At 34.3% G+C, this 57,671-nt stretch carries 60 protein-coding genes (1 of these 60 running past the window's edge); 52 read left to right on the forward strand and 8 right to left on the reverse strand.

The annotated features are described in order from the left end of the window. Positions 1 to 51: 51 nt before the first annotated feature. From SPD45_RS11430 to SPD45_RS11440, 3 genes are all read right to left on the reverse strand, one after another. Positions 52 to 465, reverse strand: a complete 414-nt coding sequence (locus SPD45_RS11430; protein WP_336267898.1) for an NEAT domain-containing protein — start codon at positions 463 to 465, stop codon at positions 52 to 54. 17 nt (positions 466 to 482) lie between these two features. Continuing rightward, positions 483 to 947, reverse strand: coding sequence for a hemerythrin domain-containing protein (locus SPD45_RS11435; protein ID WP_336267899.1), 465 nt, complete (start codon positions 945 to 947; stop codon positions 483 to 485). Positions 948 to 1,132: 185 nt separating this feature from the next. Then, positions 1,133 to 2,008, reverse strand: a complete 876-nt coding sequence (locus SPD45_RS11440) for a LysR family transcriptional regulator (protein ID WP_336267900.1) — start codon at positions 2,006 to 2,008, stop codon at positions 1,133 to 1,135. A 132-nt stretch (positions 2,009 to 2,140) separates the two neighbouring features. Between SPD45_RS11440 and SPD45_RS11445 the strand changes: the two genes are divergently transcribed. From SPD45_RS11445 to SPD45_RS11465, 5 genes are all read left to right on the forward strand, one after another. Then, a complete protein-coding gene (locus tag SPD45_RS11445) occupies positions 2,141 to 3,034 on the forward strand; it encodes an NAD(P)-dependent oxidoreductase (RefSeq protein WP_336267901.1) in 894 nt (297 codons plus the stop codon). Between the two features lie 2 nt (positions 3,035 to 3,036). Beyond that, positions 3,037 to 4,509 (forward strand): aldehyde dehydrogenase, encoded by a 1,473-nt coding sequence (locus tag SPD45_RS11450; protein WP_336267902.1) that lies wholly within the window; start codon positions 3,037 to 3,039, stop codon positions 4,507 to 4,509. A gap of 15 nt (positions 4,510 to 4,524) precedes the next feature. Next, positions 4,525 to 5,514, forward strand: a complete 990-nt coding sequence (locus tag SPD45_RS11455) for a tripartite tricarboxylate transporter substrate binding protein (RefSeq protein WP_336267903.1) — start codon at positions 4,525 to 4,527, stop codon at positions 5,512 to 5,514. A gap of 60 nt (positions 5,515 to 5,574) precedes the next feature. Beyond that, positions 5,575 to 6,045, forward strand: a complete 471-nt coding sequence (locus tag SPD45_RS11460) for a tripartite tricarboxylate transporter TctB family protein (RefSeq protein WP_336267904.1) — start codon at positions 5,575 to 5,577, stop codon at positions 6,043 to 6,045. 62 nt (positions 6,046 to 6,107) lie between these two features. Then, positions 6,108 to 7,613, forward strand: coding sequence for a tripartite tricarboxylate transporter permease (locus tag SPD45_RS11465; RefSeq protein ID WP_336267905.1), 1,506 nt, complete (start codon positions 6,108 to 6,110; stop codon positions 7,611 to 7,613). Positions 7,614 to 8,725: 1,112 nt separating this feature from the next. Here SPD45_RS11465 and SPD45_RS11470 read toward each other — a convergent pair. From SPD45_RS11470 to SPD45_RS11480, 3 genes are read right to left on the reverse strand one after another with little or no spacing between them, the layout of a single operon-like run. Next, positions 8,726 to 9,778 carry a TIR domain-containing protein gene (locus SPD45_RS11470; RefSeq protein ID WP_336267906.1) on the reverse strand — a complete coding sequence of 351 codons (1,053 nt, stop codon included), beginning with the start codon at positions 9,776 to 9,778 and terminating at the stop codon, positions 8,726 to 8,728. After that, positions 9,768 to 10,235 (reverse strand): hypothetical protein, encoded by a 468-nt coding sequence (locus tag SPD45_RS11475; RefSeq protein ID WP_336267907.1) that lies wholly within the window; start codon positions 10,233 to 10,235, stop codon positions 9,768 to 9,770. The genes SPD45_RS11470 and SPD45_RS11475 overlap by 11 nt, the downstream gene beginning before the upstream one ends. A gap of 40 nt (positions 10,236 to 10,275) precedes the next feature. Continuing rightward, entirely contained in the window at positions 10,276 to 14,994 is a 4,719-nt protein-coding gene (locus tag SPD45_RS11480) for a DEAD/DEAH box helicase (protein WP_336267908.1), read from the reverse strand. Positions 14,995 to 15,213: 219 nt separating this feature from the next. Here SPD45_RS11480 and SPD45_RS11485 point away from each other — a divergent pair, with 219 nt between their 5' ends. From SPD45_RS11485 to SPD45_RS11560, 16 genes are all read left to right on the forward strand, one after another. Further along, the gene (locus tag SPD45_RS11485) at positions 15,214 to 15,651 is read left to right on the forward strand and encodes a JAB domain-containing protein (RefSeq protein ID WP_336267909.1); all 438 of its coding nucleotides are present in this window, start codon (positions 15,214 to 15,216) and stop codon (positions 15,649 to 15,651) included. Between the two features lie 17 nt (positions 15,652 to 15,668). After that, positions 15,669 to 15,974 carry a hypothetical protein gene (locus SPD45_RS11490; protein WP_336267910.1) on the forward strand — a complete coding sequence of 102 codons (306 nt, stop codon included), beginning with the start codon at positions 15,669 to 15,671 and terminating at the stop codon, positions 15,972 to 15,974. Positions 15,975 to 16,070: 96 nt separating this feature from the next. After that, entirely contained in the window at positions 16,071 to 16,640 is a 570-nt protein-coding gene (locus SPD45_RS11495; RefSeq protein WP_336267911.1) for a DUF1643 domain-containing protein, read from the forward strand. 390 nt (positions 16,641 to 17,030) lie between these two features. Next, positions 17,031 to 17,894 (forward strand): hypothetical protein, encoded by an 864-nt coding sequence (locus tag SPD45_RS11500; protein WP_336267912.1) that lies wholly within the window; start codon positions 17,031 to 17,033, stop codon positions 17,892 to 17,894. Between the two features lie 255 nt (positions 17,895 to 18,149). Continuing rightward, on the forward strand, positions 18,150 to 18,611 hold the full coding sequence (locus SPD45_RS11505) for a hypothetical protein (RefSeq protein WP_336267913.1): 462 nt from the start codon (positions 18,150 to 18,152) through the stop codon (positions 18,609 to 18,611). A 39-nt stretch (positions 18,612 to 18,650) separates the two neighbouring features. Beyond that, positions 18,651 to 19,058: a hypothetical protein gene (locus tag SPD45_RS11510; protein ID WP_336267914.1), complete on the forward strand. Its 408-nt coding sequence runs from the start codon at positions 18,651 to 18,653 to the stop codon at positions 19,056 to 19,058. Further along, a complete protein-coding gene (locus tag SPD45_RS11515; RefSeq protein ID WP_336267915.1) occupies positions 19,027 to 20,697 on the forward strand; it encodes a DUF927 domain-containing protein in 1,671 nt (556 codons plus the stop codon). The genes SPD45_RS11510 and SPD45_RS11515 overlap by 32 nt, the downstream gene beginning before the upstream one ends. A 71-nt stretch (positions 20,698 to 20,768) precedes the next feature. Continuing rightward, complete coding sequence (locus SPD45_RS11520; RefSeq protein ID WP_336267916.1) at positions 20,769 to 22,166, forward strand: recombinase family protein; 1,398 nt, start codon at positions 20,769 to 20,771, stop codon at positions 22,164 to 22,166. 2 nt (positions 22,167 to 22,168) lie between these two features. Beyond that, the gene (locus SPD45_RS11525) at positions 22,169 to 22,498 is read left to right on the forward strand and encodes a recombinase family protein (RefSeq protein ID WP_336267917.1); all 330 of its coding nucleotides are present in this window, start codon (positions 22,169 to 22,171) and stop codon (positions 22,496 to 22,498) included. A 45-nt stretch (positions 22,499 to 22,543) separates the two neighbouring features. Continuing rightward, a complete protein-coding gene (locus SPD45_RS11530; protein WP_336267918.1) occupies positions 22,544 to 23,833 on the forward strand; it encodes a recombinase family protein in 1,290 nt (429 codons plus the stop codon). Between the two features lie 47 nt (positions 23,834 to 23,880). Beyond that, positions 23,881 to 24,246: a hypothetical protein gene (locus tag SPD45_RS11535; protein WP_336267919.1), complete on the forward strand. Its 366-nt coding sequence runs from the start codon at positions 23,881 to 23,883 to the stop codon at positions 24,244 to 24,246. Position 24,247: 1 nt separating this feature from the next. After that, entirely contained in the window at positions 24,248 to 24,553 is a 306-nt protein-coding gene (locus SPD45_RS11540; protein WP_336267920.1) for a DUF960 family protein, read from the forward strand. 315 nt (positions 24,554 to 24,868) lie between these two features. Continuing rightward, entirely contained in the window at positions 24,869 to 25,057 is a 189-nt protein-coding gene (locus SPD45_RS11545) for a hypothetical protein (protein WP_336267921.1), read from the forward strand. 12 nt (positions 25,058 to 25,069) lie between these two features. Then, positions 25,070 to 25,618 (forward strand): hypothetical protein, encoded by a 549-nt coding sequence (locus SPD45_RS11550; protein ID WP_336267923.1) that lies wholly within the window; start codon positions 25,070 to 25,072, stop codon positions 25,616 to 25,618. Between the two features lie 5 nt (positions 25,619 to 25,623). Further along, positions 25,624 to 25,869 carry an ABC-three component system middle component 6 gene (locus tag SPD45_RS11555; RefSeq protein ID WP_336267924.1) on the forward strand — a complete coding sequence of 82 codons (246 nt, stop codon included), beginning with the start codon at positions 25,624 to 25,626 and terminating at the stop codon, positions 25,867 to 25,869. Beyond that, a complete protein-coding gene (locus SPD45_RS11560) occupies positions 25,841 to 27,508 on the forward strand; it encodes a hypothetical protein (RefSeq protein ID WP_336267925.1) in 1,668 nt (555 codons plus the stop codon). Before SPD45_RS11555 ends, SPD45_RS11560 begins: the two co-directional genes overlap by 29 nt. A 174-nt stretch (positions 27,509 to 27,682) precedes the next feature. Here SPD45_RS11560 and rlmH read toward each other — a convergent pair whose 3' ends face one another. Next, positions 27,683 to 28,162 carry a 23S rRNA (pseudouridine(1915)-N(3))-methyltransferase RlmH gene (rlmH, locus tag SPD45_RS11565; RefSeq protein ID WP_336267926.1) on the reverse strand — a complete coding sequence of 160 codons (480 nt, stop codon included), beginning with the start codon at positions 28,160 to 28,162 and terminating at the stop codon, positions 27,683 to 27,685. A gap of 270 nt (positions 28,163 to 28,432) precedes the next feature. Between rlmH and hprK the strand changes: the two genes are divergently transcribed. From hprK to rsmI, 15 genes are all read left to right on the forward strand, one after another. Beyond that, on the forward strand, positions 28,433 to 29,356 hold the full coding sequence (gene hprK, locus SPD45_RS11570; protein ID WP_336267927.1) for an HPr(Ser) kinase/phosphatase: 924 nt from the start codon (positions 28,433 to 28,435) through the stop codon (positions 29,354 to 29,356). Between the two features lie 222 nt (positions 29,357 to 29,578). Next, on the forward strand, positions 29,579 to 31,279 hold the full coding sequence (gene dnaX / locus SPD45_RS11575) for a DNA polymerase III subunit gamma/tau (RefSeq protein ID WP_336267928.1): 1,701 nt from the start codon (positions 29,579 to 29,581) through the stop codon (positions 31,277 to 31,279). A 27-nt stretch (positions 31,280 to 31,306) separates the two neighbouring features. Continuing rightward, on the forward strand, positions 31,307 to 31,621 hold the full coding sequence (locus SPD45_RS11580; protein WP_336267929.1) for a YbaB/EbfC family nucleoid-associated protein: 315 nt from the start codon (positions 31,307 to 31,309) through the stop codon (positions 31,619 to 31,621). Between the two features lie 30 nt (positions 31,622 to 31,651). Continuing rightward, positions 31,652 to 32,248, forward strand: a complete 597-nt coding sequence (recR, locus tag SPD45_RS11585) for a recombination mediator RecR (RefSeq protein WP_336267930.1) — start codon at positions 31,652 to 31,654, stop codon at positions 32,246 to 32,248. Between the two features lie 123 nt (positions 32,249 to 32,371). Next, positions 32,372 to 32,584, forward strand: coding sequence for a YaaL family protein (locus tag SPD45_RS11590; protein ID WP_336267931.1), 213 nt, complete (start codon positions 32,372 to 32,374; stop codon positions 32,582 to 32,584). Between the two features lie 66 nt (positions 32,585 to 32,650). Beyond that, on the forward strand, positions 32,651 to 32,917 hold the full coding sequence (locus SPD45_RS11595) for a pro-sigmaK processing inhibitor BofA family protein (protein ID WP_336267932.1): 267 nt from the start codon (positions 32,651 to 32,653) through the stop codon (positions 32,915 to 32,917). A 171-nt stretch (positions 32,918 to 33,088) separates the two neighbouring features. Next, positions 33,089 to 33,730: a dTMP kinase gene (tmk, locus tag SPD45_RS11600; protein WP_336267933.1), complete on the forward strand. Its 642-nt coding sequence runs from the start codon at positions 33,089 to 33,091 to the stop codon at positions 33,728 to 33,730. Continuing rightward, positions 33,727 to 34,056: a cyclic-di-AMP receptor gene (locus SPD45_RS11605; RefSeq protein ID WP_336267934.1), complete on the forward strand. Its 330-nt coding sequence runs from the start codon at positions 33,727 to 33,729 to the stop codon at positions 34,054 to 34,056. Before tmk ends, SPD45_RS11605 begins: the two co-directional genes overlap by 4 nt. Positions 34,057 to 34,068: 12 nt before the next feature. After that, complete coding sequence (locus SPD45_RS11610; RefSeq protein ID WP_336267935.1) at positions 34,069 to 34,503, forward strand: YaaR family protein; 435 nt, start codon at positions 34,069 to 34,071, stop codon at positions 34,501 to 34,503. A 20-nt stretch (positions 34,504 to 34,523) separates the two neighbouring features. Beyond that, positions 34,524 to 35,516, forward strand: coding sequence for a DNA polymerase III subunit delta' (gene holB, locus SPD45_RS11615; protein ID WP_336267936.1), 993 nt, complete (start codon positions 34,524 to 34,526; stop codon positions 35,514 to 35,516). A 12-nt stretch (positions 35,517 to 35,528) separates the two neighbouring features. After that, a complete protein-coding gene (locus SPD45_RS11620) occupies positions 35,529 to 36,356 on the forward strand; it encodes a PSP1 domain-containing protein (protein WP_336267937.1) in 828 nt (275 codons plus the stop codon). A gap of 15 nt (positions 36,357 to 36,371) precedes the next feature. Further along, positions 36,372 to 36,710: a DNA replication initiation control protein YabA gene (gene yabA / locus SPD45_RS11625; RefSeq protein WP_336267938.1), complete on the forward strand. Its 339-nt coding sequence runs from the start codon at positions 36,372 to 36,374 to the stop codon at positions 36,708 to 36,710. Positions 36,711 to 36,964: 254 nt separating this feature from the next. Then, positions 36,965 to 37,708 carry a tRNA1(Val) (adenine(37)-N6)-methyltransferase gene (locus SPD45_RS11630; protein WP_336267939.1) on the forward strand — a complete coding sequence of 248 codons (744 nt, stop codon included), beginning with the start codon at positions 36,965 to 36,967 and terminating at the stop codon, positions 37,706 to 37,708. Continuing rightward, a complete protein-coding gene (locus SPD45_RS11635; RefSeq protein WP_336267940.1) occupies positions 37,698 to 37,967 on the forward strand; it encodes a GIY-YIG nuclease family protein in 270 nt (89 codons plus the stop codon). The genes SPD45_RS11630 and SPD45_RS11635 overlap by 11 nt, the downstream gene beginning before the upstream one ends. After that, positions 37,967 to 38,839 carry a 16S rRNA (cytidine(1402)-2'-O)-methyltransferase gene (gene rsmI, locus SPD45_RS11640; RefSeq protein WP_336267941.1) on the forward strand — a complete coding sequence of 291 codons (873 nt, stop codon included), beginning with the start codon at positions 37,967 to 37,969 and terminating at the stop codon, positions 38,837 to 38,839. The genes SPD45_RS11635 and rsmI overlap by 1 nt, the downstream gene beginning before the upstream one ends. Before the next feature lie 167 nt (positions 38,840 to 39,006). Here the strand turns inward: rsmI and SPD45_RS11645 are convergent, their stop codons facing one another. Further along, positions 39,007 to 39,288 (reverse strand): AbrB/MazE/SpoVT family DNA-binding domain-containing protein, encoded by a 282-nt coding sequence (locus tag SPD45_RS11645; protein ID WP_336267942.1) that lies wholly within the window; start codon positions 39,286 to 39,288, stop codon positions 39,007 to 39,009. Between the two features lie 340 nt (positions 39,289 to 39,628). Between SPD45_RS11645 and metG the strand changes: the two genes are divergently transcribed. The 16 genes from metG to mfd form a co-directional block, all read left to right on the forward strand. Further along, complete coding sequence (gene metG, locus SPD45_RS11650) at positions 39,629 to 41,566, forward strand: methionine--tRNA ligase (protein ID WP_442962022.1); 1,938 nt, start codon at positions 39,629 to 39,631, stop codon at positions 41,564 to 41,566. Positions 41,567 to 41,762: 196 nt separating this feature from the next. Beyond that, on the forward strand, positions 41,763 to 42,530 hold the full coding sequence (locus SPD45_RS11655; RefSeq protein WP_336267943.1) for a TatD family hydrolase: 768 nt from the start codon (positions 41,763 to 41,765) through the stop codon (positions 42,528 to 42,530). A 231-nt stretch (positions 42,531 to 42,761) separates the two neighbouring features. Continuing rightward, entirely contained in the window at positions 42,762 to 43,958 is a 1,197-nt protein-coding gene (locus SPD45_RS11660; RefSeq protein WP_336267944.1) for a ubiquitin-like domain-containing protein, read from the forward strand. Positions 43,959 to 44,045: 87 nt separating this feature from the next. After that, on the forward strand, positions 44,046 to 44,594 hold the full coding sequence (gene rnmV / locus SPD45_RS11665; RefSeq protein ID WP_336267945.1) for a ribonuclease M5: 549 nt from the start codon (positions 44,046 to 44,048) through the stop codon (positions 44,592 to 44,594). 9 nt (positions 44,595 to 44,603) lie between these two features. Beyond that, on the forward strand, positions 44,604 to 45,479 hold the full coding sequence (rsmA, locus tag SPD45_RS11670) for a 16S rRNA (adenine(1518)-N(6)/adenine(1519)-N(6))-dimethyltransferase RsmA (protein ID WP_336267946.1): 876 nt from the start codon (positions 44,604 to 44,606) through the stop codon (positions 45,477 to 45,479). A 146-nt stretch (positions 45,480 to 45,625) separates the two neighbouring features. Next, the gene (locus tag SPD45_RS11675; RefSeq protein WP_336267974.1) at positions 45,626 to 45,871 is read left to right on the forward strand and encodes a Veg family protein; all 246 of its coding nucleotides are present in this window, start codon (positions 45,626 to 45,628) and stop codon (positions 45,869 to 45,871) included. Between the two features lie 218 nt (positions 45,872 to 46,089). Further along, positions 46,090 to 46,719 carry a hypothetical protein gene (locus SPD45_RS11680; protein ID WP_336267947.1) on the forward strand — a complete coding sequence of 210 codons (630 nt, stop codon included), beginning with the start codon at positions 46,090 to 46,092 and terminating at the stop codon, positions 46,717 to 46,719. A gap of 97 nt (positions 46,720 to 46,816) precedes the next feature. Beyond that, a complete protein-coding gene (locus SPD45_RS11685) occupies positions 46,817 to 49,594 on the forward strand; it encodes a UPF0182 family membrane protein (RefSeq protein ID WP_336267948.1) in 2,778 nt (925 codons plus the stop codon). Positions 49,595 to 49,813: 219 nt separating this feature from the next. Beyond that, positions 49,814 to 50,626: a pur operon repressor gene (purR, locus tag SPD45_RS11690; protein ID WP_336267949.1), complete on the forward strand. Its 813-nt coding sequence runs from the start codon at positions 49,814 to 49,816 to the stop codon at positions 50,624 to 50,626. A gap of 112 nt (positions 50,627 to 50,738) precedes the next feature. Then, a complete protein-coding gene (gene spoVG / locus SPD45_RS11695) occupies positions 50,739 to 51,035 on the forward strand; it encodes a septation regulator SpoVG (RefSeq protein WP_336267950.1) in 297 nt (98 codons plus the stop codon). 234 nt (positions 51,036 to 51,269) lie between these two features. Further along, the gene (gene glmU, locus SPD45_RS11700; RefSeq protein ID WP_336267951.1) at positions 51,270 to 52,634 is read left to right on the forward strand and encodes a bifunctional UDP-N-acetylglucosamine diphosphorylase/glucosamine-1-phosphate N-acetyltransferase GlmU; all 1,365 of its coding nucleotides are present in this window, start codon (positions 51,270 to 51,272) and stop codon (positions 52,632 to 52,634) included. Between the two features lie 45 nt (positions 52,635 to 52,679). Then, positions 52,680 to 53,633 (forward strand): ribose-phosphate diphosphokinase, encoded by a 954-nt coding sequence (locus SPD45_RS11705; RefSeq protein ID WP_336267952.1) that lies wholly within the window; start codon positions 52,680 to 52,682, stop codon positions 53,631 to 53,633. A gap of 20 nt (positions 53,634 to 53,653) precedes the next feature. Next, the gene (locus SPD45_RS11710) at positions 53,654 to 54,280 is read left to right on the forward strand and encodes a 50S ribosomal protein L25/general stress protein Ctc (protein WP_336267953.1); all 627 of its coding nucleotides are present in this window, start codon (positions 53,654 to 53,656) and stop codon (positions 54,278 to 54,280) included. A gap of 185 nt (positions 54,281 to 54,465) precedes the next feature. After that, positions 54,466 to 55,029: an aminoacyl-tRNA hydrolase gene (pth, locus tag SPD45_RS11715; protein ID WP_336267954.1), complete on the forward strand. Its 564-nt coding sequence runs from the start codon at positions 54,466 to 54,468 to the stop codon at positions 55,027 to 55,029. Between the two features lie 76 nt (positions 55,030 to 55,105). Continuing rightward, entirely contained in the window at positions 55,106 to 55,336 is a 231-nt protein-coding gene (locus tag SPD45_RS11720; protein WP_336267955.1) for an anti-sigma-F factor Fin family protein, read from the forward strand. Between the two features lie 148 nt (positions 55,337 to 55,484). Further along, on the forward strand, positions 55,485 to 57,671 hold the 5' portion of the coding sequence (gene mfd, locus SPD45_RS11725) for a transcription-repair coupling factor (protein ID WP_336267956.1). 1,356 nt of this gene lie beyond the right edge of the window; 2,187 of the gene's 3,543 nt are visible here — the first part of the coding sequence; the start codon lies at positions 55,485 to 55,487; its stop codon lies off the right edge, out of view.

Here is a 57,671-nt window from a genome sequence, read left to right on the forward strand (position 1 = left end):
GAATTACCTTTTTCATTTCACTGGGTTTTGTCCCAGCCTCTTTTTGAATCGTTATTCTTGATTGGACTCTACTTTTTCAATGCTTGATGGATCAAAGGAAAGGCGTAATACTTCATCCCCTTTAAATGTACCACCTTCATGTTCGACTTCATATTGAACACGAGCTCTTAAGTTCATTGGAAGTTCATCTAGTTCAAACAGTTCTGAACGTCGCTCCATTTCGTCATTTACATGGCGGTCTATTGCCTCCAAGAATTCATTTGGACGTCGTTCTACTTGGAATCCAGTAATTGTTTTTTCACTTTGAAATAATAATGCAATTGTAAGGAATGTATTATCTTTCGTGATGACAGCGACTTGTGATAAGTAATTTGCCATGGCAGATTCTTCCTTTGCATCTTTTTTTAATGTTTGTAAATGAATCGTATATGTACCATTTTCTAATTCGATATTTGTTTTACTCATCTGTTCGTCCTCCTCATTTATTGTTCATCATGAATATATGGTGCCATTTCTTGTAGTACGTCTTCTGGCAATGCTTTTTCAATCATCGGAAAGATAATCCTTTCTTCTTTCCGTACATGTTGTTCGAGTAAATGTCCTAGTTCATGCATTTCCTCAATTAAAGGTGTAGTGGCATTGGTGATTTGTCTAATGAGCGAACGTATTTGTACATGTTCCACAAGCATTTCTATGATTAGTGGATCTTGAATATCTCCATACTGAGCATAGACAGGTAATAAAATTTCCTCTTCTTCACGAAAATGCGCTTGTCCATTTGGTTCCCAAAAATCAATCACTTCTTGACGGATTTCTTTATTACTTAATAGACTTTCCGATGTATTAGCTCGTCTAAGTTTTACACCTAGATGTAATGCAACCATATGGTGTCTGGATAAAGGTTGTAGTACTTCATGCCGTTTAATACCTTTTTTGCCACTTTCCATTTTGATCATCCTTTTTCATAAGAGGTTTTATCCATTTACAGTTTTTTCAATTAATTATTGGAAATTCACCAAACTAAACATTCATATCCCTCTAGAAAATTATAATTACGTATAATCACATTATAACATTCGAAGTACATAATTATGTTGTTATTTATAGTGATTTTAATTAACGATATGTAGGTTTATTTCCCTTCATATAATGTATCCTTCTTATTAGATATATAATTCCAAAAAGATCGTACGGTAATATATTGCATAGCTTGTTCGCTAGCATACATCCACACATTTCGTTTTAAATCAAATTGTTTGCTGCTTAATGGTAGGCAATATAAATCATCTTGGTTATTTAAAGTCAACCCAGTTAATATGGAATACCCTAAACCCGAACGGACAACCTCCTTGCAAGCCTCTGCATTATCAACCTCAATAACAGACTTGGGATGGGAATTAAAATGATCTGTCCACCAGTTATCAATTAAATTTTTTAAGGAAAAGTTAGTTTTATAATTAACCCTTGTCATATTTGGAATATCATTTAGCTCAACCTTATCTTTAGAAACAAGATAAATTCCATCAGATACCAAATGTTGTTTATAAGCACCCCATTCAATATTTTCTCTTAAAAAAGCAATATGAATCTTATTATTATGCAGTGATTCCGTTAAAGAAGGGCTAAATCCTGTAATAAGATCAATGGATACCTTATCATTTTTATTTAAAAAGTCTGATAGCAATGGAGGCAAAAGATACTGGGCAACCGCACTAGATGCGCCAATATATAACTTTCCTTGTACCCTATCATATGAAGAAAAAATATCTTCCTGTAATTTTTTCATATAATCCAAATGTTCTTTAGCATATTTTGCAACCATTTCTCCTTGTAGAGTAATTTGGTATCCTTTATTTGTTCGAGAAATGAGCTTGGTCTGAAAGAATTTCTCAATCTTTCTAATACGATATGTTATGGCTGGCTGGGATAAAAATAACTCACCTGAAATTTTAGAGAGACTTTTATTGTTATAAATAAGCATTATAATTTTCCAGTCTAAATCATCCATTAAACATCACCCCCCTTAAAATTATTTTATAACTAACTATAAATAATATTTAATTTTAATTATAACAAATGTAAGCTACAATGTGTATACGCATTCATTAGGATTATTAACAGTAGTTTTAGGAGGTTACAAATGGAACATAATGTTGGAATTATAGGGCTTGGTAATATGGGGAAGGAGATTGCAATGCGTCTATCGGCGAAGCATCAGGTATATGGATATGACGTTAGCGATATAAATAAAGCTGAAGTAGAGAAAGAAGGAGTAATATTTACTACACTGGAGGAGCTCGTTTTAAAATCGAAATATATCTTTTTATCACTACCTAATGCAAAAATTTCAAAAAGTATCTGTAAGGAAATTGTTTCATATATTAATTCAGAAATCATTGTTATCGAGACGAGCACTGTGCTACCACATGATGTGAAAGAGTTAGAGACTATTTTAAATGAACGCAACGTTAAAGTAGTCGATGCAGCAATTTTGGGCGGTGTAAAACATGTGAATGAAGGTAGAGCTAGCTTTTCTGTCGGAGGAAATGAAAACGCTATTTCGGAAATCACCGATATTCTGCTCACATTAGGAAAAGAGGTAAATGTGATTGGTAACTTGGGAACTGGAATGGCAGCAAAGGTGATTAATAATGGTATTGCCCATAATGTGATGGTACTGATTATGGAGGCAGCTAGCATTGGAAGGAAACTTGGTATCGAGCCAGATAAAATTTTTGGAATATTAAAAGGAGAAACAACCTTTGACCGTCCATTAAATTATCGATATAAAGAATTGGTGCAACAGCATCAGTATGAAGGGGGAATGTCTACACTTAATGCACAGAAAGATTCTACTTTGATTTTGGAATTAGCACAGCAGTTGAAGGTGCCAATTTTCACAATACAGGCTAGTCAGACAGTTTACGATATTGCTGTAAACGAAGACCTTGGGCATTTGGATTATGCATCAATTGCGACATTATGGGAGAAATGGTGCGAAATTAGTTTTCTGGACGAAAAGGGGGTAAAATAATAATGCGAAAATATCAAATGTACATTGACGGAGAATGGACAGAAAGCAGTGATAATGAAATGCTGGATTCCTTGAATCCGTATACTCAAAAGGTCTGGGCACAGATTCCACAGGCAGCTGAAAGCGATGTACAGCATGCTATTGAGGCGGCAAAACAGGCATTTCACAATGGTTGGAAAAATATGAGCGGAATAAAACGAGCCGCTTGCATGAATCGATTGGCTGATTTAGTTGAAGAAAATGCACAAACAATAGCTGAAGCAGATTCTATAGATAATGGTAAATTAATGAGAGAAACAGTGAAACAGGTTAGTTTTGCTGCACGGGCTCTGCGATTCTATGGAAGTTATGCTGATAAATTGTACGGTGAAATGATTCCGTTGGATAATACAGAGCTGTTTGATTACACAGTCAGGGAGCCATTGGGTGTTGCGGTGTTAATTACTTCTTGGAATTCACCGATTCAGCTTTTATCTAATAAACTAGCACCAGCATTGGCAGCAGGGAATACCGTCGTTATTAAGCCATCTGAACATGCTTCTGCATCAACATTGGAATTTATCAAATTTGTGGAAAAAGCAGGATTTCCTAAAGGTGTTATCAATGTGATAACCGGGGATGGAAAAGTTGGCAGCTTCCTGACAAATGCTGAAGGTGTTGATAAAATCAGTTTCACTGGCGGTCAGCTTGCGGCAAGGCTTATAGGGAAGAGTGCGGCTAGTAACTTTACTCCTTTAACACTGGAATTAGGTGGCAAATCCCCCAATATTATTTTCGAAGATGCAGATCTTGAGTTAGCAATACCAGGTGCAATGGCAGGGATCTTTGCTTCGACTGGGCAGACGTGCATTGCAGGCTCACGGCTCTTTGTACAAAAAAGTATTTATCGTCAAGTATGCGTTAAATTAAAAGAACGGGCAGAAGCAATAATTATTGGCGATCCGATGAAAGCCGAAACGGAAATGGGACCGATTGCTAATGAGCCTCAGTATAATAGCATTGTCAAAGTGCTTGAAAACTTGAAACAAGAAAAGGCAGAAATCATTACTGGCGGTATTGATGAAACTAGAAATCTGGGTGGTTTCTTTGTAAAGCCGACTATTGTGGTGAATGTCGATAATAAGATGGACATTGCACAAAACGAGGTGTTTGGTCCGATTCTATGTATTATTCCTTTTGAGACAGAGGAAGAAGCTGTTAAATTAGCGAATGAATCTGACTACGGATTAGCTTCAGGGATTTGGACAACCAATCTGTCAAGAGCACATAGAGTTGCGAAACAAATTGAGGCTGGAACAGTTTGGATTAATACGTACCGGACAAGCGCAATTCAGGCACCATTCGGCGGAGTGAAGAAAAGTGGCTACGGCCGTGAAAGAGGGATGCATTCTCTTTATGATTATACCCGGATTAAAAATGTCATGATTGATTTATCCAATGATGTAAGGGATCCATTTGCCATTAAAACAAATTAACAGGAGGATTTAAATATGAAAATGAAAAATAGTTTCATACTTGGTTTTGCGCTTATACTGATGATTGGGATTCTATCAGCATGCGGAGATTCTTCAAATGAAAGCAAAGGAAATAGTGATAAATTCCCTGAAAAAGCAATTACATTAATTGTGCCTTGGAGTGCAGGCGGCGGCACCGATACTGGTGCGAGAATTTTACAGCCATATTTAGAAGAAGAACTTGGACAGACTGTTACTGTTGTGAATAAAACCGGTGGTGGAGGCTGGGTAGGCTGGAATGAATTAGCGAATGCCAAGCCAGACGGCTATACTATCGGTTATGCCAATTCACCGCATATCATTACAGGTTACCTTAATCCTGAATTAAAAAGAGATAAGGACTTAGATGATTTTACAGCCTTAGGTATGCATGTCATTGATCCGGATACTATTTCCGTTCGCGAAGATGAAGATCGCTTTACAACGATGGAAGAGTTAATTGAATATGCGAAAGAACACCCTTTAACAGCTACTGCTACAGGTGAGGGTACAGATGAACACTTGGTTATTTTAAATATGAATAAAAAGTATGGAACTAAATTCGAACCAGTGCATTTCGATGGAGCAGCAGAGACACATACTGCAGTACTGGGAAAACATGTGGATGTTCTGGTTGGAAATCTTGGAGAAATTCTTTCCCTAAATGCGGATGGCAAGATTAATGTGTTAGGTGTGGCGGCAAAAGAAAGATCGGAATTCTTGCCGGATGTGCCAACATTGGAAGAACAAGGGTTTGAAATTTATCAGGAATCATCACGCGGTTTACTAGGTCCAAAAGATATGGATCCAGAAGTAGTTGAAAAAATTAAAACAGCATTGAAGAAAGCAATTGAGAATGAAGAGCATATTGATAAAATGGCTGATCTGGGTTTTGGCGTACATTATGAAGATGGAGATACATATATGAACGTTCTAAAAGAAGATGAACAGGCTGTAAAGGAGTTAAATGACTTATTAGGTTGGTAATAGATAGGGGGATTCCCCCCTTCTTATATTATAATATGTCGGATCTTTGGAGGATTTAAAATGAAATTTCGTATACATTACGATGTTTTTACTGGTTTATTTCTGTTAATTATATCTCTTTGTTTTTACTTTATGTCTGCTGGTTTTCCAAGTGAAGGAAAACTCTTTCCAGTAACGATTATTGTGTTACTCCTTTTATTCAGTGTATTAATAATGTTCAGTGGTATTAAGAAAACCTTGTTCAATAAGGAAGACACAACCAGTACAAATGGAGAAAATGAGGAAGCTTTCCAAAAAGAACAAATAAAGATTCCGCTTATTACATTGTTTTTAATCGTAGTCTATATAATTCTTATAGGTTATCTAGGCTTTTTTGTATCAACCATATTATTTATGACAACAGTATTGCTGCTCTTGAAGGTAAAAGGAATAAAAGGGTATTTATTTACTGTTATAGGAACCACTTTATTTTTGTATATTCTTTTTGTAAAGTTACTGCATGTAGCGATGCCGACAGGGTTACTGTTTTAGCCTAACCCTATCGTGTGACTGTATTTAGCGATCGTCTGAGTATAAAAAAAGAGGTGAATGATTTGGATCAGGCAATAATTCAACAAATATTAGCTAACTTATTTTCATTTCATACTTTAATTGCACTACTAATCGGTGTTGTAGGTGGAATGATTATGGGAGCTTTACCAGGGCTGAGTTCTACAATGGCAGTAGCATTATTGGTTCCAATTACTTTCGGAATGGAACCGGTTGCTGGACTTGTGATGTTAACTGCTATTTACACATCTGCAACCTATGGTGGAAGTTTATCAGCTATATTGCTTCATACTCCCGGAACTCCCGCTTCTGCGGCTACAGCTTTGGATGGTTATGAATTAACAAAGAAAGGACAGGCTTCGAGGGCGATCGGAATTGCTACTGTTTCTTCCATGATAGGAGGATTTATCAGTGGTTTAGCCTTGTTGTTTTTAGCTCCACCACTTGCTAAAGTTTCTTTGCTATTTAGTGCACCTGAATATTTATTTTTGTCTATTTTCGGTTTGACGATTATTGGTAGCCTTTCAGGAGGTTCGGTTATTAAGGGATTGGCATCTGGTGCAATTGGTCTTTTAATTGGCACAATTGGAATTGATATAATTACAGGTTTCCCAAGATACACCTTTGGGATTACTTCACTTGAGTCAGGGATTTCATTAATCCCAGCTCTAATCGGTCTGTTTTCACTTTCACAGGTCTTTATTTTATTGGAAGGCGGAAATACAGAAGAGAAAAGCAATGAAATTAAACAGTTGATTAGCAAATTAATTCCGAGTAAAGAAGATTTCAATAAAATATTCGCAACTATTTTACGTTCTTCGGGTCTTGGAGTGTTAATTGGTATTTTGCCAGGTGCCGGCGGTGATGTTGGTTCTTGGGTAGCATATAATGAAGCAAAACGTTTTTCGAAACATAAAGAAGAATTTGGAAAAGGAAGCATTGAAGGGATTGCAGGATCTGAAACTGCTAATAACGCTGTTACAGGAGGAGCGCTCATTCCTTTGTTAACACTTGGGATTCCAGGAAGCTCAACTACTGCAGTGTTACTTGGTGGTTTGATGATCCAAGGGCTTGTACCGGGTAATGATTTATTCACGGTACATGCGGATGTCAGTTATTCCGTAATTCTTGGGTTCTTAATTGCAAATATTTTAATGGGTATAGTTGGACTATTTGGCGCAAAGTATTTTATTAAAGTTCTAAATGTTCCGCAAAATATGCTGATCCCTATTATAATTGCACTATGTGTGATTGGATCGTATGCGATTAATAATAATGTTTTTGATATTTGTATTATGCTTATTTTTGGGGTAATTGGTTACGCAATGAGAAAAACTGGTTTTAGTCCAGCACCTGTTATTTTAGGGCTCATTCTTGGTCCAATTGCTGAGAAAAGTTTAGGCCAATCTATGGTAATGGCGCAGGGAGATTTATTTGGATACTTTGTTTCCCGCCCAGTGACAGTGGTGTTTATGGTTCTAATAGTTGTTACAGTAGTTTCTCCATTGATCATCAATGTGGTGAAGAATAGAAAAACTAATAATGTTTGATATATATGAGTAAGTAAAAACATTCTCCTAACGCTATAATCGTAGAGAGAATGTTTTTTACTGAATTAGAATGAGAAGACAGGGTCAAAAGCACAATTCTCTTTTTGGTGAAAGGCAATTGGAATTAAATTCATTCTATCAAACAAGTAGAAACAAGATTAGAGATAAGTTGAATCAGCAAACGGACTTTAGAAAATTAACTACCAAAGGTTGTAGAAGATCTACAGGACGAATCTAAAAACGTATATGATTAAATAGATAGAACGGGACATTATTTAGAAATGAACCTGATATTAAAAATGAGAAGAAACAGACAACACGAGAAATGGATATGGAAGGAAATTGTCAAAACCAGTTCAGGTATACTCGATATCAATAACTCATTAGTCTTTGATGCTTCGTTTAATCCAGAGTTGATTCCTAAATGAAGAACATACATTTCTGTCATTGGGAACTAAGTATGGAAAAGGAATGTTTCAATGGGCTATATCTAATAATAATGAAGAAGATTATGGATTTTCGGTATCTAATGAAATGGTATCTGATATTACCAGTCAAATTTTTTAAGAACTTGAAAAATGGCAAACAAGCTCTTAAAAAGATAATGTATTGGAGATTGTATACACATAATGAATGATTTATTCTGAAATTGGAAAACTAACCAAAAAAGAGCATCAATATGTGATAAGCTCACTAAAATGATATTTATGAAACAGAGAATTGGAATCAAAATGGGAAGGTGTTCATATCCAAACCTGAGCAATAGTTATCGATCAACTTTTTATTCATGATGATTAAAAAGATAGGGTGTTAAAGTACTTTGAATCATTTAAACTTATACACTTTATTTGAAAAACTCTTAACCTAAAAATTTTATTACTTTACATTTACAATTTTCTTCATATGATTAGATAGATATTTATTTTTTAATGCTTTAATTGTTACCACTATTTATGATACGGTTCACCGTACCGTTTAACGATGATAAAATTTATCAGGGAGTAAAATCAGTGACTATTTAATTGGGTCAGTAGACTAAAAAAGAGTAAGTTGTATTTCCACGACTTACTCTTTTTTAAACTTTCTTCATATCTAAGCCAAACATTAATAAATTATGTCTTTTGATATATTATATCCAGGAACTTTTTGAACTTATTTTCATTTAATTCAGTTAAACTTACATTTTTCCAATCACTAATATCGTTGAGAAACTCACCTATATTTGAAGAGATGTTTTGGATCCTTCTTAATTCTGCTAAGGGTTCTACCTTATTAACTTGTACTTGTATAGTATCAATCATTTCATCTAACTTTTTTTGCTGTTGCTCCCAAAAAGTTATATATTTAATTCGAGAATGAATATCATATATATCTGCTGAAAAACTATTGTGTTCAGAATGTAGATTACCAATTAAAGTAGAGTCCGATTTATCAAGAATTACCAATAGCATTTTATCTTTATATTCTCTATCCCTCATTACTTCATAAATTTCATACATACAATTAACAGACTTTAAATAATTATCGCTAATAATACTAATAACAAAATCATGCTTTCCTATAGATTCCATAAATTCTTTCAAACTCTCTTTAAAAGCAATATCACGTTCATCACGTTTTAGAACTATTCCCATTTTACTTAACGCCTCGTCAATAAAGTCTGCAAACAATTTGTCTGCCCAGCTATATGATAAAAATACTTTAGGATTTTCAGGTTCTATAACCCCTGGTTTCAATGATTCTACCCCATATATCGTATCCTCTAAATGTTCCCTAATATGATTTATTAGGTGAAGTACTACTTGATTATTAAAAGCATCGATATTGCTTTGGATTTTTTTCCCTACTCTATATCCACTTATGGCTCCTAAAAAATTATTATTATCATTCATGTACTTAAGTAGTTGATAAATAAACGATACTTCTTCTTTTTCTTGTAGTGGTAAATTAAACTTATCATTCCATGATTTATTAGCAATTACTTCTTTGATATCGATTACTTCTTGTACACATTCATTTAGGTAATCCTTTATTATTGGAGTATCGTCTATAAAGGTTAAGAACCTTTTCAAATCTTGTTGTTCTGTGCCATATTTTGTGTTTAAATATCTTGAAGAAACACTTCTGAAATCTCTACTTATTTTAAAAAGACTTTTATCGTTCATGCTCATATCCTCCACATTTTATACAATAAGGAGTAAGCCACTTATCAAGAACAGTAACTTTAAGCTTAACGTTACAACATTCTTTGTGTGCCATTATCAGTGTATCATCATTCTCATATAACGACTCTACTATTGGAGAGGGCTTTTTAAAACCCTTTGTTTTTATAATACCTTTGGTTCTTCGCTTGCTGTTAAAGCCTTTGAACGCATTGTATATTATTTCTTCAGCATAGTTTTTAGCGATAGACATTGATAAATCGATAGTTTCTTTAGTATAAAACGTGCTTACTTTGTTTGCTAACCCACATATTGGACAAAAAACTTCATCTTTATCAAGTGTTTTAAAGTACTGACCATTAATTTTGAATCTATTGTTGCAATATGGACATTGCATTGAGAAAAATCCATCTTCATCAAGTGGTATATCAATTTTAAAAGTGACATTACTGATTTTCATCACATCCTTCGAATAGTTTAGGAAGACTATTAAGTAAGGTTTATTCTTCTACTATCTCTAAAGGTGGTAAGCTATTAACTAAATCGACTGTTTGCACAGATACATTGATGATGCTTAGAAGCAAGTTAAAAATATACTTTTCATCATCGGAATATAAGTTAGGGTCATCGGTTATACCTGATTTCCTATCTGTCTTAACTTGATATTGATCCATAATCCATTCTATTGCCGAGCGACCATTTACCATATATTCATAAGCTTTTTCTGGAATGTTATTAATGGTTATATCACCATTATAAATAATAGAAGATTTGCTATTAATCAGTTTCCCTTCATTATTACGGATTCTTTCATATTTCATCTTATTAACTTTATACGATGGGTTTTCTTTTGATACAATCGTGACATCATGATAAGTTTCTATGTTTTCATAATCTATATGTAGATTAGATAGCGATTTTCCTATTCTAACAAATTCCATTTTATTTTTTAATAAAGGAATACGTGGTAATTCCTTTGTTAGATTATTTGAATATTCCTCTTTATATTCTTTTGAATGTAACAACGCATAAACGTAATAAAATATCTCATCATCATTTAATGTTAGTTTCTTTCTAATATATTCAGTACTATTAGATTCTTTAAAATCAAATAAAATATCCGTATTTGATAAGTATAGGGGAAATACTTGACCGTTATCTATCAAAGCTGATTCAGGAATACTATTTGTAACTAATACTGAAAAACCTTTCCGTGCACCTGGGCCTGCTATCATAATCACTTTATTATCAGTAGCAAATATTTCGTCGAACTTTCCCGGTCTAGCAATGACGGGTCTATCGAAATAAAGATATTTTTTGGTGAAAGGTCTATATTGAGATAATTTAATATTTTTCGAATCGAAGTCAATTTTTTCGTTTCTTAACAGTCTTCTTTTTAACTCGTCACTCCAACTAATTTTTGTTGAATCAATAGTGATTTTAGAAATTTTTTCATTTCTATCAGTTATATTTAATAGTCTATCAACTTCATCATTATAATTACTTATCATGTATCTAATGGATTTTTTTAATGTACTTATTGAAAAGTTAAAAACCCACTTATCCCTTTTAGTTTGAATTCCTATTGATTTAAAATTGTAAACAGAGTCACTCTCACCTTGCAATAAGGTAAACTTTAAAAAGTCTTGGTTTCTTTGATTAATCCAATCATTATTTTCATCAGGTGTGATTAATTTCCACTCTACATTATCGACGCTTCGAGTATTTTTTAATTTATTTAGTTTTTCATTTTTGTTCAAACCAATCCCAATATCTGAATAATAGATTTTTCTCACATCAGAATTATCTTTAATTAAAATTATTATTGCAACACCTGTCAAGATATCAAAGACATTTTGTCCTTCACGTTCAATTGCCTTTGTAGATCCCCCTCTTATAGAACCGAGTAAATTATAAACATAAATATGATTATAATCTTTATATAAACTCTTTCTTAAACCATCAGTACTTGTTTTGTCTAAGAATGAGTTAGCTGTTATAAATGCAACAATTCCCTTTTCCTTCAATCTATCTGTTGACCACCTAAGCGCCCTAATATATGAGTCGTACAATGTATGAGTAGCATTGGAAGCCGAATTATAAACATATGAATTAGCTATTGCAGTATCAACTGCCTCGTACCTAATGTTTTCATCATTATAATTACCCGTTCTATTCCTCGCTGAATAGGGAGGGTTGCCAATGATAGCAAATATCGGTTCTTCTTGTTGTCGTTTTAATCTTTCATTGTTCTCATTGAACAACACATCTTCAAAGGAATTTTCTTTTTCTGTACTTTCAAATGTATCCGTTAGTACTATTCCTTCAAATGGTACATATTCTCCACCATATAAACTATGGAACGTTTCTTCAATGTTGATTGCGGCGATGTAATAGCTAAGTAGTACAATTTCATTTGCATGAATCTCTTGTGTATATTTCCTCAATAAATCCTCTTTAGGTATTAATCCACTTTGCAGTAATCTTGTCACAAATGTTCCTGTTCCAGTAAATGGATCTAAGACATGGACACCTTCACTAGCCAGTGATTTACCAAAGTGCTTTTTAAGCACATCATCGACTGAATGAATGATAAAATCTACTACTTCGGTTGGCGTAAATACAATTCCTAATCGTTCCGTTGTTTCTTTAAAGCCAACTTTAAAGAACTTATCATATAGTTGAATGATGATGTCTTGTTTCGCCTTTAGGTTGTCAATACCTTCTGCACGGATTCGTACACTATCATAGAAGTCATCTAACTGCTCTTGCTCCTTTAATAAGCCTTGCTTATCTAGTAACTCTAAAATAGATTCCATTGCTTGTGATACAGGATTATTATTTACGAAGCTATATGTTTCAAATAAGGCTTCAAACACAGGCTTTGTTATTAAATGTTGGGAGAGCATTTCAATTGCTTGTTGTTCAGAGATTGAGTCATTAATGTTGTGACGAATACTTTTCATGAACTTCTGGAACTCTTTGTAAACAGTACTTGTCTTATCTTCTAGCATGACATTAATCCGTGTCATATGTTGCTGAGCGATTTTAGCAACATCTTCCGACCATTGCTCCCAGTAACGAACGTTACCTACTTTTTGAACAATCTTTCCATAAATCGCCTTTTCTAAATCGGATAAATTTTCCTCATCTAACTCTAACGCTAGCTGTTCGTTAATATCTCCCTCTTCTGGATATTCTAATCCACCTTCACCGGGAGCATCGCCAACTCCAATAATTGAAATTTGGTTTGGCTTCTTTTTATTTAATTCAAGCTTGTTAATCGTTGCATCAAACCGTTCATCGATAGAACGTAATGCGTTTAGGATTTCCCAGACAACTGCATATTTCTCGTTGTTGTCTAAGATAGAGTGAGCTTCTGCACCTGCTGGAACGCCGATTGGTAAAATAATATAACCATAATCTTTACCTTCTGCTGTTCGCATAACTCGTCCTACTGCTTGTGCTATATCAATCTTTGATTTACGTGGTTTTAAAAACATTACAGCGTCTAAGTCTGGTACGTCTACACCTTCCGTTAAGAAACGAGCATTAGATAGAACTCGACAAGTGTTATTTGGCACCTCACTCTTCAACCAATCAATCTTTTCATTCTTTTCAACAGCATTCATTGTTCCATCAGCATGTTGAATCTCTATGTTAAACTGTGAACCAGTCATGTTCTGTTCTTTATATAAATATTCATCTACAACAGTAGAGAACATGTCAGTAATCATTTTTGAATCCTTAATGGTACCTGTAAAGGCAATAGCTCTTTTCATTGGCAAGCCAAGTGTTTTGTTTGAATCACCATCACGCTTTACAAGACCGTTCCAGCAACCAATGATTTTGGTTACATCATCAAATTGTAGACCTGACTCTGTTTTAGAGAACATATCTTGGAATCGTCTAGCGATTACATCTTCGTCTACTGCTAAAACCATAACTTTGTAGTCAGTTAAAATCCCTCGACGGATTGCCTCGCCAAAACCAATTCGATGAAGTTCTTCACCGTAAATATCAGGGTCGTTCATATCTGCAACAACAACCGACTTTTCTTCTGCTTTTCTTTTTGCGTCTTCACCATATACACGTGGTGTTGCTGTTTGGTAAAGTCTTTTCTTTGCTTTGATATTGTCATTACTATGTACCTTAGTAAATGCAGAACCTTCTTGCCCTAACTCTGTCGTACCAGTTGTTCTATGTGCTTCATCACAAATGACTAAATCAAAGTCATAGAATCCTTGTTTCTGTGCATCAATGATTACATCAATAGATTGGTAAGTAGAGAAGACAGTTATAAATTCTGGTTGTTCTTTTTTCTCTTCGATAACCTTTTGATAGTCTAGAAGTTTTTCGGTGTTTGTAGTAGCTGGGAATCCAATGTCAGCAGTAGCAATATCTTCTAATTCTGTTCCGATTCTTTCCTTTGTAACTTTTCTATCGGAACATACTGCAATTGAATCCATAGCAAAGTTTATATCAGCATTCCAACCTCTTAATGTTTGTAACAGTAATTGAATACTCGGAACAAGGTATAAAACTTTAAACGTACCACTTGCTTTTTCTGCCATTCTCTCTGCAATAGCCATGGATGTAAATGTCTTTCCTGTTCCTGGTGCCATAATTAACTTTCCACGGTCTGCGTCCTCAAATCCTTGGATTACATCATTAATAGCAGGAACTTGATGGGGACGTGGAGTCTTTCGTTCTTGCAAGACAACCTTTTCAGGTGTAGTAAATGTGTACTCCGACCAATCGATTCTACTTTCTTTTAATTGGGATAGAGATATCCGCATAATGTTTTTATCTCGATCGCCTAGGGCAGTATCGGCATTTTTGGACCATTTATCAGTTGTAGTTATAATTAAACCTTCGTCATAATATTTTTTCCCCACCTCATTAAGAAATGAGTCTATATGTGATTTTTGAATCGTAGTATCTTTATCATAATATTTAGCTTGAATGGCAACTAGCTCACCTGTTTTGGCTTTCTTCGCTACCAAGTCAACCCCAGTATCAACTTTTGGTATGTTGTATTCTTCAGGTACTTCATTTAACATCCATACATTTTCAAATAGTCTTTGGTAGGTTGGCTCATTTTCTAAATATGTTTTTACAAGCAGTTCAAATAAGGTTCCTCTGTCTCTTTGCGTTCGATATTCTGTATCTATTTCTTGAACTAATGAAATAAAACTTTTAGCACTTTCTTTATACATTTATAAATCCCCCTCGTATGCGTACAAGTTTGAAATAATATAGGCTTTCATTATTCTTTTTCTACATTAATTATAGCATAGCAAGTACTACTTCTCTCCTACTTTACACATAGAGTGAGCGTTCTCCCTTTCGAATATATATTATAACCACGAATGAATACCTTTATCGTGTTTTGTTATTGAATGTGTAACTAATTTAAGAAGAAAAGGAGAATAAACATGAATTACATCCCAGTTATCAAGCTAAGACAAGAAATCCTTCAAGAAGCACCAATCAAATTTAAAAAGCTTAACAATGTCACTAATGTTGTCAGCTATGCTCAAGAGCTCATAGGAGACTACGACAGAGAAACGGTTATCGTCTTTGGTCTTAATACAAAGATGGATATTAATTTTATCTCTACAGTATCAGTTGGTTCGTTGAATTCAACAGTTGTTCATCCACGTGAGGTGTTTAAAGCGTGTATTATCCGTAATTGTGCTCAGCTTATTATTGCGCACAATCATCCTTCTGGTGATGTCAGTCCGTCGGCTGAAGACTTTCGATTTACCGATCGAATATGCGAAGCTGGTAAATTACTAGGAATTGAAGTTACAGATCATGTCATCGTTTCACCCACTCAGTATTATTCGTTTGTAGAAAAAGGTCACATTTAAATTAGGAGGTAGATTATATGGGTTATACATATCTAGCTATAGATATGCTCAATCAACATTTAGAAGAGATAATTAACGTAGAAGATACAGCAATGGAATCAAATGTATTTGAAGTTGATGAGTTGGGCCATTCATTTATTCCAGTTAGCCATCGAACTTTATTTGCAGAATATTTAACGGTAATGACTCATTTATATGCTTATAAGCAACTTATAGCATATGTTATCTATCCAAATATCGATTCAAAGTCCAAGCCCATTTTGATTGGGTTAATTCAGGAAGATAAATTATTAGATTTTAAAATTGTGTTCGGAGGGTTTTGAATGTATAAGATCACTTTGCTGCTTGAAGTTATCGCATTGGTCGCAACATCTGTCGCAAGAGAACTTAAAAGAAGAAAATAAAGGAGACGATTATTTATGGTAAAAGAATTAACAGCTAATATTTCTACTAAAATCATTGAAGAGGATTCAGGGACCCATCGTTATGTACTAGAAAGGAACTGGAGTAATAAGAAAACCGCTACTATGGCAACCATCTTAACTCTTTATCCTAGTACGAGTGAATTAATCATCACAGATACCACTACAAAGCTTATCACAAACAACATTTATAAATTAGGCTATGAGGGTCTTTTTTCTGTGAACCTATTTTCTAAACTGAATTTTATTGATTCTTCAAGAAGCAAGAAGGAAAAGCGAAACTATAAAACTGCTTCAAATGCAACGAATGACAAGTATATTATAGAATGTGCAAAAAAATCCGACATATTTATTTTAGCTTATGGTAGTTTACCATCCAAAAATAAACAAGTACAGGCAAGGTTAGAGCAAGTAATGAAGTTGCTTGAAGAAGAGGAATTGATTTCAAAGGTTAAAATTCTAACAGACTTAAAAGAAGAAAAATGCTTCCATCCGCTTTCTGCAAATGTGCGAAATGATTGGAATCTGATACAATATATATCAGATGAAGGGAGTCCGATTACATGACATTATTTAATACTGCCGAAGGCTGGCGAGATAATATTATTTGGGTTAACGAGACTAAAAAGTCTTGATAATAGGAATGCAACGATACCAAAAGAAAATTCTAAATCTGGAGCAACTAAGGAACTGCTCTATAAAAGATATATCCATAGTCTGGTTGCTCTTAGTTTTACCGATGAATACCAATATATAATAGATGAGCATAATATTTCTGACATTTTGATCAACTCAATAAACTATGATTTTATAGACGGCATACCTGATGTTATAGATTCGAAGCTAGACTTAATCGACTTACTAAAGAAAGTACCTTCGTTAAAAAGAAAATATCACATAGACAATTTTTATAGCCGACTGTTTCAAGATGAAATCTTTAAAGTGGAGTCAAAGGCGTTGAAATTTGTATTGTATTTTATGACCTCTTTCTATAATTTGAATGACTTATTTAATGATTATCATCGTATCTTCAAGGAAAGAAAAAAGGAAAAGTATGAACCTTGGGAAAAAACAGCTTATTTTAATCAAACTATTGCAGAAATATATCGTGAAGATTTTTTCTTCACTATGCTACTTGAGGTATTAAATCTAGCGGCTTTCTCAAGCAATCAGTTTACGGTAAAAGATATTGTAAATATATACAACGGGTATTTAAAAGATAAGCCTATTGATAAAGATGACTTTTCGTATAAGTACCTCTATGACTTGCAAACTGAGAACATCAGGGGAGAATTAAATGATGGTGACGAATTCTTTAAATGGATTGGCGATACAACATGGAATAAGCAGGTTAATGGTAGGCTCACTTTAACATCTTCTAAAACGACCAATGAGTCAGTTGTAAATTTTATAATTCCCGAGGGGATTGCTTGTTTAAATTCTGATGAAATAGATTCTGCATTAAAGCTAATCTTAAACCTGTTTGTGATAAACATAAATTATGATGCGGTTAGGAATGATTTGCTGGACAATGACTATAACTTCATGCCTTCTGATGTAATAAAAGAAACACTCAACACCCAAAAAGAACATGCAAAAAAAATGGCGTTACATCGCATAGATGAAAAAGTATTTTATGAGAGAGAAAATGAGTTCCATATTTCACAGCACCGTAAAACATTATTTCAGTCTAAAATCGATGAAGCAGCAAATGTAAGTCACTATATTCTAAATCCGAAAATTCCACAATTAGTAAAAAACATTTCCGTAAAAGTTGATGCAGATGATGCGTATATCGACTTTATTAGAGTGCTAACATAATTGAGATAGACAGATAGATAAATAAATTTAAACCATCGACTAATAAGCGTAATGAAACAATCTGAATTGATTGCATTCATTACGCTTTATTTTTTATCTACAAATCCCTCCAAAGTCCACATACCACAAATAACTTCAACTGTCAACTCCGTCAATAAGAGCAGGTCGAAATTATCCTTGCTAGAGTTAATGTAGCTTATATAAGCATATCCAAACGATCGGCCAATCGGTTGGAAATTAAAGGAGAGTGTAAATATGTTGTACAGACTTGATAATTACAACCTTAAATTAGAAAAGGGAGAAGGTAAAGAACTGAAAAATTTAGATTTGTCATATGCAGTACCTAACTGTCATGACGTTCTATTTTGCCTTGTGTTTGCGTCAGTTGAATTGAATGAATACAGAGCTTATCTAGAAAACGTTGAGGTAACTGATGCGGGAACAAGGTTACTATTTAAAGAAATTAATGAAGAAAATGTGCGACCTTTTTACAAGTTATATTGGATTCCAGCAGAATATGATTATGTAGTAGAAGGATTACCTCTTATATTTGAATGCATTGATGAACCAGATCATTTCGGGACGATAGAAGAGCTGATGGCTCGTGAAGTAATTGTTCGTGAAGTTATATCTTCTCCAAAAAAAGATAGTTGTGAAATGAAAGATGAGCGTAGAGCTTTTCCGGTTAATCTTTATAGTTTAGGTTTTATTATTTAATCAATGAGAATGGTGTACAAATACAGAAAGGAAGTTTCCATGAATAATAAAAACAATTCCCAAAATATGTTTTTAACAAATGCATCTGTAGATAAATTATGTTTAGTTGCTAGTATCCATCTCTTGTTCGAGGAAGAAAACTATTGGACGGTTGTTATAAAGCCTGATATGCACGAGCTACTAAATGGTTATTTTTTTAATGATTATATGTCGTTTCACATTCCCAAAAACATGCCTAATGAACAGGCAAAGGTAGAACGCTATTTCGATACAGTAATAAACAAACAGGATTTACCAACTGAGGAGAAGTTTATTTTTGTTTTCACAAAACGCAGTAGGGACGATGGGTTTACCAACTATTGGCATTTTGATTTTTTATTAAAGCCAAACCGTCTTTTGGAGATCTTAAATCCTGATGATTCAGGATTTAGTGCTTCAGATGGTTGAACAAGTACTTCAAGCAGAAGAATTCACTTTTGATATAGACGAAGGCGTAAGTTATTTGACAGAAGAAGGAAGTCAATTTTGTTCACTGTATGCACGAATTAGCAGTGTGTTTATTGATAGCAGTACGAATACACAGTCTTTTAAGCTCGATTATTTAAATAAGGTTACGCATCAACTCAATACCCTTAACGTTTCTTACAGTAAAATCTTACCGAATAACATCATGTCGTTAATGGAGTTTGGCGTAGATGTGACGAATAAAAATAGAATTACCTTAAGTAATGCATTAATAGCGAGCTTAAACCTAGCTAAAACAGTATATGTAAATTGTAACTATGGATTGGATCAGTTTAATAACCAAACAATTTTTGTAACCGATCGTATTCATTCAACATATCCAATTGAGGAATCTATCCAGGTTTCCCATGAAAGATATTCCTTATCACCTGAGGGACATATGGAAGAATGGATGGAAATGTATGAAACATGTGTGGAGGGTAATTCAGCGCTTGAATTAGCAGTAATGTTTGGCTTAAGCTCTCCTGTGCTTGCCTTTCTCAAGCAATTTAAACCAGATTTGAAATCTCTGTTAATACACGTATCGGGTGATAGTACAACGGGTAAAACGACGGCCTTAAGTTTGGCTGTATCAGTTGCTGGGAGTCCTAATACAGGAGATAAGTCACTCCTAAGGCATTGGAACGGAACCTTGAGTTCTGTGATGGCAAGCCTTGAAAACGTGCATGGTATCCCTATAGCATATGATGAGCTGTCCACCAATACTCATTCAGATTTAACAAGCTTAGTTTACTCTTTAACAGAAGGAGTTGGGCGCTCTCGAGCTAATATCGATGGGAGTCTACGTGAAGTTGGTTCTTGGTCAACGGTCATGCTTAGTTCTGGTGAATTAAGCATTTACAACCGTTTGACTCATAACGTTGGCTTGAGGGTCCGAGTCTTTGATTTCGAGAACCTAAAATGGACTGATTCTGCGGAGCAATCAGAAATGATTAAGCATATTACTTCTCAGAATTACGGCCATCTTTTACCAACTTTTGTGGATTATTTATTTAAAGTAGGTAAAGAAAAAATCAATGAAATATATGAAGCGCAAATTGAAAAATTAATCAACGTAATGCCTGAATCGAACACTAAAACACGTATTGCAGGAAAGTTAGCATTAATTTTAACAACAGTTAAATTGGTCAATCAATCCCAGTTATTGCAAGTTAATCCAGAGGGAATTATAGACATCTTGGTTGAGCATGAAGTTAACCATCTCGAGGAACGAGATTTAGGTGCGACTGCATTGGATAAATTAATGCAATATCTAATAGTTAATAAGCGATTCTTGAATCCATATGGTCATAACACTATAGGTTATTTAGATGGAAAAACTGTCTGTATCTATCGTGACCAACTTAGTAAAATTTTGAAGCAATTAGGATTTGAGGATGCTCAAATCATCGTAAATCGTTGGATTCAGTCCAATGATATTATTTATACAGAAAAAGACCGTGTTACTACGAGAAAAGTAATTGACGGGAAAAGATTTATTAGTTATAAGATAAAAATCCCTCAAGCCTATGTAGATGAGGGGTTAAAAGAAAGTAGGTCTGTTTATGAATCCAGAAACTGAACATAAAATTTCTGTTTTTATTGATATCTTGATTGAAACACTTGTAAGAGTTGAAGCTGAGGCGAAAGAAAATGACTAAAAAGGCAGTTATTTATGCTAGACAATCAACCGATTTGCAACAATCAATCCCAGCGCAGTTATCTGCGCTTAGGGATTGGATTAAGACGAATACTGACACAATGATTATGAACGAATTTCAGGATGTTATTAGTGGAAAAAACACAAACAGACCTGGTCTTCAAGCTCTAAAAAATTACATCAAAGAATTTAAGGTAGATAAGGTTGTTGTATGGCGCTATGATCGTTTAGCAAGAAACCTTGCAGACTTATCAGAATTTCTAGAGTCTTGTGTGGCGTTAAACATAAAAGTGATAAGCATTACAGAACCTTTATCTCAAGGGGATGATTCATTAGCTATGAATACGTTCCAAATATCTGTACTTGGCGCTTGGGCTGAATACCAGCGTAAAGTGTTCAAAGAGAACCAACAAATCGGCTTTATACAAAAATATAATGAAGGTCATATTATCTCATCACAAGTACCATACGGATATCGGTTAATTGATGGAGAGTTAATTATTGAAGAAGCTGAAGCCGACATTGTTAAAAGGATATTCGAAGACTATTCCGAAGGTATTGGGTATTCGAGGATTGCTGACTCACTTAATAGCCAAGGGCTTTTAAACCGTAATGGAAAAAGATGGGTAGTTGCTCGGATCGGTTCAATACTAAGGAATGACTTTTATATCGGTCAAGTTACGAGCAAGTACGGGATGAAAAACACTCATGACAAACCCCTTGTATCTAAAGAGTTATTTGAAGAGATTCAATCAATTCGTGAATCAAGGCAAGTGTTGAAAGAATGGGTGACTCGTCGTTTTATTCTTCGCAGAAAAATTATTTGTCCATATTGTGGGAGTGTCTGCACTCCTCAGCATGTAACTAACAACAATAGAACCTATTACTACTATCGATGTGCTAAAGCCACTTCAGATGGTACGAATCATTGTAAAGGTATTAACTTGAATGCTGTTGATGTTGAAAAAGAGACGGTTAAAAAAATTAAGAACTTCATCCAATCAACATCGATAAAAAAACAGATTAAAGAACAAGTCGAACTTAAAAATAGTGCTATAAGTTCTGAAAACAATCGGCAAGAGGAACGTTTAAAGACACGTCAAGAAAAGCTTTTAATTCGCTATGAGAATGGCGAACTAACTAATGATCGTCTTTATGAAGCACTTCGTAATTTAAATAAAAGAAAACAGAACATAAAAACCAATCCACTTATACCAGAAAACATAGTGGAACTGTTGGATATTAAATTGGAAGTTGATACAAACCCTACAGTTTCACATTATCTGCTTTATCAGGAAATCATTAATGAAATATACGTGAATGAAAATAAGGAAATCACTGCGATATATTTATCCAATCTTCCTTACGACATATTAGAAATGGGGGTATAAATTTGAGGAAAAACAATAAGATGCGAGCAGTTGGTTATGTACGGGTATCTACAAAAGAACAGGCTGTAGAAGGTTATTCTCTTTCTGCTCAAAAAGAACAAATTAAACGATATTGCGAAATGTATGATTTAGACTTAGTGAATATTTACTCTGATGAAGGGATAAGTGGTAAGAACCTAGAAGATAGGGAAGGTATTCAAGACTTAAGAGATGATGCTAAGGCAGGACTGTTTGATACCGTTATTATATGGAAGTTATCCAGGATTAGCAGAAGATTGCTTGATACTTTAACGCTTATCGATGAATTAAATACACATAAGATTCCTTTATAATCCATATCAGAGAAGGTGGATTTGTCTACCAGTACAGGTACCTTCATGGTTCAATTAATGGCTTCATTGAATGAATTAGAAAGAAACACAATTCGAGAAAACGTAGGACTGGGGCATAAAGTAAAGGCCAATAGTGGCGAATGGAACGGTGGAACAGTGTTAGGATATGATAATGTAAAAGGTGAAGGTGGAAAAAACAAGCTAGAAATAAACAAAGATGAAGCTGAAATTATAAGGTATATCTATAACACTTATCTAAACGGACATGGATATCGTTATATTGCGAATAGCCTAAATCATCAAGGCTATAAAACGAAGAGGGGAAACAGCTTCAGTACTATTGCAGTTAAAGATATCCTATTGAATCCACTTTATAAGGGTCAAATTCGTTATGGTATAAATGCAAGAGGGATCCCTGGATTAAAAGAGCAACCTATTACGGTTCAGGGACAGCATGAACCAATTGTGGATGTAGATATATGGGATAAAGTCCATGCTAGATGGGAAGTTACATCTAGTAAGCCTGCTCATAATCGTTTAGGTTCAAATGTTTTAACTGGTCTAATTAAATGTCCTGATTGTAAAGGACATATGGTTGTTAGTAATTCGACCTACAAATTAAAGTCTGGCAAAAGGGTAAGAAAAAGTTATTATGTATGTGGAGCATTCAAGAACAAAGGAGCAACTGTCTGTCGTGCAAATGGGATTGAAGTAAATAGTGCCGAAGCAAAGGTAGCTGAACGTTTTGATGAACTGATTGATTCGGAAAAATTACTAGAACACTTGATGTTTAAAATGCAAACCCGTTCCGTTGAGAATAAGGATCAATTAATAAAACACAAAAATTTCTTAACTGAGAAAATCGTGAAAAGTGAAGAACGAATTCATGATTATAATGATAAAATGGCTGAAGAGCCTGAATTAGCTGATGTTTGGCATCTAGCTATTATGAGGATTGAAGACGAAAAAGAAGAACTCGCATCGGAGTTATTAATTACCCAAAACAAACTAAAAGAAAAAAATGAAACACATGCACTAGATGTAGTTTCAAAGTTAATCACCGAGCTTATTGAAAAAATGAAATCGACTCAAACAAACAGACAGCTTAAAGAACTCTACCTAGCTTTTATTGACGAAATAAATTGGGATAAAGAAACATTCACTTTCGATATTAAACTATATTTCAATGAAGCAAATATAGCGGAATACTTAATAAATAAGCCAGACCCTGACGATCCATTAAGATTGTCACGTAAGGAAAATAATCAAGATGTACCAAAGGACCTTCCAAGTGGGAGGTCCTTTTTGTATGAACCAATAGAGATTTGGATATAGGGAATTCCCCGATTCCCCGATGATATTTAAAGACAGGAGAATAAAAAATGATAAAAATACAAACAATGGCGGACATTCAAGCTTTACAGAAAAACAAAGATTTACCCTCTTTTTATATAGAAGAAATTAAGTATCAATTTTCAATGTGGTATGAAGCTGACAATGATGGAGAATCACTTTATGAATTTTGTTTACCACCTTACTCTTGCATATACCACTTTGATAAAGCGACTGATATAAATGTATTTACTGCGTTGTGGAACGAGATAGAATACGTAGATGTCGAGAAAATAAATGGTCAGAAGTATTTCCGAATCGGAATTATGCACGATCACGAGATGTCTATTATTTATGCATTAGAAAAGACTTTACCACGCAGAATAGGGCAATTACTTGAAAGTGAGGGAGAATAGAATGTTTTCAAACAAGAAAGAAAGGTATATAACAAGAGCAATCGCTGACAATTTGCATATGGAAATCCAGATACTGCTTTGGGAGTTAATTGACCGCCAACAAGAACAAAGAGAGGAGTTAGATTATTTACAGGTATTTGAGCTAAAGAAGAAACATAATCAACAGCTAATCATTCATAGACAGGAAGAGCCAAAAAGAGTACGAGAATACACTATTGTGTTAAGACATGGATCGCCAGTGAATCTTACTGTATGGTGCATTGATGACGGTAGCTACCAAACTATGTTGTTTCCAAATGATTACTGACATTAAGAATGGGGCGCTAGTAAAAGCAGTTACCATAGAGTTTATGAGTTCGTTTCTAGAAGTGTTGACTAGAAAAAGAAAAAAATAGATGAATTCAGATGTGAAGAAGCGTTACAACCGTATAACATGATTGTAACGCTTCTTTTTTTCGTTATAACATTATTTGACTGGTATGATTACTCCAAACTATACAAATCTATCATGGTAAAACAAATACATTAGGCGCTAGTACAAGTTTGCTAATTTTCAATAGTCTCAAAGGCATCAGTTTATGGTAAAATATACTTACTATGATTATTTGAGTAGGTGATTATTTTGGAAAAGGTATCAATTATTTTAAGTATCGCTGCTTCAGTCGGCACAATTATTTCGCTATATTTAAATCGCAATTTAAAAAGAAATTTAGAAAGGATTAAACAACAGATTTCAGGTGACCGAAATATTCAATCAAAAGGCGACAATGTAGTAAATAATACTGGTGACAGTAACACCTTTAATCGCTAGGAGAGTGTTAAGATGTTAGGTAAACATAGGAATATAGATAGTTCAGGTGATGGTACGATAAATAATACAGGTGATGGAGCAAAATTTGAAATTAATAATTATGCTGGGCAGAAAAAGGTACTGAATAGAACTTATCTATTCGATTTCTGTTTAAAATTTTCAGTGATTGAAGATGTCCCAGAAAGCTATAATGGAGAGTTTACATCTGATTATGAGGGAAAAATGGAATATAATGAAATTGAGGTTTATAAAGATATATTTTTTGAGTGTGATCACTATCTTGATGATGTAGAAACAATTTTAGAAGGAATTCCGAAGAGACAAAGAATTCTGTCTAATATTAATAATAAGTATAAAAAAATCAAAAGGTTTGGCCAATGGGGTAATAAAGATGAATTATGTGAAGGTGTCTATGATTACTTAATTGATGTGATACAAAATGACAATAATTTTAAAGATATATATGTTGAGGATGCAGAATTGGCAATTCATGCCTTAATGTATTACGCCTTTACTAAGTGTAAATTGTTAGATCCTATTCCAATATCTACTACTGGGTGATTAATATGTTAATAGATAAAGATTCAAAACCGGAAGATACAATTTTGTATTTATCTGCACGAATTCTTCTTAAATTAAAAGAAATTGGCAAAATAAAGATAGCCCTTATTGATGAATTATATGAAGAAATTAATCAAAAACAACCTTACTTTAAATTTAATCTTGCCTTAAGTTTTTTATATCTTATTAACAAAGTAAAAATTGATGGGGGTGACTTAGTTTATGTACCTAAAAAGAATGAAAATATTTGAGAGTATTGGTGAAAAAAAAGAAATAAGAAATATACAATTTAAACCGGGGTTGAATATTGTTGTAGATGATTCTCCGAGCTCGGATACAAGTCAGGGTAATAATGTTGGTAAAACTACTTTTTTGAAGTTAATAGACATTTGTTTAGGTGCAAGAGATAAGAAATATATTTGGACTGATAATGATACAGGTAGTGAAACTACAACTTTAAAAAATTATATTCATGATAGCAAAATCAATGCAGAACTTGAAATTAGAAATGAGAGAACAGTTTACTCCCTAAGAGTTGAACTTTTTAATAATGGTAGAAGATATATAAATAATGAGCCATATTCATATGATAATTATGTTGAAAAGTTAAATGAAATTATATTTAATATCGAAAAGCCACCAAGTTTTAGACAGTTGATTGGAAAGTTTATTAGGATTAAGCAAAAAGAGGATACCAATACATTTTTAAAGTATTTGCATCAAAACACTACAAATGCTGAATATAAAAATATTTACGAATTTTTATTTAAACTTACCTCTCTTGAGGACAGTGAAAGAAAATTAGAACTTTATAATGAAATTGAGCAGATTAAAAAAGATATTGACCAGCTGATAAAGCTTCATAATTTTTCTAATATCGATGACCTTAGTGAAAGGATAAGAATAGTCCAGAAATCTGTTCGTGAGCTTGAAGTAAAATTTAAGACATTGATTAATGCAGAGGAGTATGAACAGAATATTGATGTAATTACAAACGTAAAAGCAGAGATTAACACAATTAACGATTCAATTGAATCATTGTTATTTAAGAAAACAAAAATAGAAAGAATATTATCAAATGAAGAAGAAAGACACGGAGATTTTGATGAATCAATTCTATTAGATTTTTATAAAGATATACAACGCTCTTTAGGTGAAGTTACTAAGGAGTTTGATGATCTTATTAAGTTTAATAATAGCATAAGGCAAAATAAAATAAATTACTATTATAAGCGAATAAGAATACTAAATTCAGATTTGGAGGAAATGTTTAGAATTAGGGCATCGATTATTAAGAATAATAAAAATTTAATAAGTATAATTGATGAATCTAACTTTAAGGAATTTGAAAGTGTACATAAAGAGTTGATAGAACAAAGCCAACAATTAGGTGTAATGTCTAAGGTGCAAGAAATATACAATGATTTAAATAAGCAATTAGACAAAAAAAATGAAGAATATGATGGAATGAGTAAGAAGGATGATTCATCTAATAACCTATCTAGATTTAATGAGTATCTAACCACTTTCAGTAATGAGGTATTTGGGCAACGTTTATATTTAACAAAACAAGATACATTCCCGTTAAAATTGTCTAATGTAGATGAGGGGCTAGGTACTGGTTATCGTAAGACAATTACTCTATTGTTGGATATCGCCTATGTATCTTTTATACAAGAACTTGAGCTAGATTATCCTAAATTTTTTATTCACGATGTTTTGGAAACAGTAGATGAACATAATTTAAATAAAATAGTGAAATTTATAAATGAGAATGGAAGCCAATTTGTTTTTGCCATTCTCAATGAAAAAATAAAAGATTATTCCTTTATAAGTGAAGAAGATAAGGTATTAAGATTATCAAAAAACAATAAACTTTTTGGGATTTAACTTAATTTTTTCGATTTAAACACCTTGCATATAAGGTGTTTAAATCGAAATCATTATACATCAATATCTCTAAGAATAAAGCCTTTCTTTACAATGAAACAGGATAACATTTAAAATAAAATTCATCTAAATATATAATGTGAACCGAACTATCCAGACTGCAAATTTTTATCATCATTTATGATACGGTTCCCCCCTCATAATCTTAAATCCTCTATACACTTGCTCTAATAAAATAAGTTTCATCAATTGATGTGGGAAGGTCATTTTTGAAAAGGAAAGTTTCATATTCGCTCGTTTTAGGACATCGTCACTTAAACCGTTTGAACCGCCAATCACGAACACGATCGAACTTTTTCCGTGGATGCCTAATGTTTCTATTTCTTTTGCAAGTTGCTCAGAAGAAAATTGCTTGCCTAAAACATCTAATGCAATCACATACTGGCCATCTTTTATTTTGGATAAAATTTTCGTACCTTCTTTATGTTTTACCTCTAAAAGTTGTTTTTCACTTAAATGTTCAGGGGCTTGTTCATCAGCAATTTCATGAAATGTTAATTTACAATAAGATTGTAACCTTTTTGTAAATTCTTCTATCCCTAATTTTAAATACTTTTCACGTACTTTTCCTACTGAAATTATTGATATATTCATGTTTTTTCCTCATTTCAACGTACTTTATAACATAACATCATTATACAAAAGGTATCCTAAAAAAGGGAGGAATTGATGTGTGTATTTTTTACGAATTATATGGATTTTTAATTGATGAAAAAGGGAAGAATAGGCATAGAAAGAAAAATTTTGCATATAATTGTGACGAGTTTTTGAAAACGAATACAATTAATGTAAAATGATGTATAAAAGTTGTATGATAAGAAAAGGATACGATTAGGATGAAGAGAGACAATAGGGTGATAATAGATGGATAAAACAATTAGTGTCGAAAGGCTTGTGCGTGTTTTTAAGTTAAAAGTATTAACGGAGGCCGACTATTTAGATAGAGAAGTGACGAGGGCAAATGCAAGAAGACCTGGACTTGAATTTACTAAGTTTATGGATTATTTTCCGAAAGGGCATGTATTTGTACTTGGAGAAAATGAAATTCATTATTTAAAATCATTGCCGGAAGAAGAGCGCGATGAACAAGTGGCAACATTAGTAAAATATGGACCACCTAGCATTATCGTAACGGACGGAAGAGATGATTTGGAGTATTTACCGAAATATTGTAAACGACACCATATTCCGCTGCTCGTTACAGAAGATACAAACTATGAATTCATTCGAAAAATTGATAATTTCTTAATTAAAGAATTGGCACCGGAAATTGCTATTCATGGGGTATGTGTAAATGTATTTGGCATTGGAGTGTTAGTTCGAGGGGCTTCAGGTGTAGGAAAGAGTGAAACGGCCCATTCATTAGTTGGTAGAGGGCATCGCTTAGTCGCAGATGATATCGTCGTCTTAAAAAAATTAAGTCCACGTACATTACTTGGCACACATAACGGAACGAATAAGGAACTACTATCTTTACGTAGTATTGGATTGTTAAATGTTGTGCGCATGTATGGACGAAGTGCATTTCAAGATGAGTCGAGAATTGCATTAGATATCGAATTGACGAAGTGGAAAGAAGACGAATTGTATAATGATTTAGAAGTAGAAACGAAATTTACAGAGTATATGGATGTAAAAATTCCTTCGATTGAAATCCAGTTGAAACCCGGACGTGATGTCGTTGGACTTATTGAAGCGGCCGTCAATAATTGGTACTTAAAACAACAAGGTTATAGTGCAAAAGATGAATTTATTAAACGAATCGAAGAAGAAATTGACGCCGAATAACATATAAAAGTTAAGTGTAAAGCGGCATGATTAAAAGAAACAATAATAGGAAAGAGACTTCTATAAAAGGTGAATGATAGAAGTTTCTTTTTTATTTTTACTTGAAAAGGAAGAAATGTACACCATTCTAATCCAAAATAAGAAAACCTTTCTAAACAGTTCAAAACATAGACGATATGCGATATAATAGATAAGAAATCTAACGAAGGGATTTAACGCCAAATGAGTTATCAAGCATTGTACCGTACGTACCGACCGAGAACATTTGAAGATGTTGTTGGACAATCGCATATTACACAAACATTGCAAAATGCTATTTCAACTGGTAAGTTTTCACATGCTTATTTGTTTTCAGGCCCTCGTGGAACGGGAAAAACGAGTGCAGCGAAGATTTTTGCACAAACGATTAACTGTGAGAAAATGCCTGCAACAGAACCTTGTAATGAATGTGCTAGTTGTAAAGGGATTTTAGATGGCTCGATTCAAGATGTCATCGAAATTGATGCTGCATCTAATACAAGTGTCGATGATATTCGTGATATTCGAGAGAAAGTAAAATATGCTTCTAGTGTCGTACCATATAAAGTATATATTATTGATGAAGTGCATATGATTTCGGTTAACGCATTTAATGCCCTTTTAAAAACGTTAGAAGAACCACCTGCACATGTCGTATTCATTTTAGCGACGACAGAACCGCATAAAATTCCACTGACAATTATCTCAAGATGCCAACGCTTTGACTTTAAACCAATACATAATAGAGTAATCATAGAACGTATGAGAACTATTATGGAAAAAGAAGCTGTAAACATTACAGATGAAGCGTTAGAGCAAATTGCACTAGCTGCTGAAGGTGGAATGCGTGATGCATTAAGCTTATTAGATCAGGCCATTTCATATAGCGATGAGCAAATTGAAATAAAAGATGTTTTAACTGTAACAGGTGGCGTATCACAAGATGTATTAACGAATATTGCACATACGATGTATGAAAGAAATTCGGAAGAAACATTACGCTTATTTGATGAGATGGTTGAGAATGGAAAAGATCCAGGTCGTTTCGTATTTGACTTTATTTATTTCTTGCGTGACGTCTTGTTTTATAAAGCGACACCTAAGCTACAAGATCATTTAGAGCGAGCGATTGTGACAGAGTCATTTCAGCAGTTAACAGATAAAGTGGATGTAGGGTGGATTCAACATGCCATCGTACAGTTAACAGAATGTGAACAACAAATTAAATGGACGACAAGTCCGAAAGTGTTTGTAGAAGTAACATTATTAATGATTGCAAATGAGCAAAAAAACGAGCCAGAAGTACTTCGGCAAGCAGTGCCATCACATGAAATAAAACAGCTAACAGAACGATTACATGCGTTAGAAGAACAGTTGGCAAATATGAAAAATGAAGGCGTGCAACAGGCGCCACCAAAAGAACAACGAAAACCGATGGCAAAACAACAAAGCACATTTAAAGTACCACATGAGCAAATTCGTTCTGTATTAGATAATGCTAGTAAAGCAGATATCGTGAAAATTCGTAATGAATGGGCGAATTTCTTAGATCAATTAAAAGCGGCAAACCCACAAGCACATGCGACGATACAGAATACAAACCCTGCTGCAGCATCAACAGATGCGATTATTGTTGCATTTAAATATGAAATTCATTGTTCTTTATTTATGGATCATAAAGGGTTGGCGGAATCTATTTTAGCGAATGTACTTTCTAATCATGTACGTATCATCCCAATACCAGAGGAAAATTGGTTACAAGTACGTGAAGATTATATTCAAAATAAGGGAGCTAATCATACAGATTCTGATTCAAAGGAAGAGCAGGAAGAACAAGAAGTTGAACCTCATATAGAGCAAGCACAACAGCTCTTTGGGGAAGACGTAGTGGAAATACAAGAATAAATTTTATATTTTTAGGAGGAGTTATCCATGAAAGGTAATATGGGAAATATGATGAAACAAATGCAGAAGATGCAAAAACAAATGTTAAAGGCACAAGAGGAATTATTAGCGAAGGAATTTACTGCATCTGTTGGTGGTGGAATGGTAACCGTAACAGCTGATGGAAGCAGAAATGTTACTGGAATTAGCATAAATGAAGAAGCAGTAGACCCGGACGACGTAGAAATGTTAGAAGACTTAGTTTTAGCAGCAATTAACGATGTGATGAAACAAATTGAAACAGAAACAGAACAAACGATGGGTAAATTTACAAAAGGCTTAAACATGCCAGGAATGTTTTAATTTATTTTATCGCCTTTAGGAGGCATCGTAATGTATTATCCAGAACCAATATCGAAATTAATTGATAGTTTCACTAAATTGCCAGGTATCGGTCCGAAAACAGCTGTCCGTCTGGCTTTTTTCGTCATCGACATGAATGACGATGATGTAGTAGATTTTGCCAAAGCTTTAGTAAGTGCGAAGCGAGAATTATCTCATTGTGCGATTTGTGGCCATATAACAGATAAAGAAACATGTGCTATATGTACGGATCCTTCCAGAGATGACAGCATTATTTGTGTAGTGGAAGATTCACGTGATGTCATCGCAATGGAAAAAATGCGTGAATTTAATGGAAGATACCATGTATTACACGGGTCTATTTCACCGATGGATGGCATTGGGCCGGAAGATATTAATGTTCCTAGCTTAATCCAACGATTAAAAGATAATAATGTGGAAGAAATTATTTTAGCGACAAACCCGAATATTGAAGGGGAAGCAACGGCAATGTATATTTCGCGTCTCGTGAAACCGTCGGGAATTAAAGCTTCTCGTATTGCACACGGTTTGCCAGTTGGTGGAGACTTAGAATATGCGGATGAAGTAACATTAGCAAAGTCATTAGAAGGTCGACGCGAGTTATAACGATACAAAAATAAATTTTATAAGGCGGAAACGACTGAGTAAACCTTTCTTTACTTCAGTCGTTACGACCGAACGATGCAATGTACATGACATAATATATTCCAAACGACAAGGTGATGTTACATGAGGAGAAAAAAGTATAAAAAAATTGCCGATCAAGCGTTATTAGATGCAATTTTTGATGCGGAAAGGGAATGGAAACATTTACGACGCATCGTAGAAAATAGTATCGATCCGATGTTGGAAACAGAGCAACATGTAAAATTAGCGGAAGCAAAATATATGTTTTTATTAAAAGAAGCGAAAAGAAGAAAAGTGAGTGTCCTACAGTATTAGCGGGTATTTGTTCTATTTCTTCTCTCTCTTTCATATATTGATGAAAAAGGGAAGAGGGAGAGAATCATGAATACGATTACCGTTACAATTGTAGGGCTTTTTATTTTTACTTTATTTTATATTATTGTACGAGCACCAAAGGGGGCCATGTCGTTTTTAGGAAAGGGAGCCGTTCGCTTAACGATTGGTTTGTTGCTGTTATTTTTCTTTAATGTATTTGGTGGTCAATTAGGGTTACATATTCCTATTAACGTATTTACTGTTGCGGTTACGTCTATATTAGGTCCTTTAGGCATTATTTCTATCGCTGCGGTTCACATTTTTGTCTTGTAAGATTTTTTCATAGAAAAATATTTACTGAGAAAGCAGGAAAACGTCCTCGATTATTTAAATATATGTAGAAATCATGATACAATAGAGGGAAGGGAAGGAAGTATTTCTATAGAAATATAATCGTCTGTAACCAATACGTGTAAGATGATGGATGTAAAGGGAGCTAAGGTTGTGGAACATAACTTTATTACTATTGAAGGTGGCGAAGGGGCAGGAAAAACAACTGTCATAAAGCTTGTAGAGGAAAAACTTAGGCAAGCCGGATATGAAGTGTTAGTAACGAGAGAGCCAGGCGGAATAAGTACATCTGAAAAAATAAGGGAGATAGTATTACACTCTCCACAAAACGAGATGGAAGAAAGGACCGAGGCATTATTGTTTGCTGCGGCTCGACGCCAACATTTAGTACAGAAGGTAAAGCCAGCGATTAAAGCTGGAAAAATTGTTCTATGCGACCGGTTCATTGATAGTAGCCTTGCTTATCAAGGGTATGCGCGTGGTATTGGCATAGACGAAGTGTATAAAATAAATGAATTTGCGATTGACACATATATGCCAGCATTAACGATCTTTTTTGATATTACACCTGAAGAAGGGTTAAAAAGGATCAATGCGAACGAAGAACGAGAAGTAAATCGTTTAGACTTGGAAAAAATAGATTTTCATCAAAGGGTATATGATGGTTATCAATTGTTGTTACAGCAATTTTCAGACCGTATTCAATCGGTGGATGCGATGAAGACAATCGAAGAAGTGACAGATGAAGTATATACAAAAATTATTACTCATTTGAAAGGAGAGGCTTCAATATGAAATTAATTATTGCCGTAGTTCAAGATAAAGATTCGAATAGACTAATTAACGCGTTAGCAGAAGAAAACTTCCAAACGACTAAATTAGCAACGACAGGTGGATTTTTAAAAGAAGGTAACACGACTTTAATGATCGGATGCCAAAACGAACATATTGATGATGCGTTACGTATTATTAAAGAAAATTGTTCACAACGCGAACAAATGGTAGCACCTATTTCTCCGATGGGTGGTAATGCGGATTCTTACATTCCGAAGCCTGTAAAAGTAGAAGTAGGCGGAGCAACGGTGTTTATTTTACCAATTGAATCTTTTTACCGTTTTTAAAGGAGATATAACATGAAAATTGGTCAGGAAATACGTTCGAAAGTGGAACAAGTTACGCCAAAAAGAGTACAAGAAGGAAAAAAAGATTTCCAGCAATTCATTCAGACACAAACACAACATTTAGAAGAAAAAGAACTGAAGAAATTAATAGACGATATTACAGAACAAGGAAAGAAAATAGCCCGTTTTCGTTCGTTTAAAGATTTGGCGAAATTTAAACGAATGGTGAAAGAGTTTTTACAAAAAACTGTTTATGACGGGCTTTCTTTGCATGAATCGAGAAGCTTCCATGTAAATAGTTTTAATCATAAGTTAACGACGGTGAATGAAATTGATGAGAAATTAGTCCAATTAACAGAAGAAGTTATGGACCAAGAAAAGAAAAACGTTGACTTGTTAGGACTAATAGGTGAAATTGAAGGGCTTTTAATTAATTTATATACTTAAAAATAAAGGAAGTAATTAGCATGAAATCATGGGAACAATTGCGGGAGGTACAACCACTTGCAGGGAAAATTATGATGAATAGCTTTTTAAAAAATCGTGTGTCTCATGCTTATTTAATTCAAGGGACGAGAGGGACGGGGAAAAAGACGTTTGCAACGATGATTGCAATGACAATTTTTTGCCCGAATGTAAACAATGTGGAACCTTGTCAGTCTTGTCATACGTGTAAACGTATTTTATCAGGAAACCATCCAGATGTTCATTGGATTGAGCCGGAAGGGAAATCAATTAAAACCGAACAAATACGCGCTTTACAACATGAGTTTGGATATCGCGGGATGGAAAGTGCCAAGAAGGTATATATTATTACGAATGCAGAAGCATTGACGGTGAATGCGTCCAATCGTATTTTAAAGTTTTTAGAAGAACCAGAAGTAGAAACTACAGCACTTTTGTTAACAGATAACGGTCAAAGCATTATTCCAACGATTCAGTCTCGTTGTCAAATATTGGAGTTAAAACCGTTACAACAGAAGGCTTTTATTAATAGATTAATGGCAGATAATGATATCGCGATTAATGAATCACAATCGCGACTTATTAGTGCGTTAACGAATAATATAAGTGAAGCTAGAACATTACATGAAGAAGAAAAAGTGTATGAAATAAAAGATGTAGTATACCAGCTCATTTATCAATTAATTGCTAATTATGAAGATCGTTATTTATTTATGCACCAAACATATTTGCCTAAAATAAAAGATAAACAAGACCAAGAACTAGGTTTAGATTTAATGCTACTAGCTTTTAAAGATATATTGAATTTTCGTAATCAACGAGTAGAGCAATTATTATTTTTCCAATCAAATGATGGATTGTTAAATAGAGCAATCGAGCAATTTTCAGAGCAAAGATTACTTCATATATTACAAGCTATATTAGAAGCGAAGCAAAAATTAAATCAAAATGTTCATCCAACATTAGTAATGGAGCAGCTCGTATTACGTTTTTAGGGGTGGGTTATGATGATAGAAGTAATCGGAGTCCGTTTTAAAAAGGCGGGAAAGATTTACTATTTTGATCCGAATGACTTTCAAGTTGATATAGATGACTACGTAATTGTAGAGACAGCAAGAGGTATAGAGTTTGGAGAGGTTGTTCTCGTAAATAAAGACGTAGAAGAAGATGACGTCGTATTACCGTTGAAAAAGGTATTACGTATTGCAACGACAGAAGATAAGGAAAATGTTGCGGAAAACGAACGATTAGCAAGTGAAGCATTATCTTTATGTATTCATAAAGTAGAAACACATAAATTAGATATGAATATTGTCGATGTGGAATATACGTTTGATCGAAACAAAATTATATTTTACTTTACTGCTGAGGGTAGAATCGATTTTCGTGATTTAGTAAAAGACTTAGCAGCGAAGTTTAAAACACGTATTGAATTACGTCAAATTGGTGTAAGAGATGAAGCGAAATTATTAGGTGGTATAGGTCCTTGTGGTCGAATGTTATGTTGTTCAACATTTTTAGGAGACTTTGATCCAGTATCGATAAAAATGGCTAAAGACCAAAGTTTATCCTTAAATCCTGCCAAAATATCAGGCCTATGTGGTCGTCTCATGTGTTGTTTAAAATATGAAAATGACCATTATGAAACAGCGAAAAAGCAGTTACCGGACGTTGGTGAAAAAATTCATACGACAGAAGGAGCTGGGAAGGTCGTAGGATTAAACTTATTGGAAAACATTGTACAAATTCAACTATTTGAAAATGAGGCAATCATCGATTATACATTAAACGAATTAATTAGTGAAGAACTTATTTCAATACCAGTAACGGAGTAAAAGAGGTGGGTAGGATTGAATAAGAGGCAAATTTTTGATCAAGTTTCACATATGGAAACACAAATCGGTGAACTATATGAACAGTTAGGAAACTTAAAAAAAGATTTAAGCGATATTATCGAAGAAAATCACCGTCTAGAAATCGAAAATAACCATTTACGACAGTATTTAAATAAAGAAAATGGGGAGCCAGAAGCAGATACATCAGAATCTGGAGATGGCACAACGTTACCGGGTGAGGGATTCGATAATTTAGCGCGAATTTATAAAGAAGGTTTTCATATTTGTCATATGCAATTCGGTAGTCCCAGAACAGATGAAGATTGTTTGTTTTGCCTCGAATTATTTGGCTAATTGTACACGAAACACTGCTCTCTATACGGAAAGCAGTGTTTTTTTATATGATAATATAAGCGGATAATAGCTAGAAGTACATATAATAATGAAATATAATAGTACATAAACATTATAAACGTACATATAGCTATAAAGCCGTTTGAATAATTGTAAAAGAGTGCGATGGAAGGTTTGTTAGGAAATGTTGCACTTATAACTATGATAAAAAATACTTTTATGAGGAAATTTTTAGACTTGTTAGGAGGGACAGGATGGAAACATTAATGGGAGATGAACGATTAGACTATTTATTGATTGATGAAACAATGAAAATAATTCAAAGTCCTACCGTTTTTTCTTATTCTTTAGATGCAGTATTATTAGCACAATTTGCATATATGCCGATTAATCGTGGCGATATTTTAGACTTATGTACAGGGAATGGTGCTATCCCTCTATTACTATCAAAACGTACTAAAGGGACGATTACTGGGTTGGAAATTCAACCACGTTTAGCACATATGGCAAGTAGAAGTGTCGCTTTAAATAATATGGAGGATCGCATTCATATCGTGGAAGGAGATTTAAAGGAGCGACATGCAGCAATTAAGCAAAGCTTTTATGATGTTGTTACTTGTAATCCACCTTATTTCGCGACACCGAAAGATACAGAACATAACGTAAATGAACACTTAACGATTGCACGACATGAAGTATTATGTACGTTAGAAGACGTGATTAAAGCGTGTAAACTGTATGTAAAACCAGGTGGGAAAATATCAATCGTTCACAGACCGGAACGTTTAACAGATTTAATTACATTGTTTAGGCAATATAAAATGGAACCGAAAAGAATGCAGCTCGTTTATCCAAAGATGGGAAAACCTGCAAACACTTTGTTAATAGAAGGGGTTAGAGATGGAAAACCTGGTTTAACCATTTTATCCCCATTATATATTTATGAAGAGGATGAAACATATACAGAAGAGGCTAGGAAGATTATCTATGGAAAATGATCATTTCGTTTACATATTACAATGTAAAGATGATACTTTATATACTGGTTATGCAGTAGATGTTGAAAAACGTTTAAAAGTGCATGAAAGTGGAAAAGGTGCAAAATATACGAGAGGTCGAGGCCCTTTTGAAGTCGTTTATGTGGAGCAATGTTCTTCTAAATCGGCCGCATTAAAAAGAGAATATGAAATAAAAAAAATGCGCCGCGAGGAGAAGGAAATAATGATCCAACAATATGAAAAAGGGGAGAAAACGTAATGTTCGTACAAAATAGTTTTGAAAAAGAAGCGGAAGGTATTTTATATTTAGTACCAACACCAATTGGAAATTTAGAAGATATCACATTTCGTGCACTAGAAACATTGAAAAAAGTAGATGTTATTGCAGCGGAGGATACACGTCATACACAGAAATTATTAAATCACTTTCATATTCAAAAGGAACTGATTAGTTACCATGAACATAATCGGATGGAAAGAGTTCCACAATTATTACAACGGCTTGAGGCGAAAGAAACGATTGCATTAGTAAGTGATGCTGGAATGCCGGCTATTTCGGATCCAGGCTATGAATTAGTTCGTGCGGTGACAGAAAAACAGATACACGTCATTCCACTTCCAGGGGCAAATGCTGCTACAACAGCATTAATTGCATCGGGATTGCCGACAGATGCATTTTATTTTTATGGGTTTTTGCCACGTAAAAAACAAGAAAAAGAAGATGCTTTATCCTATATAGGAAAATTACCAGCTACTATTATTTTATATGAATCGCCTTATCGAATAAAAGATACGCTGAAAATGATGGAGAAAGTACTCGGCAATCGCGATATTGTGTTAGCAAGGGAATTAACGAAGCTTTATGAACAATTTGTTCGTGGGTCTGTAAAAGACGTAATAAAGTGGTTAGATACAAATGAAATAAAAGGCGAATGTTGTATCCTTATTGAAGGTGCAAAAGAAGCAATGTTGGAAGACGAAAATATTTGGTGGGAAAATCTTTCGATAGAAGCACATGTACAAACCTATGAAACGAAAGAAGGGTTATCAAATAAAGAAGCAATGAAACGAGTGGCAAAAGATCGTCGTATTTCAAAAAGAGAAGTTTATCAGCATATCCATATTAAATAAGTGTGAAAACGGTTAAAATTTAAGCTGAGATAAGTAAAACGTGCATTGATCGAACGCTTTGTACGAAATCTCAGCTTATGTGTCCATGTTTTGATTGAAGATAGATAAAATATTTATATTTGTAGACTGTATAGAATGTGCAATATTCTACCTATCTAGTATGTTAGTTAAACTAGTTGAAAAATGTTGCTTAGTTCGTCCATTAACTCTTTAGCCCCGTTCGGACTTAAAACTAGTTTACCGTTTGCAAGAGCAATGTTATCAGATGTACTCTCACCTGTAATGTGACAAGCCATATTAGGTACGTATTTTTTAAGAACGATTTGGTCTCCGTCCACATAGATTTCAATCGCATCTTTTTCTTTAATATCCAATGATCTTCTTAATTCAATTGGAATAACGACTCTACCTAGCTCATCTACTTTTCTAACCATACCAGTAGATTTCATTGTAATCTTCAATCTCCTTTCCAAAATATTCATTATAAGAATTAATTATATACATATTATACATGAATTTATATATATGAGAAGGAAAATACTTATAAAAAACTTAAATAATGCGAATAAATTTAGAATTAATTCAGATTAACCAATATAAACAGTGAAAATGAGTCTTAAATGATAAGTTTTATTTAATTTTACTAGGCAAAAAGAACTGTATAAGGAAAACGAATATTTTATTATGGAAATAATGTAATATACTTTATAAATGAATAGAAAATCGCTACAATATAGCTAATCAATATAGTAAAATGTAGATAATTGTTATAAAAGAGGAGATAGAAACATGGCAAATGAAAACAAAACGTTTTATATAACAACGCCGATTTATTATCCGAGTGGTAATTTACATATCGGTCACGCATATACAACGGTTGCTGGAGATGCGATGGCGAGATATAAACGATTACGTGGCTATGATGTAATGTATTTAACAGGTACAGATGAACATGGTCAGAAAATCCAGAAGGCGGCAGAAGAGGTTGGAAAAACACCTCAAGTTTATTTAGATGAAATGATTGCAGGCATTAAAGACTTATGGAAAAAACTTGATATCTCTTATGATGATTTTATTCGAACGACAGAGACACGTCATAAAGATGTTGTACAAAAGATTTTCCAACGATTAGTGGATCAAGGGGATATATATTTAGATATTTATGAAGGTTGGTACTGTACTCCTTGTGAATCATTTTTTACAGAAAGACAGTTAGAAGATGGAAAATGTCCAGACTGTCATCGTCCGGTTGAAAAAGTAAAAGAGGAGTCATACTTCTTTAAGATGAGTAAATATGCAGACCGTTTATTGCAATTTTACGAAGAGAATCCTGAATTTATTCAGCCAGAATCACGTAAAAATGAAATGATCAACAACTTTATCAAGCCGGGATTAGAGGACCTAGCAGTATCTCGAACAACTTTTGATTGGGGAATACAAGTACCAGAAAATCCAAAACATGTTATTTATGTATGGATTGATGCACTGACGAACTATATTACCGCATTAGGGTACGGAACAGATAATGAAGAGAAGTATAAAAAGTATTGGCCGGCAAATGTTCATTTAGTTGGAAAGGAAATCGTTCGTTTCCATACGATCTATTGGCCAATTATGTTAATGGCGTTAGATTTACCTTTACCGAAAAAGGTATTTGCGCACGGTTGGCTTTTAATGAAAGATGGAAAAATGTCTAAATCGAAAGGGAATGTCGTCGATCCTGTTACTTTAATTGATGATTATGGGTTAGATGCATTACGTTATTATTTATTACGTGAAGTTCCGTTCGGTTCAGATGGGGTGTTCACACCGGAGGGATTTGTAGAGCGTATTAACTTTGATTTAGCGAATGATTTAGGGAACTTATTAAATCGTACGGTCGCAATGATTGGGAAATATTTTGATGGAGAAATTCCAACATTTCGCTCTAAAGAAGAGGCTGTAGATGAATCATTAGAAACATTAATGGATGAAACGATTGAAAAAGTTCAATCATCGATGGATAAAATGGAGTTTTCTGTCGCATTAAGTGCTATTTGGCATTTAGTTAGCCGTACGAATAAATATATTGATGAAACAGAGCCATGGAAATTAATTAAAGATGAAACAAAGCGTGACCGATTAGGAAATGTGATGGCACATCTAGTGGAAGCATTACGTACGGTTGCAATTATGATCCGTCCGTTCTTAACAGAGACGCCAGTTAAAATGTTTGAACAATTAGGTATTACAGATGAAACACACCAAAATTGGGAGTCTCTAACAGAGCGTGGCATTGTGCCAGCAGGTACGAAAGTACAAAAAGGTAAGCCAATTTTCCCTCGTTTAGAAATGGAGGAGGAAGTTGCCTCTATTAAGGCGAAAATGAGTAAACCGGAAGAAAAAGTAGAAGAAGAGTCAAATGAAATTACATTTGATGAATTTACGAAAGTTGATTTACGTGTTGGCGAAGTGTTACAAGCAGAAAAAATGAAAAATGCTGATAAATTGCTAAAACTACAAATCGACTTAGGAAGTGAACAACGTCAAATTATTTCAGGTATTGCACAATATTATGAACCTGAAGCTTTAGTTGGTCGCAAAGTAATTGTGGTAGCGAATTTAAAACCAGTAAAACTTCGTGGCGAAATGTCAGAAGGTATGATTCTTTCTGGAGAAGATGAAGATGGTACATTATCACTTGCGACAGTAAGTGGTGCATTACCGAATGGATCTGTCGTAAAATAAAAGAATATACAATAATAAATAGATGAAAGGATGGGGGAGTGAAAGAGGAAGCTACCATGTAGCGAATCATTTCATTCTCACCTTCCTTTTTTCTTTCTTGGATTTCTGATGATAGATAGAAAAATACTAAAGTCTAGTTAATAGGAAGGAATTTATCCAACATATTTCAATAAGACTTAAAAAGGGAGTAAATAAAATGTTATTTGATACACATGTTCACTTAAATGCAGATCAATTTATAGAAGACCGAGAAGAAACAATCAACCGTGCATTAGAAGCAGGTGTGACAAAAATGGTCGTTGTCGGATTTGATGAAGAAACAATTCGTTTAGCGATTGAAATTGCTGAAACATATGATTTTATATATGCTGCAGTTGGTTGGCATCCTGTAGATGCGATTGATTATAAAGAATCCCATTTAGAATGGTTAGAGGAACTAACGAAGCACGAAAAGGTAGTTGCACTAGGTGAGATGGGTCTTGATTATTATTGGGATACGTCTCCGAAAGATATACAAGCGGATGTGTTTCGAAAGCAGATACATTTAGCAAAAAAAGTAAATATGCCAATTATTATTCATAACCGTGAAGCGACAGCAGACATTATAAAAATTTTACAAGAGGAAAATGCAGCGGAAGTAGGCGGCATTATGCATTGTTATAGTGCAACAAGAGAAGAATTACAAGCTTGTTTGGAGATGAATTTTTATATTTCATTAGCGGGCCCGGTCACATTTAAAAATGCAAAAGAAGTGAAAGAAGTTGCGAAGGTTGTTCCGTTAGATCGTTTATTAATTGAAACAGATGCACCATATTTAGCGCCACATCCTTATCGTGGAAAGCGAAATGAACCCGCATATGTAAAACTTGTTGCCGAAGAAATTGCACGATTACGAGAGATGTCCTTAGAAGATGTTTCTCGTATTACGACCGAAAACGCATTAAAAATTTTCCGTTTAAAATAATCTTCCTTCGTCGATACTCTATAAAAACGAGCAAATATTACGGAATTGTTGCAGCGTTATAACGGAAAAGTAACGTAAAAACATGAAAATGCCGTAAATTCGCTTACATTCAAAATAGTCAGAAAACAAAATTTCCATGTAATGGAATTGTAACCTTTTTGTTACTAGATTGATTTTGACTACATTTTGAATCGTTTCTATAATGAGTATCGTAATTAAGGAGGAAAAAAAATGCAAAATTTGTTAAATCCATTACGTGCACTTAAAACGAAAGTAGGATATACGATTTTAACGGCAGTAGTGGTAGCTTTATTTTCAGTATGGGTTTTTCTGGATGAAGCAAAAGCAGAAGTAGTAATTGCAGCTGACGGAGATGTACAAAAAGTAAAAACATCATCTGATACAGTTGGAGAATTACTTGATGACGTTGGAATAGATTTTGGGAAACATGATGAGTTATCACATGAAGCAACAACAGAAGTTGTCGACGGCATGGAAATTGTACTTGAATCAGCGAATAAAGTAACTGTAAATATAGATGGAGAAGAAGAAGAATACTATTCTACTGCGGAAACAGTAGGAGAATTTTTAGAAGAAGAGAACATTGAAGTGAAAAAGCATGATGTTGTATCGTTTAATGACATGGCACTTCTACAAGATGATATGTTCATAGATATTGATCAAGCGTTTAAAGTTACTTTAAACAACGGTGGCGATAAAGAAGATGTTTGGGCTACTGCTAATACGGTCAAAGAGCTTTTACAAGATGAAGATATCAAATATAGTAAACAAGATAAAATTGAACCAGCTTTAGATAAAGATTTAAAAGAAGGCATGACTGTTACGGTAACAAAAGTGAAAACAGAAACGAAAGAAGTAACAGAAGCACTTTCTTTCAACACAGATGAAGAGAAAGATAGTGAACTAGAAAAAGGCGAATCACGTACGATTTCTGAAGGTGAAGAAGGTAAAGTAGAAAGAACGTATGAAATCGTCTATGAAAATGGCGAAGAAGTAGATCGTACATTATTAGAAGAAAATGTTGTACAAAAGCCGAAAAATAAAAAAGTTGCAATTGGAACGAAAGAAGAAGTTGAAACTGTCTCAACTTCCAATTCACAAGAACCATCAGGTGGAAAAGAATTAACGATGGAAGCTACAGCATATGGAGCTGATTGTGCTGGATGTTCAGGAATTTCTGCAACTGGAATGGATTTAAGAGGTAGTCCGACACCAAAAGTAATTGCTGTTGACCCGAATGTGATCCCGTTAGGCTCACGTGTGTGGGTAGAAGGATACGGAGAAGCAATTGCAGCAGATACTGGTGGCGCAATTAAAGGAAATATTATTGATGTTTTAGTAGAATCTGAAGCATATGCTGCCGATAATTGGGGTCGTCGTACGGTAAAAGTGAAGATTTTAGACTAATTTTTAATATGCTCTTGTCATTATTAACATGACGAGAGCATTTTCTATTATAATAGAAATAAGAATGAAAAAAGAAAGAGGCGCTTTATGAGAGTAAAGGAAATAATCGTCGTGGAGGGAAAAAGTGATACGACAAAAATAAAACTAGCTGTGGATGCAGATACGATAGAGACGAATGGTTCGGCGATTAATGATGAAACATTAGCACTCATTGCACATGCAAAGGAAAAACGAGGCGTCATTATATTTACGGATCCCGATTATCCGGGAGAAAGAATACGTCACATAATTGATCAAGATGTGCCAGGATGCAAGCATGCCTTTTTGCAACGAGAAGAGGCGAAAGCAAAGTCATCTATTAAAAGTATCGGGATAGAACATGCTTCTATTCCCGCAATTCAAAAGGCGTTACGTCATGTGTATGAGCTTGAGGACACTGTAGAATCTTCGATAACGAAAGCTGATTTAATTCGTTACGGATTAGTTGGCGGAAGCGGGGCAAAAGAGCGTAGAGAACAACTAGGGAAGTTGTTGCATATAGGATATACGAACGGAAAACAATTATTATATCGATTACATATGTTTCATATTCAAAAAGAGGAATTAGATGAGGCAATGAAACGTATACTATTATAGGAGGATAATATGACGAAAAACGAATATATCGCAACACCGAAAAAAACGAAGGAAATTTTACAAAAATATGATTTCTCCTTTAAGAAAAGTTTAGGGCAAAATTTTTTAATTGACAGCAATATATTGCGCAAGATTATCGAATATGCACATATTGATAAAACGAGTGGAGTAATTGAAATTGGACCGGGGATTGGCTCGTTAACAGAACAATTAGCAATTAGTGCAAAAAATGTTGTCGCATTTGAAATTGATCAGCGATTAATTCCTATTTTAGAAGATACATTAAGTGCTTATGACAATATAGAAGTGATTAATCAAGATATTTTACAAGTAAATTTAACGGAAATAATCGAAAACCACTTCAGTTCAGACCAAGCGATTCATATTGTCGCTAATTTACCATATTATATTACGACACCGATTTTAATGGGTGTGTTGCAACAACGTACATCGATTGAAAGTATGAATGTTATGTTGCAAAAAGAAGTGGCGGAGCGGATGGCTGCCAAACCGAATACGAAGGCATACGGTTCATTATCGATTGCTGTTCAATATTATACAGAGGCTAGTATCGTGATGGATGTACCGAAAACGGTATTCATTCCACAGCCGAATGTCATTTCTAGTGTATTACGATTAGTACGCCGTGACCAACCTCTCGTACAAGTGCATGATGAAGATCAGTTTTTTGCATTAGTGCAAGCGAGCTTTAAACATCGTCGTAAAACTTTACGGAACAATTTACAAACGTATTATAAAGGGACGTTCGATAAAGCTCAAATCGATGCATTTTTACAAAAAGCAACTATAGATGGGACGAGAAGAGGAGAATCCTTAACAATTGAAGAATTTGCCCGACTAGCAAATACGATTTATAGTGCATAATACCTTTTTAAAAATAAAATTAAAATAAATTGTCTAAGTAGTTGACTTTATAAATAGGAACTTGGTATAATTAAATACTTATTTGACGATAATGCCTAATTGTGTTATAATGAACACAGAGAGGTGGAGTCCTATTGAAAACAATAATGGAAATAAAAAAGGGTCTTGAAGGTCAGATTGGCAAGCGGTTAAAATTAACTGCAAATGGTGGTAGACGTAAGACAATAATTCGTTCAGGTGTTTTATCTGAAACGTATCCGGCTGTTTTCGTAGTAGAACTTGATAAAGAAGAGAACGCATTTGAACGAGTCTCTTATAGCTACGCGGATGTGTTAACAGAAGCGGTAGAAATTAATTTTTTAGAAGATAAAAGTCAGGCAGTAACAGAGTAGTACAACCTTAGAGTTGTACTACTCTTTTTTAGTTTCTAAATAGCTTTTAGCGTGGTATTAAAAATTCCTCTAATCTTGATAAGGTAAAGTTGATTTCCCATCACCAGAAGGAGGCAATCCTAATACAGTATAAGAACAGACACGTTGGAGATGTATGTATTCTAATAAAATTAAGTGTATCTCCATTTACGGGATATTTAAAAGATTAGAGGAACTTAATGATTTTTGATCATTCTACAAATTTAAAGTACAAATATGGAAACAGGAAGTTGCAAGAAAACATGCCAAAGTTGCAAGAATGCATACCAAAGTTGCAAGAAAGCATGCTAAAGTTGCAAGAAACCATCCCGAAGTTGCAAGAAAGCATACCGAAGTTGCAAGAATGCATACCAAAGTTGCAAGAAAACATGCAGAAGTTGCAAGAAAACATGCAGAAGTTGCAAGAAAACATGCCGAAGTTGCAAGAATACATACCAAAGTTGCAAGAATACATACCAAAGTTGCAAGAAAACATGCCAAAGTTGCAAGAATCCATACCAAAGTTGCAAGAATCCGGCCCGAAGTTGCAAGAATCCATGCCAAAGTTGCAAGAATCCGGCCCGAAGTTGCAAGAATCCATGCCAAAGTTGCAAGAATCCGACCCGAAGTTGCAAGAATGCATACCAAAGTTGCAAGAAAACATGCAGAAGTTGCAAGAAAACATGCAGAAGTTGCAAGAAAACATGCAGAAGTTGCAAGAAAACATGCCAAAGTTGCAAGAAACCATCCCGAAGTTGCAAGAAAGCATACCGAAGTTGCAAGAACCAAAAATAAACATTGTAAGAAAAGTGAATAAATACATGAAATAAAGCAGTGAAGTCTGTTATGATAAACGATAGACTTATCCATATAGATGTGTGATCACACTCTTAACAAATATATATACAGACATAAGGGGGTAGAGTTTTGAAACGACAAAATCAATCAATTTCACCAGAACAAATTGAAGCGTTTATTAAAAGATTGAAAACGCCACTCATTTGGTTAGCAATTATATTCGTTCTTTTTATCGTTGTGACGATTGGATTCCAGTTGTTTACAGATTATATTTGGATTGATTCTATTGGTTTTTCACAAGTCTTCATGACGATATTATCAAGTAAAGTATTATTAGCTGTTGCAGGGTTTATTTTATTTTTCATCTTATCATTTCTTACATTTTATTTTATTCGCTTTAGTTTTTTAAAGCAATTTACTCCTGTACAATTGCCATCGTTTATTGCGAATGGAAAAGTGGCGTACGGTCTTATTATCATAGCGTCAGCCGTTGTAGGGGTGATTGGTAGTGTCATTGTAAAAGGAGTCGGCTGGGAAAAGGCGTTAAAGTTTTTATATTTTGTACCATTTAACGAGGTAGACCCTTATTTCGGAAAAGATGTTTCTTTTTATATGTTCCAACTGCCATTTATTGAGTTTATTTTATATACGCTCGTGAATTTATTTTTCTTTTTCTTAATTGTACAAATCGCAGCTTATTCGGTCTTTTATATGTATCGCGTTAGTCGAACAGCACAAATTCATTTGGCAACAACATTTGGTGTCCTCGGCTTATTATTAGCAGGTATTCATTATTTAGGCCGTTATAACACATTGCTTACAGATCAAGTAAATATTTTTCAAAAGAGTGTCGTACATGGCTTGAGTTTTACGGATAAATTTGTGAACATACCGAAAGCATATGTTTTAGCGGCGGTAGCTATTATTGCGGCTATATGGATGATGGTAGCTTTATTTAAAGGGAAAATTATGTCGGCAATCCGACCGATATCGATTTACATTATTTTTATTGTGCTTGGTCAATTAGCATCATTTGGTGTCCAAAACTTTATCGTGTCACCGAATGAATTTTCTCGTGAAGAACCATTTTTAGAACATAATTTACAATTAACACGTGCTGCATATGGGTTAGATGATATTGAGCAAAAAGAAAGCCCTGGAGATGCAACATTAACGGAAGATATGGTGGAACGAAATGAATTAACATTACATAATGTTCGTTTGAATGATTCGAGGCCACTTTTAGATATTTATAATCAGCTACAAACATTTAGAACGTATTATCAATTTAATGATATGGATATTGACCGTTATGAAATAGATGGCGAGTATGAACAAGTATTTATCGGAGCACGTGAATTAAGCACGAAAGACTTACCAGACCAAGCGAAAACTTGGGTAAACAAAAATTTACGTTATACACATGGGTACGGAGTATCGATGAGCCATGTAAACAAAGTGACGGGCCAGGGTCAACCTGAATATATGTTACGAAATATTCCTGTGGAAGGGTCGCTAGATGTAACTCAACCACAAATCTACTTTGGGGAAGAAGACTATCCTTCTGTTATTACGAATTCGAAAGTAGATGAATTTGACTATCCAACAGGCGATGAAAATGCGACAAATCGTTATGAAGCGGATTTAGGTATTCCGTTGAAAGGTATCAATAAAGCTTTATTTGCGATTAAGGAAGGGTCATTTAGAACTCTGTTCTCTGACCAATTGACGAAAGAAAGTCAATTATTGAAACATCGAAACATTATTGATCGTGTCAATGAAATTGCGCCATTTTTCACGTATGATGATGATCCATATATAATCGTTCGTGAAGACGGGTCATTAGCTTGGATTATTGATGGATATGTCCGTTCTGATGGCTATCCATACTCGGAAGCATATGATGGGAAAGAAAATTATATTCGAAACTCTGTAAAAGCAGTTGTAGATGCTTACTCCGGAGAAGTGAACTTTTATATGGTGGATGAAGAAGATCCACTCGTTCAAACATATGCGAAAATGTTCCCTGATTTATTTACAGAGGAAATTCCAGAAGATGTTCATGCACACTTCCGTTATCCTGTAGACTTATTTAAAATTCAAGCAAAAATGTACGGAACATATCATATGTCGAATTTAGAAGTGTTTTATAATCGTGAAGATTATTGGGAATTCCCGACAGAAAAATATTTCAATGAAGATATTGAAATGGATCCATACTATATTACGATGAAATTGGCGGAAGAAGATAAGGAAGAATTTATTTTAATGATGCCTTATACGCCGAAAAAACGTCAAAACATGATAGCTTGGATGGGTGTTCGAAATGACGGAGAAAATTACGGTGACATGTTTGTCTATCGTTTCCCGAAACAGAAAAACGTATACGGACCACAACAAATTGAAAACAGAATTAACCAAGATAGTTATATTTCACAACAATTAAACTTATGGTCACAAGGTGGATCAAAAGTGATACGAGGAAACTTGCTCGTCATCCCGATAGAAGATACGGTGTTATATGTAGAGCCGGTGTATATTGAATCATCGAACGAAACATCGTTACCGGAAGTAAAACAAGTGATTATGGCTTATGAAGACCATATCGTAATGGAAGAAACTTTCGATAAGTCATTAGAGAAAATATTGAAACTGGTAGAATCAGGTGTAAAACCGGAAGATGTTCCAGAAGAGCCATTAGACGATGATATTGAGGAAGGCTCAGAAGATGGTGAGAAAGAGCAAGACGAATCTGAAGATGTACCTCCTATTATGAATGCTGATGAAACATTACAAGAAATAAGTACATTGTTTGATGAATATCAACAAGCAATGCAAGATGGAAACTGGGCTGAAGCAGGAGAAATTATGGAACAAATCGAAGCAAGGTTACAGACGGTAGAATAACGATTAGAAAATAGATGTGAACAGTTTTTCTCTCATATTGGCTAGTTTTATCCAAAAATCCGAATGATACATAAATTTGTATTGTTCGGATTTGTTCTTTATTTGTTCAAAAACGAGCTGGAAAAGGACTTTATTTATAGTTAATAACGTCATTAACTTGATGAAAACCGTATATAAGTGCTATATTATTAGTAAATATTCGGCTTTTGGGGTGACTGTATGAAACGAAGTGATCGATTAATCGGATTGACAAATTATTTTTTAAATCATCCAAGAACATTGACACAATTAACATACTTCACAGATCGATTTGACGCATCAAAGTCATCGATTAGTGAAGATTTAGATATGATCCATGAGATGTTTCAATATGAAGGAATAGGTGTACTAAATAGAGTTTCTGGTGCTGCTGGTGGGGTAGAATATGTTCCGGCGTTTTCAAAAGAAGCGAGCAGCTCATTTATCGATAGAGTATGTGAAGACTTACAAGATGCCTCTCGTATTTTACCTGGTGGTTATTTATATATGAGTGATTTATTAGGTAATCCAGCAATTATTAAGGAAATTGGTCAAGCATTTGTTTCCGCATTTCAACATGAAAAGATAGACGCGGTTGTCACGGTAGAAACAAAAGGGATTCCTTTAGCATATGCGGTAGCAGATTACTTACAAGTACCGGTCGTTATTATTCGTCGAAACATGCGTGTGACGGAAGGATCATCTGTAAGTATTAACTATGTTTCAGGTCGTTCGCAAAAAATCCAAACGATGGTATTACCGAAACGTAACTTACAAGAAGGTAAAAATGTACTCATTATTGATGATTTTATGAAAAATGGTGGCACTGTTTCAGGTATGATGAATTTATTAGAAGAATTTAAGGCGACAGTTGTCGGTATCGGTGTATTTGCAGAAGCGGAAGATGAAGAAGATGAGCGCATGATCGACCAATATACATCGCTTATAAAAGTATCAAATGTGGATTATCGAAAAAAACATATTGATGTACATCGGGGAAGTTTTTACGAATAGTAAAAAAATCTTGCTTATTTTTAAAATATTTTTGAAAATAGGCAGGATTTTTTATTTATATAGAGAATATAATATACATACTAGTTTTTTTGAGCAAAAGGTGGTGAAATAATTGGAAGTAACAGATGTCCGATTACGTCGTGTTAGTACGGAAGGAAAAATGCGTGCAATTGCTTCAATCACATTTGATGATGAATTTGTTGTCCATGATGTACGAGTAATTGATGGAAATAATGGGTTGTTTGTTGCAATGCCGTCAAAACGTACTGCAGACGGAGAATTTAGAGATATTGCTCATCCTATCAATTCAAAGATGAGGGAAAAAATACAGACTGCTGTATTAAAAACATATGAAGAAAAAGGGGAAGAAGCGGACGTATTAGAGTTAGAAAATGCGGGTGTTTCCTAATATGAAAAAAGAGAAGACCGAGAAAAGAAAGCCTTTGTAAATTGTTATTTGAAAAAAGAAACACGGTAAAATGTAAGCGTTTTACTATATTTGCCAATTTTTCATTCAATAATTTTTATATGGCTGTTCTTTTAACTCGGTCTTTTTTTGTGGAAAATACATTTTTTAGTTGAATTCAGTGGGTTTTTACGATATTATTTTATAATGGTGAACATAAGATTGGAGGGTAACTTTGTGGAAAATCGTTATGCAGTTATTTTAGCTGCAGGTCAAGGTACGAGAATGAAATCAAAGCTATATAAAGTACTTCATCCAATATTAGACCGTCCAATGATTCAATACGTAATTGAAGCGTTGAAACCTACAAATGTAGAACAACTTGTAACAGTCGTAGGTCACGGTGCTGACGAAGTAAAAAAAGCGATCGATGACGAAGTAGATTTTGTCATGCAGGAAGAACAATTAGGGACTGCACATGCTGTCATGCAAGCAGAAGCACTTTTAGAAAATAAGCGTGGTACAACAATTGTCGTTTGTGGAGATACTCCATTAATTACGGCTGAAACGTATCAGGCGATTTTTGACTATCATGAAGAAAAAGGTGCAAAGGCAACTATCCTAACGACAAAAGTTGCAAACCCAGTAGGATACGGTAGAATCATTCGTGATGAAACAGGTCATGTAGAAAAAATTGTCGAACAAAAAGATGCAAATGAAGCAGAACAACGTATAAATGAAATTAATACAGGCACATACTGTTTTGATAATGAAGCATTATTCGCAGCATTAAAACAAGTTAGTAATGATAATGCACAAGAAGAATATTACTTAACAGACGTGATCGAAATTATGAAAAATGCTGGAGAAATTGTTACAGCATATGTGACTGAAGATGAAGACGAGATCATCGGTATCAATGATCGAGTAGCATTGGCGACAGCGAGCAATTTGATGAAACGTAGAATTAATGAAATACATTTACGTAATGGTGTTACATTAATGGATATAGACAATACATACATTGGACCAGATGTAACAATTGATTCAGATGTAACGATTTATCCTGGCACAGTTTTAACAGGAGAGACACATATCGGAGCATCATCGATTATCGGACCAAATACTGAAATTGTTGATTGTCATATTGGAAATAACTCGCTTATTAGACAAAGTGTAGTGACTAATAGTAAAATAGGAAGTAATGTGAATATTGGTCCATTCGCACATATTCGCCCAGAAACAAACATTGGTGATGAAGTAAGGGTTGGCAACTTTGTAGAAGTAAAAAAATCAACAATCGATAACCGTTCAAAAGTGTCGCATTTAAGCTATATTGGAGATGCAACTTTAGGAACAAATGTCAATGTTGGTTGTGGTTCCATTACAGTAAATTATGATGGAAAGAATAAACATGAAACTGTAATTGAAGATGATAGTTTTATCGGTTGTAATACAAATTTAATTGCACCTGTCACTGTTAAGAAAGGATCACTCATTGCAGCTGGTTCGACTATTAACGAAGATGTTCCAGAAGATGCATTAGCAATTGCTCGAACACCTCAAGTGAACAAAGAAGGCTACGCAAAAAAATTTAAATAAACAAAGAAATTAATTATTAAGTAAATTAAATGGAGGGCTTCACGTATGTCATCAGGGTATAATGATGAGAAACTGCAACTATTCGCTTTGAATTCAAACATCCCATTAGCACAGGAAATTTCGGATCATATTGGTGTTCCACTAGGAAAGTGTACGGTAACGAAGTTTAGTGATGGAGAAACACAGATTAACATTGAAGAAAGTGTTCGCGGATATGAAGTGTATATTATCCAATCGACTTCAGAACCAGTAAACGAAAATATTATGGAACTTTTAATCTTAATTGATGCATTAAAACGTGCATCTGCAAAATCGATCAACATTGTGATGCCATATTATGGATATGCACGTCAAGATCGTAAAGCACGTTCTAGAGAACCAATTACATCGAAATTAGTGGCGAATTTATTAGAAACAACAGGTGCAGATCGCGTAGTAACATTAGATCTTCATGCACCACAAATCCAAGGTTTCTTCGATATTCCAATCGATCATTTACAGGCAGTACCATTATTGGCTGACTATATTAAGAAAAAGGATTTAAAAGATGTTGTCATCGTATCGCCAGACCACGGAGGCGTGATTCGCGCTCGTAGAATGGCTGACTTATTAAAAGCACCAATTGGAATTATCGATAAACGTAGACCTAAACCGAATGTTGCAGAAGTGATGAATATCATTGGTGACATAGAAGGAAGAACTGCTATTATCGTTGATGATATGATTGATACTGCAGGAACAATGCAACTTGCTGCAGACGCTCTAATTGAAAAAGGAGCAACAGAAGTATATGCATGTGTCACACATCCAGTATTATCAGGACCAGCAATTGAAAGAATCGAAAACTCAAAAATTAAAGAATTAGTTGTGACCAATTCAATTAACCTTCCTGAAGAGAAGCGTATTGAAAAGATTACACAACTTTCTGTTGCACCATTAATCGGTGAAGCGATTATTAGAATTCATAACGATCAATCAGTAAGTATATTATTTGATTAAAAATTTATGGAGGAATAAAAATGGCTATTACATTAAATGCAAAGAAACGTGAAAATCTAACGAAAGCAGCAACGAACGAATTAAGAAGTGAAGGTGCAATCCCTTCTGTTGTATACGGAAAAGAAAAAGATACAGTAACAGTAAGTGTAGATGAAATTGAACTTTTAAAAACAGTTCGTGACGAAGGTAGAAACGCTATTATTTCTTTAGCAATTGAGGGTGGAAGTAAAGTTGATGTTATGTTACATGATTATCAAGTAGACCCGATTAAAGAAAATGTTATCCATGCGGACTTCTTCGTTGTAGATATGGCGGAAGAATTAGATGTAGCAGTACCTGTGCGTTTAGAAGGAGAAGCAGTTGGAGCTAAAGAAGGTGGCGTATTACAGCAACCTGCAATTGAACTACAAATCCGTGTAAAACCAGCAAATATTCCAGAGGAAATTGTAATTGATGTAACTGATTTAACGATCGGTGACAGTATTTCTGTTTCAGACTTACCAGTGAAATCGGAATATGAATTTTTAGATGATGCAGACGCAGTTATTGTTTCTGTATTACCACCAGAAGCTGAAGTGGAAGAAGCAGATGCGGATGCTAGTGTCGAGCCAGAATTAGTAGGCGCTGAAGAAGACGAAGAAGCTTAATAAACTTATATATGAACAAGTAAAACCCTCCTAAGTAACGTTACTTAGGAGGGATTCTTGTATTTCATTTATAAAGTAAACAAATGGGAAAATAATAAGCAAAATATTCGATAGTAGTGTCGAGAAAACCAAACGGATTATTATCGTTCCATAAAAAAATAATTTATAATAAAGAGTGAGATAGAATGAAATGTATGATCGGATTAGGAAATCCAGGTAAAAAATATAATAAAACGAGGCATAACGTCGGTTTTTTTGTAGTAGATGAATTAATCGATCGCTTTAATTTGGATTGTAACAAAACAAAATTTAATTGTGCGTATGCACTTGATTTTGTCGGATCAGAAAAAGTGTTATTTGTGAAACCACAAACTTTTATGAACCTTTCAGGTGAAGGGGTTCGACCATTATTAGATTTTTATAAAGTTGACGTGGAAGATATCGTCGTCGTCTATGATGATCTTGATTTACCGACAGGGAAAATTCGTCTTCGTGAAAAGGGTGGCCATGGTGGTCATAATGGAATCCGTTCCTTAATCGATCATTTAGGAACGAAAAACTTTAAACGAATTCGGATTGGTGTTGGTCGTCCGACGAACCAAACGCCGATTGTGAATTACGTCTTACAACCTTTTGCAAAAGAGGAAGAAGAGGATGTACAATTAGCAGTGAAATTATCTGCAGATGCATTTGAAACATTTTTGCAGTCATCATTTAATGATGCAATGAATCAATTTAACCAATCTTAGTAAGAAGATGCATATGAACTCGTTATTCGGGCAAACTTTATATAAACAGATTGTTTGTTCGAAGGGAGGACATCTGATGTCGATTGTATATAAATGTCGCCATTGTAAATACACGATAGGGACTTTACGACAACAAATTGTATCGACATCTATGCTCGGAATAGATGTGTTAACGACGAAGGAAAAGGAAAAGATGGTTCATTATAAAGAAAATGGTGATGTACATATTCATGCCATTTGTGAAAATTGTGAAGATACGTTACAATCACATCCAAACTATTATGAATTAGATTATTTTTTACATTAAAAAGCTTAGCACAAAAAGATAAGGGATGAACATAAAGTCCTTATTCATTTTTGTGCTTTAAGTTGTTTGAATAATTGACGTAGCACTTCATACATATAGCAATATATGAATGTTTAAAAGTTAGGGGATATAGTGTGGGGGAACTGAAATGAAAGAAATCATTCGATATTTACAACGAACAAATGATATACAGTCCATCATTCAAGGATTAGAAGGTGGAATGAAAGAACAGCTTGTTGCAGGGGTAGCAAATTCTGCAAGAAGTTTATTCGTCGCGGCTATTCAAGATGCAACAAAGAAAAAGGGAATTATAATTACACATCAGCTCTTACATGCTCAACAATTATATGACGATTTGATGGAATATTCAGACGAGCAAAATGTTTTTCTATATCCTGTCAATGAGCTCATCGCTTCAGAGATGGCTATTTCTAGTCCAGAGCTACGAGCAAATCGTATTAAAGCTCTAACAGAGTGGTTGCATAAAGATGAGGGTTTATTAATTGCACCTGTTGCAGCATTGAAAAGAATATTGCCACCGAAACATTATTGGAATCAATATAAACTACATTTTGAAGAATTAGGGACAATCGATGTAGACAACTATACGAAAAGTTTATTTGAGATGGGATATGAACGTGTTGATATGGTAACAGCACCAGCAGAATTTAGTATACGTGGTGGTATCATCGATATTTATCCTGTCACAGAACAAAATCCAATTCGTATTGAGTTATTTGATGACGAAGTCGACTCTATTCGGTATTTTGATGCGGACTCGCAACGTTCCTTAGATAAAGTGACGAATGTAACGGTCGGTCCTGCGACAGAATTATTGTTGAAAAAAGAAGATATGTTGCGCGCAAAAGAGCGACTCGAAAAAGAATTAGCAAAAGTATTAAAGAAAATGAAAGCCTCTGAACATCGAGAAGCATTATTACAGTCGATGAACGAGGAAATGGAGAAACTAGATAACGGGGAACTTTTTCAAGGAATATATAAATATAGCGGGCTATTTTATGAACAACCGTATAGTTTACTAGATTATATGGAAGATGATCATGTGCTCTTATTCGATGAAATTGGTAGAGTGCAGGAAGCGGCAGATTATTTAGATAAAGAAGAAGCCGAGTTCCGAAAGGCATTAATAGAGCAGCATGAATTATTACCTGGTGTCGAATTTTCACTTGATTGGACGACGTTAACGAGTAAAATGAACGGACAAAAGATTTATATGTCTGTATTTATGCGTCATATAGCAAACACAAAGCCATCGAACATCGTTAATTTATCGACGCGGACGATGCAAGAGTTCCATGGTCAAATGAACTTGTTTCAAACGGAACTGGAGCGGTGGAAGAAGCAAGATTACTCTGTCATTATTATGGCAATGAATGATAAGAGAGCTGAAAAAGTACAGGCTATTTTACGTGATTATCATATGGATGCCGTCATTCAAAAGGATATCTCTTTACCGGCATTAGAATCTGTTATTATGGAAGGGTTCATTAGTAAAGGGATAGAATTTCCGATGCATAAACTAGCAATAATTACAGAAAATGAATTGTTTAAAAAACAACAAAAACGTCGGAGTAAAAATCAGCACATATCCAATGCGGAACGAATTAAAAATTACCAAGAATTAAAAATTGGTGATTATGTTGTACACCGTAATCATGGAATTGGGAAATATGTCGGGATCGATACGTTGAAAGTAAATAAGTTGCATAAAGATTATTTACTCATTCAATATTCGGGAGACGACAAGCTATATGTTCCGATTGATCAAATTGATTTAGTGCAAAAATATGTCGGGTCAGAAGGGAAGGAGCCACGTTTATACAAGTTAGGTGGCACTGAATGGACGAAGGTAAAACGTAAAGTTCAGTCTTCTGTAGAAGATATTGCAGATGAATTAATTAAATTGTATGCAGAAAGGGAAGCGCAAAAAGGGTTTGCTTTTGAAAAAGATTCATCTTTACAACATGATTTTGAAAATGCTTTTCCATATCAGGAAACGGCAGATCAGCTACAATCGATTGAGGAAATAAAACAAGATATGGAAAGAGAAAGACCGATGGATCGTCTTTTATGTGGAGATGTTGGATATGGAAAAACGGAAGTTGCTATTCGTGCTATTTTTAAAGCAGTTGCAGAAGGGAAACAAGCAGCGGTCCTCGTACCAACAACTATTTTAGCGCAGCAACATTATCAGACAATGGTAGAAAGATTTCAAGACTATCCAATCAATATTGGATTATTAAGTCGTTTTAGAACACGGAAACAACAAAATGAAACGATTGCAGGAATTAAAGAAGGTACTATTGACATTGTC

It is taken from the genome of Pseudogracilibacillus sp. SO10305 (assembly GCF_037072005.1).
In the GTDB taxonomy this organism is placed as follows: Bacteria; Bacillota; Bacilli; order Bacillales; family Amphibacillaceae; genus Pseudogracilibacillus; species Pseudogracilibacillus intestinigallinarum.

Coding starts and splice junctions, on each gene's coding strand:
- SPD45_RS11445 (WP_336267901.1), top strand. CDS start 2,141: ATGGAACATAATGTTGGAATTATAGGGCTTGGTAATATGGGGAAGGAG.
- SPD45_RS11555 (WP_336267924.1), top strand. CDS start 25,624: ATGTTAATAGATAAAGATTCAAAACCGGAAGATACAATTTTGTATTTA.
- SPD45_RS11675 (WP_336267974.1), top strand. CDS start 45,626: ATGGAAATAAAAAAGGGTCTTGAAGGTCAGATTGGCAAGCGGTTAAAA.
- recR (WP_336267930.1), top strand. CDS start 31,652: ATGTATTATCCAGAACCAATATCGAAATTAATTGATAGTTTCACTAAA.
- SPD45_RS11480 (WP_336267908.1), bottom strand. CDS start 14,994: ATGTATAAAGAAAGTGCTAAAAGTTTTATTTCATTAGTTCAAGAAATA.
- SPD45_RS11620 (WP_336267937.1), top strand. CDS start 35,529: ATGATAGAAGTAATCGGAGTCCGTTTTAAAAAGGCGGGAAAGATTTAC.
- SPD45_RS11530 (WP_336267918.1), top strand. CDS start 22,544: ATGGTTCAATTAATGGCTTCATTGAATGAATTAGAAAGAAACACAATT.
- rsmI (WP_336267941.1), top strand. CDS start 37,967: ATGTTCGTACAAAATAGTTTTGAAAAAGAAGCGGAAGGTATTTTATAT.
- SPD45_RS11630 (WP_336267939.1), top strand. CDS start 36,965: ATGGAAACATTAATGGGAGATGAACGATTAGACTATTTATTGATTGAT.
- SPD45_RS11450 (WP_336267902.1), top strand. CDS start 3,037: ATGCGAAAATATCAAATGTACATTGACGGAGAATGGACAGAAAGCAGT.
- SPD45_RS11635 (WP_336267940.1), top strand. CDS start 37,698: ATGGAAAATGATCATTTCGTTTACATATTACAATGTAAAGATGATACT.
- dnaX (WP_336267928.1), top strand. CDS start 29,579: ATGAGTTATCAAGCATTGTACCGTACGTACCGACCGAGAACATTTGAA.
- SPD45_RS11720 (WP_336267955.1), top strand. CDS start 55,106: ATGTCGATTGTATATAAATGTCGCCATTGTAAATACACGATAGGGACT.
- SPD45_RS11535 (WP_336267919.1), top strand. CDS start 23,881: ATGATAAAAATACAAACAATGGCGGACATTCAAGCTTTACAGAAAAAC.
- SPD45_RS11505 (WP_336267913.1), top strand. CDS start 18,150: ATGTTGTACAGACTTGATAATTACAACCTTAAATTAGAAAAGGGAGAA.
- SPD45_RS11470 (WP_336267906.1), bottom strand. CDS start 9,778: ATGAACGATAAAAGTCTTTTTAAAATAAGTAGAGATTTCAGAAGTGTT.
- SPD45_RS11520 (WP_336267916.1), top strand. CDS start 20,769: ATGACTAAAAAGGCAGTTATTTATGCTAGACAATCAACCGATTTGCAA.
- holB (WP_336267936.1), top strand. CDS start 34,524: ATGAAATCATGGGAACAATTGCGGGAGGTACAACCACTTGCAGGGAAA.
- SPD45_RS11610 (WP_336267935.1), top strand. CDS start 34,069: ATGAAAATTGGTCAGGAAATACGTTCGAAAGTGGAACAAGTTACGCCA.
- SPD45_RS11435 (WP_336267899.1), bottom strand. CDS start 947: ATGGAAAGTGGCAAAAAAGGTATTAAACGGCATGAAGTACTACAACCT.
- pth (WP_336267954.1), top strand. CDS start 54,466: ATGAAATGTATGATCGGATTAGGAAATCCAGGTAAAAAATATAATAAA.
- SPD45_RS11590 (WP_336267931.1), top strand. CDS start 32,372: ATGAGGAGAAAAAAGTATAAAAAAATTGCCGATCAAGCGTTATTAGAT.
- SPD45_RS11710 (WP_336267953.1), top strand. CDS start 53,654: ATGGCTATTACATTAAATGCAAAGAAACGTGAAAATCTAACGAAAGCA.
- SPD45_RS11680 (WP_336267947.1), top strand. CDS start 46,090: ATGATTTTTGATCATTCTACAAATTTAAAGTACAAATATGGAAACAGG.
- hprK (WP_336267927.1), top strand. CDS start 28,433: ATGGATAAAACAATTAGTGTCGAAAGGCTTGTGCGTGTTTTTAAGTTA.
- rsmA (WP_336267946.1), top strand. CDS start 44,604: ATGACGAAAAACGAATATATCGCAACACCGAAAAAAACGAAGGAAATT.
- SPD45_RS11645 (WP_336267942.1), bottom strand. CDS start 39,288: ATGAAATCTACTGGTATGGTTAGAAAAGTAGATGAGCTAGGTAGAGTC.
- SPD45_RS11540 (WP_336267920.1), top strand. CDS start 24,248: ATGTTTTCAAACAAGAAAGAAAGGTATATAACAAGAGCAATCGCTGAC.
- SPD45_RS11490 (WP_336267910.1), top strand. CDS start 15,669: ATGGGTTATACATATCTAGCTATAGATATGCTCAATCAACATTTAGAA.
- SPD45_RS11430 (WP_336267898.1), bottom strand. CDS start 465: ATGAGTAAAACAAATATCGAATTAGAAAATGGTACATATACGATTCAT.
- metG (WP_442962022.1), top strand. CDS start 39,629: ATGGCAAATGAAAACAAAACGTTTTATATAACAACGCCGATTTATTAT.
- SPD45_RS11550 (WP_336267923.1), top strand. CDS start 25,070: ATGTTAGGTAAACATAGGAATATAGATAGTTCAGGTGATGGTACGATA.
- SPD45_RS11475 (WP_336267907.1), bottom strand. CDS start 10,235: ATGAAAATCAGTAATGTCACTTTTAAAATTGATATACCACTTGATGAA.
- SPD45_RS11705 (WP_336267952.1), top strand. CDS start 52,680: ATGTCATCAGGGTATAATGATGAGAAACTGCAACTATTCGCTTTGAAT.
- SPD45_RS11660 (WP_336267944.1), top strand. CDS start 42,762: ATGCAAAATTTGTTAAATCCATTACGTGCACTTAAAACGAAAGTAGGA.
- SPD45_RS11605 (WP_336267934.1), top strand. CDS start 33,727: ATGAAATTAATTATTGCCGTAGTTCAAGATAAAGATTCGAATAGACTA.
- SPD45_RS11510 (WP_336267914.1), top strand. CDS start 18,651: ATGAATAATAAAAACAATTCCCAAAATATGTTTTTAACAAATGCATCT.
- SPD45_RS11495 (WP_336267911.1), top strand. CDS start 16,071: ATGGTAAAAGAATTAACAGCTAATATTTCTACTAAAATCATTGAAGAG.
- purR (WP_336267949.1), top strand. CDS start 49,814: ATGAAACGAAGTGATCGATTAATCGGATTGACAAATTATTTTTTAAAT.
- SPD45_RS11560 (WP_336267925.1), top strand. CDS start 25,841: ATGTACCTAAAAAGAATGAAAATATTTGAGAGTATTGGTGAAAAAAAA.
- SPD45_RS11580 (WP_336267929.1), top strand. CDS start 31,307: ATGAAAGGTAATATGGGAAATATGATGAAACAAATGCAGAAGATGCAA.
- SPD45_RS11485 (WP_336267909.1), top strand. CDS start 15,214: ATGAATTACATCCCAGTTATCAAGCTAAGACAAGAAATCCTTCAAGAA.
- SPD45_RS11460 (WP_336267904.1), top strand. CDS start 5,575: ATGAAATTTCGTATACATTACGATGTTTTTACTGGTTTATTTCTGTTA.
- SPD45_RS11655 (WP_336267943.1), top strand. CDS start 41,763: ATGTTATTTGATACACATGTTCACTTAAATGCAGATCAATTTATAGAA.
- rnmV (WP_336267945.1), top strand. CDS start 44,046: ATGAGAGTAAAGGAAATAATCGTCGTGGAGGGAAAAAGTGATACGACA.
- rlmH (WP_336267926.1), bottom strand. CDS start 28,162: ATGAATATATCAATAATTTCAGTAGGAAAAGTACGTGAAAAGTATTTA.
- SPD45_RS11455 (WP_336267903.1), top strand. CDS start 4,525: ATGAAAATGAAAAATAGTTTCATACTTGGTTTTGCGCTTATACTGATG.
- SPD45_RS11440 (WP_336267900.1), bottom strand. CDS start 2,008: ATGGATGATTTAGACTGGAAAATTATAATGCTTATTTATAACAATAAA.
- SPD45_RS11515 (WP_336267915.1), top strand. CDS start 19,027: ATGATTCAGGATTTAGTGCTTCAGATGGTTGAACAAGTACTTCAAGCA.
- SPD45_RS11595 (WP_336267932.1), top strand. CDS start 32,651: ATGAATACGATTACCGTTACAATTGTAGGGCTTTTTATTTTTACTTTA.